Origin of the sequence: Archangium lipolyticum, assembly GCF_024623785.1 — a bacterium.
In the GTDB taxonomy this organism is placed as follows: Bacteria; Myxococcota; Myxococcia; order Myxococcales; family Myxococcaceae; genus Archangium; species Archangium lipolyticum.
Genome location: NZ_JANKBZ010000026.1, coordinates 113,667 through 170,639 on the forward strand (window position 1 = coordinate 113,667; position 56,973 = coordinate 170,639).

48 protein-coding genes and 2 pseudogenes (2 of these 50 running past the window's edge) are annotated in these 56,973 nt (G+C 68.7%); 22 read left to right on the forward strand and 28 right to left on the reverse strand.

Features of this window, described 5'->3' with window-relative positions:
- The 10 genes from NR810_RS38270 to NR810_RS38315 form a co-directional block, all read right to left on the reverse strand.
- On the reverse strand, window positions 1-180 hold the 5' end (the start) of the coding sequence (locus NR810_RS38270) for a roadblock/LC7 domain-containing protein (protein WP_257459860.1). It extends 183 nt beyond the left edge of the window; the window shows 180 of its 363 coding nt (coding positions 1-180); it begins with the start codon at window positions 178-180; its stop codon lies beyond the left edge, outside the window.
- A 34-nt stretch (window positions 181-214) separates the two neighbouring features.
- Complete coding sequence (locus NR810_RS38275; protein WP_257459862.1) at window positions 215-916, reverse strand: hypothetical protein; 702 nt, start codon at window positions 914-916, stop codon at window positions 215-217.
- A gap of 38 nt (window positions 917-954) precedes the next feature.
- A complete protein-coding gene (pilQ, locus tag NR810_RS38280; RefSeq protein ID WP_257459864.1) occupies window positions 955-3,696 on the reverse strand; it encodes a type IV pilus secretin PilQ in 2,742 nt (913 codons plus the stop codon).
- Window positions 3,697-3,764: 68 nt separating this feature from the next.
- Window positions 3,765-4,331 carry a pilus assembly protein PilP gene (locus NR810_RS38285; protein ID WP_257459865.1) on the reverse strand — a complete coding sequence of 189 codons (567 nt, stop codon included), beginning with the start codon at window positions 4,329-4,331 and terminating at the stop codon, window positions 3,765-3,767.
- Window positions 4,332-4,390: 59 nt separating this feature from the next.
- Window positions 4,391-5,002 carry a type IV pilus inner membrane component PilO gene (locus tag NR810_RS38290; RefSeq protein ID WP_257459867.1) on the reverse strand — a complete coding sequence of 204 codons (612 nt, stop codon included), beginning with the start codon at window positions 5,000-5,002 and terminating at the stop codon, window positions 4,391-4,393.
- A 14-nt stretch (window positions 5,003-5,016) separates the two neighbouring features.
- Entirely contained in the window at window positions 5,017-5,697 is a 681-nt protein-coding gene (locus NR810_RS38295; protein WP_257459868.1) for a PilN domain-containing protein, read from the reverse strand.
- A 30-nt stretch (window positions 5,698-5,727) separates the two neighbouring features.
- The gene (pilM, locus tag NR810_RS38300; RefSeq protein WP_204226000.1) at window positions 5,728-6,810 is read right to left on the reverse strand and encodes a type IV pilus assembly protein PilM; all 1,083 of its coding nucleotides are present in this window, start codon (window positions 6,808-6,810) and stop codon (window positions 5,728-5,730) included.
- A 212-nt stretch (window positions 6,811-7,022) separates the two neighbouring features.
- Window positions 7,023-8,441 (reverse strand): sigma-54-dependent transcriptional regulator, encoded by a 1,419-nt coding sequence (locus NR810_RS38305; protein ID WP_257459938.1) that lies wholly within the window; start codon window positions 8,439-8,441, stop codon window positions 7,023-7,025.
- Window positions 8,442-8,491: 50 nt separating this feature from the next.
- The gene (locus NR810_RS38310) at window positions 8,492-9,613 is read right to left on the reverse strand and encodes a sensor histidine kinase (protein ID WP_257459870.1); all 1,122 of its coding nucleotides are present in this window, start codon (window positions 9,611-9,613) and stop codon (window positions 8,492-8,494) included.
- Window positions 9,614-9,629: 16 nt separating this feature from the next.
- The gene (locus NR810_RS38315) at window positions 9,630-10,682 is read right to left on the reverse strand and encodes a prepilin peptidase (RefSeq protein ID WP_306818857.1); all 1,053 of its coding nucleotides are present in this window, start codon (window positions 10,680-10,682) and stop codon (window positions 9,630-9,632) included.
- Window positions 10,683-10,884: 202 nt separating this feature from the next.
- Here NR810_RS38315 and NR810_RS52905 point away from each other — a divergent pair.
- From NR810_RS52905 to NR810_RS38335, 5 genes and pseudogenes are all read left to right on the forward strand, one after another.
- Window positions 10,885-10,987, forward strand: a pseudogene (locus NR810_RS52905) (prepilin-type N-terminal cleavage/methylation domain-containing protein); the annotation flags it as partial.
- A gap of 2 nt (window positions 10,988-10,989) precedes the next feature.
- Window positions 10,990-11,538, forward strand: coding sequence for a pilin (locus tag NR810_RS38320; protein WP_407653875.1), 549 nt, complete (start codon window positions 10,990-10,992; stop codon window positions 11,536-11,538).
- A 99-nt stretch (window positions 11,539-11,637) separates the two neighbouring features.
- Window positions 11,638-12,528 (forward strand): tetratricopeptide repeat protein, encoded by an 891-nt coding sequence (locus tag NR810_RS38325; protein WP_257459872.1) that lies wholly within the window; start codon window positions 11,638-11,640, stop codon window positions 12,526-12,528.
- Window positions 12,529-12,533: 5 nt separating this feature from the next.
- Complete coding sequence (locus NR810_RS38330; RefSeq protein WP_257459873.1) at window positions 12,534-13,496, forward strand: ABC transporter ATP-binding protein; 963 nt, start codon at window positions 12,534-12,536, stop codon at window positions 13,494-13,496.
- A complete protein-coding gene (locus NR810_RS38335) occupies window positions 13,496-14,263 on the forward strand; it encodes an ABC transporter permease (protein ID WP_257459876.1) in 768 nt (255 codons plus the stop codon). Before NR810_RS38330 ends, NR810_RS38335 begins: the two co-directional genes overlap by 1 nt.
- Window positions 14,264-14,291: 28 nt before the next feature.
- Here NR810_RS38335 and NR810_RS38340 read toward each other — a convergent pair whose 3' ends face one another.
- The 6 genes from NR810_RS38340 to NR810_RS38365 form a co-directional block, all read right to left on the reverse strand.
- Window positions 14,292-15,677 carry a sigma-54-dependent transcriptional regulator gene (locus NR810_RS38340; protein ID WP_257459940.1) on the reverse strand — a complete coding sequence of 462 codons (1,386 nt, stop codon included), beginning with the start codon at window positions 15,675-15,677 and terminating at the stop codon, window positions 14,292-14,294.
- A gap of 20 nt (window positions 15,678-15,697) precedes the next feature.
- Window positions 15,698-17,326, reverse strand: a complete 1,629-nt coding sequence (locus tag NR810_RS38345) for a two-component system sensor histidine kinase NtrB (RefSeq protein ID WP_326522536.1) — start codon at window positions 17,324-17,326, stop codon at window positions 15,698-15,700.
- On the reverse strand, window positions 17,313-18,572 hold the full coding sequence (locus NR810_RS38350; RefSeq protein ID WP_257459879.1) for a type II secretion system F family protein: 1,260 nt from the start codon (window positions 18,570-18,572) through the stop codon (window positions 17,313-17,315). Before NR810_RS38350 ends, NR810_RS38345 begins: the two co-directional genes overlap by 14 nt.
- 51 nt (window positions 18,573-18,623) lie before the next feature.
- Window positions 18,624-19,733: a type IV pilus twitching motility protein PilT gene (locus NR810_RS38355; RefSeq protein WP_257459881.1), complete on the reverse strand. Its 1,110-nt coding sequence runs from the start codon at window positions 19,731-19,733 to the stop codon at window positions 18,624-18,626.
- Window positions 19,734-19,781: 48 nt separating this feature from the next.
- Window positions 19,782-21,485 carry a type IV-A pilus assembly ATPase PilB gene (pilB, locus tag NR810_RS38360; RefSeq protein ID WP_257459882.1) on the reverse strand — a complete coding sequence of 568 codons (1,704 nt, stop codon included), beginning with the start codon at window positions 21,483-21,485 and terminating at the stop codon, window positions 19,782-19,784.
- A 186-nt stretch (window positions 21,486-21,671) separates the two neighbouring features.
- Window positions 21,672-22,595 (reverse strand): bifunctional riboflavin kinase/FAD synthetase, encoded by a 924-nt coding sequence (locus tag NR810_RS38365; protein ID WP_257459883.1) that lies wholly within the window; start codon window positions 22,593-22,595, stop codon window positions 21,672-21,674.
- A gap of 91 nt (window positions 22,596-22,686) precedes the next feature.
- Here NR810_RS38365 and trmB point away from each other — a divergent pair, with 91 nt between their 5' ends.
- The 5 genes from trmB (at window position 22,687) to NR810_RS38390 (ending at window position 26,747) form a co-directional block, all read left to right on the forward strand.
- A complete protein-coding gene (trmB, locus tag NR810_RS38370; RefSeq protein ID WP_257459884.1) occupies window positions 22,687-23,307 on the forward strand; it encodes a tRNA (guanine(46)-N(7))-methyltransferase TrmB in 621 nt (206 codons plus the stop codon).
- A gap of 197 nt (window positions 23,308-23,504) precedes the next feature.
- Entirely contained in the window at window positions 23,505-24,581 is a 1,077-nt protein-coding gene (locus NR810_RS38375; protein ID WP_306818883.1) for a diguanylate cyclase, read from the forward strand.
- A 46-nt stretch (window positions 24,582-24,627) separates the two neighbouring features.
- On the forward strand, window positions 24,628-25,044 hold the full coding sequence (locus NR810_RS38380) for a nuclear transport factor 2 family protein (RefSeq protein WP_257459887.1): 417 nt from the start codon (window positions 24,628-24,630) through the stop codon (window positions 25,042-25,044).
- Window positions 25,045-25,460: 416 nt separating this feature from the next.
- Complete coding sequence (locus tag NR810_RS38385) at window positions 25,461-26,303, forward strand: hypothetical protein (RefSeq protein ID WP_257459888.1); 843 nt, start codon at window positions 25,461-25,463, stop codon at window positions 26,301-26,303.
- Between the two features lie 15 nt (window positions 26,304-26,318).
- Window positions 26,319-26,747 (forward strand): cupredoxin domain-containing protein, encoded by a 429-nt coding sequence (locus NR810_RS38390; protein ID WP_257459889.1) that lies wholly within the window; start codon window positions 26,319-26,321, stop codon window positions 26,745-26,747.
- Between the two features lie 65 nt (window positions 26,748-26,812).
- Here NR810_RS38390 and NR810_RS38395 read toward each other — a convergent pair whose 3' ends face one another.
- Window positions 26,813-28,339, reverse strand: coding sequence for a DUF4153 domain-containing protein (locus NR810_RS38395; RefSeq protein WP_257459892.1), 1,527 nt, complete (start codon window positions 28,337-28,339; stop codon window positions 26,813-26,815).
- A gap of 316 nt (window positions 28,340-28,655) precedes the next feature.
- Between NR810_RS38395 and NR810_RS38400 the strand changes: the two genes are divergently transcribed.
- The 3 genes from NR810_RS38400 (at window position 28,656) to NR810_RS38410 (ending at window position 33,461) form a co-directional block, all read left to right on the forward strand.
- Window positions 28,656-31,607 (forward strand): helicase C-terminal domain-containing protein, encoded by a 2,952-nt coding sequence (locus NR810_RS38400; RefSeq protein ID WP_257459893.1) that lies wholly within the window; start codon window positions 28,656-28,658, stop codon window positions 31,605-31,607.
- Window positions 31,608-32,425: 818 nt separating this feature from the next.
- Window positions 32,426-32,896: an AbiTii domain-containing protein gene (locus tag NR810_RS52665; RefSeq protein ID WP_257459894.1), complete on the forward strand. Its 471-nt coding sequence runs from the start codon at window positions 32,426-32,428 to the stop codon at window positions 32,894-32,896.
- Between the two features lie 100 nt (window positions 32,897-32,996).
- The gene (locus NR810_RS38410) at window positions 32,997-33,461 is read left to right on the forward strand and encodes an SMI1/KNR4 family protein (RefSeq protein WP_257459895.1); all 465 of its coding nucleotides are present in this window, start codon (window positions 32,997-32,999) and stop codon (window positions 33,459-33,461) included.
- 20 nt (window positions 33,462-33,481) lie between these two features.
- On the opposite strand, the gene NR810_RS38415 is transcribed toward NR810_RS38410, so the two are convergent.
- Window positions 33,482-33,622 carry a hypothetical protein gene (locus tag NR810_RS38415; protein WP_257459896.1) on the reverse strand — a complete coding sequence of 47 codons (141 nt, stop codon included), beginning with the start codon at window positions 33,620-33,622 and terminating at the stop codon, window positions 33,482-33,484.
- Here NR810_RS38415 and NR810_RS38420 point away from each other — a divergent pair.
- The gene (locus NR810_RS38420; protein WP_257459897.1) at window positions 33,615-33,845 is read left to right on the forward strand and encodes a hypothetical protein; all 231 of its coding nucleotides are present in this window, start codon (window positions 33,615-33,617) and stop codon (window positions 33,843-33,845) included. The two genes, NR810_RS38415 and NR810_RS38420, sit on opposite strands and share 8 nt — an antisense overlap.
- Here the strand turns inward: NR810_RS38420 and NR810_RS38425 are convergent.
- From NR810_RS38425 to NR810_RS38445, 5 genes and pseudogenes are all read right to left on the reverse strand, one after another.
- Window positions 33,842-34,372: a hypothetical protein gene (locus tag NR810_RS38425; protein ID WP_257459898.1), complete on the reverse strand. Its 531-nt coding sequence runs from the start codon at window positions 34,370-34,372 to the stop codon at window positions 33,842-33,844. The two genes, NR810_RS38420 and NR810_RS38425, sit on opposite strands and share 4 nt — an antisense overlap.
- Window positions 34,373-34,508: 136 nt before the next feature.
- A pseudogene (locus tag NR810_RS53065) lies at window positions 34,509-34,787 on the reverse strand (hypothetical protein); the annotation flags it as partial.
- Window positions 34,788-35,079: 292 nt separating this feature from the next.
- Window positions 35,080-35,829, reverse strand: a complete 750-nt coding sequence (locus tag NR810_RS38435) for a HEAT repeat domain-containing protein (protein WP_306818858.1) — start codon at window positions 35,827-35,829, stop codon at window positions 35,080-35,082.
- Between the two features lie 42 nt (window positions 35,830-35,871).
- A complete protein-coding gene (locus tag NR810_RS38440) occupies window positions 35,872-36,531 on the reverse strand; it encodes a HEAT repeat domain-containing protein (RefSeq protein ID WP_306818859.1) in 660 nt (219 codons plus the stop codon).
- A gap of 151 nt (window positions 36,532-36,682) precedes the next feature.
- Window positions 36,683-37,372, reverse strand: coding sequence for a HEAT repeat domain-containing protein (locus tag NR810_RS38445; RefSeq protein WP_326522537.1), 690 nt, complete (start codon window positions 37,370-37,372; stop codon window positions 36,683-36,685).
- Between the two features lie 128 nt (window positions 37,373-37,500).
- On the opposite strand from NR810_RS38445, the gene alaS reads away from it, so the two are divergent.
- The 4 genes from alaS (at window position 37,501) to NR810_RS38470 (ending at window position 44,501) form a co-directional block, all read left to right on the forward strand.
- The gene (gene alaS, locus NR810_RS38455) at window positions 37,501-40,194 is read left to right on the forward strand and encodes an alanine--tRNA ligase (protein ID WP_257459902.1); all 2,694 of its coding nucleotides are present in this window, start codon (window positions 37,501-37,503) and stop codon (window positions 40,192-40,194) included.
- A complete protein-coding gene (locus NR810_RS38460) occupies window positions 40,191-40,838 on the forward strand; it encodes a hypothetical protein (protein WP_257459903.1) in 648 nt (215 codons plus the stop codon). Before alaS ends, NR810_RS38460 begins: the two co-directional genes overlap by 4 nt.
- A gap of 26 nt (window positions 40,839-40,864) precedes the next feature.
- Window positions 40,865-43,711 carry a TIGR02266 family protein gene (locus NR810_RS38465; RefSeq protein ID WP_257459904.1) on the forward strand — a complete coding sequence of 949 codons (2,847 nt, stop codon included), beginning with the start codon at window positions 40,865-40,867 and terminating at the stop codon, window positions 43,709-43,711.
- A gap of 160 nt (window positions 43,712-43,871) precedes the next feature.
- Entirely contained in the window at window positions 43,872-44,501 is a 630-nt protein-coding gene (locus tag NR810_RS38470; RefSeq protein ID WP_257459905.1) for an outer membrane protein, read from the forward strand.
- 78 nt (window positions 44,502-44,579) lie between these two features.
- Here NR810_RS38470 and NR810_RS38475 read toward each other — a convergent pair whose 3' ends face one another.
- On the reverse strand, window positions 44,580-46,223 hold the full coding sequence (locus tag NR810_RS38475) for a sensor histidine kinase (protein WP_257459906.1): 1,644 nt from the start codon (window positions 46,221-46,223) through the stop codon (window positions 44,580-44,582).
- A 150-nt stretch (window positions 46,224-46,373) separates the two neighbouring features.
- On the reverse strand, window positions 46,374-47,711 hold the full coding sequence (locus NR810_RS38480) for a glutamate--cysteine ligase (protein ID WP_257459907.1): 1,338 nt from the start codon (window positions 47,709-47,711) through the stop codon (window positions 46,374-46,376).
- A gap of 60 nt (window positions 47,712-47,771) precedes the next feature.
- Between NR810_RS38480 and NR810_RS38485 the strand changes: the two genes are divergently transcribed.
- From NR810_RS38485 to NR810_RS38495, 3 genes are all read left to right on the forward strand, one after another.
- A complete protein-coding gene (locus NR810_RS38485) occupies window positions 47,772-48,581 on the forward strand; it encodes an EI24 domain-containing protein (protein ID WP_257459908.1) in 810 nt (269 codons plus the stop codon).
- Window positions 48,582-48,803: 222 nt separating this feature from the next.
- Window positions 48,804-52,025 carry an MXAN_5808 family serine peptidase gene (locus tag NR810_RS38490; RefSeq protein WP_257459909.1) on the forward strand — a complete coding sequence of 1,074 codons (3,222 nt, stop codon included), beginning with the start codon at window positions 48,804-48,806 and terminating at the stop codon, window positions 52,023-52,025.
- Between the two features lie 158 nt (window positions 52,026-52,183).
- Window positions 52,184-53,170, forward strand: coding sequence for a hypothetical protein (locus NR810_RS38495; RefSeq protein WP_257459910.1), 987 nt, complete (start codon window positions 52,184-52,186; stop codon window positions 53,168-53,170).
- On the opposite strand, the gene NR810_RS38500 is transcribed toward NR810_RS38495, so the two are convergent.
- A complete protein-coding gene (locus tag NR810_RS38500; protein WP_257459911.1) occupies window positions 53,167-53,892 on the reverse strand; it encodes a glycerophosphodiester phosphodiesterase in 726 nt (241 codons plus the stop codon). The two genes, NR810_RS38495 and NR810_RS38500, sit on opposite strands and share 4 nt — an antisense overlap.
- Window positions 53,893-54,001: 109 nt before the next feature.
- Between NR810_RS38500 and NR810_RS38505 the strand changes: the two genes are divergently transcribed.
- The gene (locus NR810_RS38505; protein ID WP_257459913.1) at window positions 54,002-54,232 is read left to right on the forward strand and encodes a twin-arginine translocase TatA/TatE family subunit; all 231 of its coding nucleotides are present in this window, start codon (window positions 54,002-54,004) and stop codon (window positions 54,230-54,232) included.
- Between the two features lie 81 nt (window positions 54,233-54,313).
- Here the strand turns inward: NR810_RS38505 and NR810_RS38510 are convergent, their stop codons facing one another.
- Together NR810_RS38510 and NR810_RS38515 are read right to left on the reverse strand one after the other, a co-directional pair.
- A complete protein-coding gene (locus NR810_RS38510) occupies window positions 54,314-55,066 on the reverse strand; it encodes a hypothetical protein (RefSeq protein WP_257459914.1) in 753 nt (250 codons plus the stop codon).
- Window positions 55,053-56,973, reverse strand: partial view of a zinc-ribbon domain-containing protein gene (locus NR810_RS38515; RefSeq protein WP_257459915.1) — the 3' portion only. It continues 458 nt past the right edge of the window; 1,921 of the gene's 2,379 nt are visible here — the last part of the coding sequence; its start codon lies beyond the right edge, outside the window; it ends in the stop codon at window positions 55,053-55,055. The genes NR810_RS38510 and NR810_RS38515 overlap by 14 nt, the downstream gene beginning before the upstream one ends.

Below are 56,973 nucleotides of genomic sequence, written 5' to 3' on the forward strand. Positions count from 1 at the left end.
GGCCTGACGGAGCTGGCCGAGCAGGTTGGCGTACTCCACCCAGGCCCCGTTCAGCTCCAGATCACCCGCCTCGTCCCGCTGATGGGTCTCCACGGCGATGCCGTCGAAACCCATCACACTGCAGGCCAGGGCCCCGTCTACCTGATTGACCACCGACTCGAGGTGCGTACGGAAGGACATGGCTGCCGCCTTGTAGGAGGGCCAGGGTGTCAGGTCAAGGCGTGGTTGCGGGAGCCGGCGGGCGGCAGATGGGGCCCACGTCCTGACCCAGCTGATCGCATGCCCCCACCGCCTGAGCCGCCTTGAACTCCAGACCCGCCGGGCACGACAAGGTGGACGGATCGAAGCCGCTGTTGATGATGTTGATGGGGAACTGGATCTCGTTGCTCTCCACGCTCTGGCCGCTGCTCAAGCGCCCCCGGGCCTTGATGGAGGCGAGCACGGTCGCCTGCTGCCCTTCGGACACGGCGGAACTCAGCGCGGTGAGCGCCTTGGGGCCGAGCGCGTACAGGATGGCGAAGCTGGACGACCCCGCCGTCCCGGGGCGGAAGACGGCGTAGATGGGGACGCTCTCCTCTTCGGGCAGGCCCGCCACGCGCGGCGACGTCTCGTAGGAGAGGACCACCTCGCTGAGGGTGATGTCGTTGAGCCCGGGCCCCGAGATCACATCGCCCCCGAGGGTGATTTCACGCTGGACGGTGTTGGTCTCGAGCACCAGGCCCAGCAGGTAGCTCTCCCCGCCGGAGATGTCGAGCAGGCCCTGGGCGAGCTGCACCCCACCCGTCGTGACGCTGCAGCCTCCGGTCTCCGTCTTCAGGGGACCCGCCTGGAGGAAACGGATGGACGCATCACCCTGATTGGCCACGCAGGCCATAGAAGACGCCGCCAGTGCGGCAACCAGCATCAATCGCTTCATGGACAACGACTCCTTCATGAGCTCGAGAGAGACACCGGCTACAGCGACTGGGCGATCGTCTGCCGGTTGAGGATCCGCGGAGAGATGAAGATGAGCAGCTCCTGGCGCTCATCACGCTCGCGGTGGTTCTTGAACAGCAGACCCAGCACCGGAATTTTCGACAGGAAGGGCACCGCGTTGCTCTGGGAGCTGCCGCGGCGGACGTAGATGCCACCGATGACGGTGGTGTCGCCGTCCTTCACCAGCACCTGGGTGTTGGCCTCCTTGCGCTGGATGGCGGGCTGGCCGTTGGCACCGGTGTTGGCCGGATCCGGCTGGTTGTTCTGCGCGTTGATGGACATCAGGATGCTGCCGTCCTGGGTGATGTGCGGCGTCACCTCGAGCGACAGACGCGCCTCGACGAAGGTGGTGTTGGCACCGGCCGCGGACACCTGGCTGAAGGGGATGGACAGACCCTGGCTGATGCGGGCGGTGTTGTTGTCCAGCGTCGTCACCTTGGGCGCGGAGATGGTCTTCAGCACACCCTCTGCCTCCGCCGCGGAGATGCGCAGGTTGAGGGCCAGCGCACCACCGGCCGAGCCGAACACGAAGCCCAGCGCACCACCGAGGCCCTGACCGGCGCCGACCGGCAGGTTGACGGCGAAGTTCGGGTTGTCGGCGAGGCCCGGGGCGGAACCTTCCGAGGCACCCGACACGGCCACCGTGTTGGGGAAGATGAGGCCGGTGGCATTGCCCGTGGCCTGGGAGGCCAGGGCCTGACCACCCCACTGCACACCGAGCTCGCGGCTGAACGAGGTGTTGGCTTCCACGATGCGGCTCTCGATGAGCACCTGCGGCGTCTGCGTGTCCAGGTTGCGCACCAGCGCCCGCGCCTTCTCGGTGTTGGCGCGCACGTCCTTGACGATGAGCACGTTGGTGCGCGTGTCCACCGTCACGGTTCCACGCTCGCTCAACACGTCCTTGACGCGGGTGGACATGTCGTTGGCCACCGCGTAGTTCACCGGGATGAGGCTCACCAGCAGCTCCTCCTGGGCCACGAGCGACTTCTTGCGCTCCTGACGCAGCTTGGCCTCCTCCTCCAGCGTCTTCAGCGGCGCCACGCGCACGATGTTGCCGAACTCCTCCTTGCCCAGGCCCTTGGTGCGCAGGACGAGATCCAACGCCTGATCCCAGGGCACGTTGCGCAGGCGGATGGTCACCTTGCCGGTGACGTCATCGGCCACCACGATGTTCTTCTTGGAGATCTCCGCGATGACGCGCAGCAGGTTCTGGATGTCGATGTCCTTGAACTCGAAGGACACCTTCTTGCCGCGGTAGCGGGCCTGCTGGGGCGCGCCCTCGGAGACGTACGTGGGCGCCTCGGCGGTGAAGCCGGCGGTGCGCTGGGTGACGGCCACCTGCTCCGTCTTCACGCCCTTGACGCTCAGCCGCCAGGACAGGCCACCGGCCACCTGGCTCACGTTCTCCTCGATGGCGCCGTCCGCGGCCACCACCACGCGCACCCGGTTGCCCTCGCCGGGCACCGCGAAGGCGCTGATCATCTTCACCGGCGTCTCCAGCGCGCTGGTGTCCAGGCTGCGCTCCAGCCGGCGCGGCAGCTTCGCGTTCTCCAGCGACAGCACCGCGCTGCGAGGATCCGGCCGCTCCACCTTCCACACCACCGCGCCAGACAGCTTGAGGTTCACCCGGCCACCGGTGTCGTTCTCGTCGAAGGTCAGGTCCTTGACCTCCACGGCGGCCGGCTGCGCGCTCACGGGCGTGGGGCGCAGGGGCTCGTTCTCCGCCACCACCTTCTCCGGCGTGTCGGACGGCGCGGCCGGCTTGCGAGCCACCTTGCCACCGAGCACCACCTCGAGGCCCCGGGTGCCGCGCTCCACCCGGTAACCGGGCATCTCTCCGCGCACGTCCAGCACCAGCCGCACCTTGTCCGAGTGCGCACCCACGCGCACGTCCTTCAGCAGGCCCGAGCGCACGCGAGGAGCCCGCGCGGACAGACCCACGCCGTACACGTCCACCGCGAGCCGCGGCGGATCCGCCAGCTCCAGCACCTCGTAGCGGGCGACCTCGCCGTCCGTGCGGATGTTCAGCGTGTCACGGTTGAAGGAGACGGCGGTGATGCGGCGGGCCGGATGCGCCACCTCGCGCTCGTCCGCCTCGGCCGCCACCACGTTCTCCGGCAGCGGCTGCGCGGGGGCCGAAGCCACGGCCGGCGCGGGCTGCTCGACGGGCTTCTTCTCCCGAGGCTCGGCCGCGGCAGGCGGCGCGGCCACCACCGGGGTGGGCTCGGCCTTCGGCGCGGGCTCGGCCTTGGCCACGGCCGGCGCGGCGGGCTTCACCTCGGGCGCGGGCGCGGCCTTCGCCTCGGCCGCCGCTCCCTCCACCGAGATGACGACCTTGTTGCCCTCGGCGCGCACGTCGTACTGCGCGGCCTGGTGCAACGCCACCAGCACCCGGCCCACGCTCGCGCGCTCGTCCGAGAACTGGGAGGCCACCACTCCGGACACCGGTCCCGAGCCGTTGTGGAGCCCCTTGATGCCCGTGGCATCCGCCGACGAGAGATCCACCACCAGCCGCTCCGGACCACTCAGCCGGAAGACGGTGAATGTGGGTGCCCGCGTGCCGGTCACCACCACCTGGGTGCCCGAACCCGTCTGCACGACCTTCAGGTCGCGCAGGGTATTGAGCTCGGCGGCCTCGGCCCCGACACCCAGGATGGCGACCACCAGGGCGGCCACCACGCTCATCAACTTGCCCCTCGTCACAGCGCTCTCCTCGAGCATGCGTCCCCTCAACAAGTCGCAGTGGGCCGAAGGAGCCGGACCCCGCCGGCTCCCCACCACCAGGAGCCCTACGGCTCCCAGTTCTTGCCCGTCATCAGGTCGTAGGCGGGGTCCCGCTGGGATTCCTGCCGCAGTTCCAGCTTCACCGGATTGGAGATCACCCGCTCCGGCGTGGTGATGACCTCGGTGACGATGACTTCGTCACGGAGGATCTGCGTCACCTTGCCACCCTGGCGGCCCATGCGCGTGTTGCGGCGCACGATGTGGCCACGGCCCAGCGGATCCTCCACCATGGCCAGCGGATTGGCATCCCCGCTGACCACCGCCACCAGCTTGAGCTGGTCGATGTCCCACTGGCACAACGGCTCGTTGCAAGCCACCTGGGGCCCGAGCTGTGGCACGTCGGGCTTCAGCTCATCGACGGGGCTGCGGAACGGATCACGCTTGCCCACCGGGTTGTAGTTGTAGACGTAGGTGGGCGGCGCCGCCACCGGAGTCTCCGCGGCCTTGTCCTTCTGGGACTCGGCGCTCGGCGGGCGCGGAGCGACGGGCGCTGGCGGAGGTGGTTCCTCGCCGCAACCCGTGAGCGCGAGGGCCAGTGCCCCCGAGATGAACATGGAGTGGAACGTCTTCATCCTCTGGTCCCCTTGTCGCCCCATTTGCAGGACCGATCAAGTTTCCGAATGGAGTTCATCTACTTCTTCTTGGAATCCTTCGACGGCGCCGCGGCCTTCGTGTTGACGAACCGGAAGGTGGTGGCCAGGAAGGAACTCTGGAGGACCACCTTCTCGTTCTTCAACTTGGCGCCGTCGAGCTTGATGTTGTTCACGTTCACGATGCGCCGCATGTTCGCCACTTCCTGCAGGAACATGGCGATCTCATGGTAGTTGCCGCTCACCTGCATCTTGATGGGGATGCGCGCGAAGAAGTCACCGCCGCCCACCGACTCGGGGCCCGGCTCCACGCGGGCGATGGCCAGCCCGGACTTCTTGCCGATGTCGTTGAGCTGCGAGAGCAGCTCCTCGACGTCCTTGTTCTCGGGCAGCTCGGTGAGGGCCTCGGCCAGCCGCTGCTCCAGCACGTCCATCTCGCGCCGGCGCTCGTTGAGGTTCTGGGCGATCTCGCTCTTCTCGGCGAGGTCCAGATCCAACCGGCGCTGCTCGGCGCGCAGCCGCTCCATGTTCTCCTCGAGCGGCTGGATGACGAAGAAGAAGTTGGCGGCGGTCATCAACACCACCGCGGCCGCCAGCCCGCCGAACTTCACCGCGGGAGGAGCCTTGACGATCCTATCCAGGTACTTGTCCATGGCCTGCCGGCTCCTTAGATGGCGTAGTTGGCGGTGAGGGTGATGTCGAAGTCCACCGTTGCCAGGTCACCCGGCTTGGCCGTGTTGCTCTGTTGCTGGGTGCTCTTCAGGTCGACGTTGTTGAAGAAGGGCTTGATGTCGTTGACGGGGAACTCCTCGATGGCGACATCCGCCGCCACCAGCTCCACGCGCGACGTCTTGGCCTCGCGGCGCTGCTCCACCAGACGGCCGATGCCCTTGGGCGTCCAGACCATGCTGTTGAGGTTGCGCATCAGCTCGGCCACGTCGTCGTGGCTGATGGCCGAGCCCTGCAGCTTCACGCTGCCGCGCTCCTCGTTGAAGCTCTTGATCCACGCCTTCTTCGGCAGGGAGGTGGCCAGGGCGTCGAGCAGACGCACCGGACCGGAGCGGCCCTTGCGCAGCTCGTCCAGCACCGCCAGCTTCTTCTCCACCTCGACCTTGCGGGCGTTGATGTTCTTCACCTCGCCAATGGTCTTGTCGAGCTCGGCGATGCGCCGGTTGGTGTCGGCGATGCCCTTGCGCTGGCGCTCGACCACACCGTCACGGTCCGAGTACCAGAAGTAGTTGCCTACGAGCGCGGCGACGAGCACGACCGCGAAGAGGACCAGGATCTGCCGGCCCATGCTCTGCGTGGCTTTGGCGCGGACGGGCAGAAGGTTGATGCGGATCATCATGTGCGTCAGTCCTTCGAAGCAGGGGGAAGATCAACCGAGCTTGTCGCCCGGGCGGCGAAGCGCCAGACCCACGGCCACCGCGGCCATCGGCGCCACCTCCATGATGAAGGCGGGGTCGAACTTGCGGTTGTCCACGTCGATCTTCCGGAAGGGGTTGAGGATCTCCACCGGCACGCCCACCCGCGTCTCGATGGTCTTGAACAGCGCCGGAATCTTGGCGGTTCCACCGGAGAGGTAGACCTTGGTGAAGTTGGCATCCACGGCGGTGCCCGCGTAGAAGTCCAGCGAGCGCTGGATTTCACCTGCCACCTGCTCGGCCACACTCATCAGCACCCGCTCCACTTCCTGCGGGACGACCGCGTCCGAGTCACCGCGGGTGCCGCCGATCTTCAGCGCCTCGGCCTCCTCGTAGGAGACGTTGAGCTGCTTCTGGATCTCCTCGGTGAACTGGTTGCCGCCGATGGTGACGTCACGGGTGAAGACGGTGATGCCGTTGGAGATGATGTTGATGTTCACCACCGAGGCGCCCGCGTTGATGAGCACCACCGTCTCCTTGTCGGGGACGTCGTAGTTGGAGGCGAACATGTTCTGGACGGCGAAGGCGTCCACGTCCACCACCACCGGCTGCAGCCCCGACTCGGAGACCACGGTGGTGTAGTCGTTGATCATGTCCTTCTTGGCCGCGACCAGCAGCACGTCCATCTGGCCGGTGGCGTCATTGCCGCCCGCGTCCAGGATCTGCGTGTCGATGTTCACGTCCTTCACGTCGAAGGGGATGTACTGCTCCGCCTCCCACTGGATGCTCTCCTCGAGCTCTTCCTGGCTCATGCGGGGCATCTGGATCTTCTTGATGATGACCGAGTGGCCGGAGACGCCGATGGCGACCTCCTTGTTCTTCACCTTCAGCTCGGACATCAGCTCCTGGAGCGCCTGGACGATGGCGGTGGAGTTCATCAACGCGCCGTCGACGATGGCCTCGGGGGGCAGCGGCTTCATGCCGAAGCTCTGCAGCGCGTAGCTCACCTGGCCACGCTTGCGCTGCTCCTTGAGCAGGATCATCTTCACCGAGGTCGATCCGATATCGAGACCGAGAGCCAGCTTTCCCTTCGCCATACAGTCGTTGCTCCGTGGAGGGGCCGCCAGCGTAGCACCGGCTCGCGAGCCCTCCTAAAAAGTGCTCCGCGCCAGCCCGCAGGGCAGCCGGCCAATCCCCCGAAATCCCACGGCGGTGGACCCACGCCGCATTCCAAGTGCCGATTTTCCGGCCTCGGACGCGTCTCGTCAAATCGGCCCTTTCGACGCTCCGTCCCCTATTGAGCGGCCAGTCAGCCTCGCTCACCCTCCGCGTCCGGGTCGATTCCGTACTCCTTGATTTTGTACAGCAGGGCCCGATGGCTGATCTCCAACACCTCGGCGGCGCGGGTGCGATTGCCGCGAGTCCGGCGCAGGGCGGCGCGGATGTAGGACTCCTCCAGCTCACGGATGGCCTGCTTGAGGGACAGGTTGGCGTCGGGAGGGGGGTGCGTGGGGGTGGGGGAAGGTTGCGTGGTGGCCGGCGCGGGCGCGGTCCAGAGCCGCTCCGGCAGGTTCTGCGGGAGGATCAGCGCGCCCTCGGCCAGCAGGACCGCGCGCTCCACGGCGTTCTCCAGCTCGCGCACGTTTCCCGGCCACGTGTAGGAGGCCATCAGCGCCTCGGCCTCGGGGCTGAAGCCCCGCACGGGCGGCTCGCGGTTGAGCTCGCGGTTGAAGCGCGCGAGGAAGGAGCGCGCCAGCAGGGGGATGTCGCTGGTGCGCTCGCGCAGGGGCGGCACCCGCACGTTCACCACGTTGAGCCGGTAGTAGAGGTCCTCGCGGAACTCGCCCCGCTCCACCAGCCGGCCCAGGTCGCGCAGCGTGGCGGCGATGACGCGCACATCCACCTTCTCCGCGCGGTTCTCTCCCACCGGGCGGATCTCCCCTTCCTGTAGCACGCGCAACAGCTTCACCTGGGCGGGAGGAGGCAGCTCTCCCACCTCGTCGAGGAAGAGCGTGCCGCCGTCGGCCTCGCTGAAGAGGCCCCGGCGGGCGGTGCGCGCGTCGGTGAAGGCGCCCCGGGCGTGGCCGAAGAGCTCGCTCTCGATGAGGCCCGCGGGGATGGCGCCACAGTTGACGGCGACGAAGGGCATGGCGGCCCGGGGCGAGCGCGCGTGCAGTGCCCGTGCGACGAGCTCCTTGCCCGTCCCGCTCTCTCCGGTGATGAGGACCGTGGTGCCCACCGGCGCCAGCCGCTCCACCTGCCGCAGCACCACGCGAAGGGGCTCGCTCTCGCCGAGGATGCGCTCCACGGGCACGTCCCCGCCCACTCCCCGCAGGCGCCGGTTCTCGCGCAGCAGCCGCTCTCGCTCCTCCGCCTTGCGCAGGACGAAGACGATCTCCTCGGGCTTGAAGGGCTTGCGCACGTAGTCGTACGCCCCGGCGCCCACCGCCTCGAGCGCCTGCTCCCGCGAGCCGTACGCGCTCATCACCACCACCGTCAGTCCCGGGTGCTCGGCGAGCGCCTGGCGCAGCACGGACAGGCCATCGCGCCGGGGCATGCGCACGTCACACAGCAGCACGTCGTAGCCACGCGCGGCCAGCTCCCGCAGCGCCTCCTCGCCGTCGGACACCGCACGCACCTCGTAGCCCAGCCCGGACAGCACCAGGGTGAGGACGTGGCGCACGGAGGGCTCGTCGTCGGCGACGAGGATGCTGCGGAAGAGGGCCATGGAGACACCCCAGAAGTAGCCCACTCCCGGGGACACGGCCAGATTCCGCCTCAGACGCCCGGCAGGCGGACGGAGAAGCGAGCACCGCCCTCCGGGACGTTCTCCACCGTCAGCCGTCCCCCCATCCCCTCGGCCAGGTGCCGCGACACGGCCAGCCCCAGCCCCGTGCCGTGGCCGGGCTCACGGGTGGTGAAGAAGGGCTCGAAGAGGCGCGGCATCACCTCCGGCGGGATCCCAGGGCCCGTGTCCTCCACCACCAGCAGCACGTCCCCTCCCCCACTCCGGGCGGAAAGCCGGACGACCCCCTCCCCCCCCATGGCCTGCACCGCGTTGAGCAACAGGTTGATGACGATCTGCGACAGCGGCCCGGAGTCCGCCCGTGCCAGCAGGCCGGGAGCGAGCTCGAGGACCAGCTTCACCCGCGAGAAGTCCCGCCCGGCCTTCACCAACTGCACGCACGTCTCCACCACGTGCCCCACGTCCACCGGCCCCAACCGCTCCCGCCCCGGGCGGCCGATCTCCAGCAACCCCCGCACGATGCCGTCGATGCGCTGCACCTCATGATCGATGCGCGCGAGGTACTCCTGCACCTCGGGATCCTTCGTCCGGGCACCGGCCAGCGAGAGGTAGCCGAGGATGCCCGCCAGCGGGTTGCCGACCTCGTGGGCGACGCCCGCCGCGAGCCGCCCCACGGTCGCCAGCCGCTCCGTGGAGACGAGCTCGGTCTGCGCCAGGGCCAGACGGGCGTTGGCGGCGCGCAGCGCCTCCATCTGCTGCCGGGTGGTGTCCTGCTCCCGCTGGAGCACAGCCGCCATGCGGGAGAGCGCCCGCTGGATGCGCGAGAGCATCGGCCCCGCGCTCACCGGCATCGCCACGTCCAGCTCCAACCGCCCGAGCTGCTCCACCACCTCCTCGGTGCGCCGCAGGGGCCGGCCCACCATGAAGTCCAGCACCCCGTACGCCACGACGGTGAGCAGCACCAGATCCAGCCCGAGGAGGAACGGCAACGAGCCGAGCGTCCGCGCCAGCACCAGGGACTCGGGCGAGCCATCCGCCGCGCAGTGACGCACCGCCTCCATCAACGACAGGAGCGGCCGCTGCAGGGAGAGCCAGGTGAGGCCCGTGCCCACCACGCTGAGAAGGAAGGCGACGCTGGCGACCCGCCACTTCATCCGCGCCCGCGCTCCCTCACGGCACTCCCGTCAGCAGGACGTCGATCGGCATTGGCAGCACCTCGCGCAGCCACGGGCCGAGCAGCATCACCTCGAGCGCGGCGAGCGCCAGCCAGGGACCGAACGGAATGTTGGTGGGGCCCGGGACCCAGTCGTCCTCGTCCTCATCCCCCTCCGCGTCCCCCCGGCCCTCGCCCCCGGTCCCCTCCTGCGCCGGGCTGGCGCTGGCGGAGTCCACCGAGGGCTCCCGTGCGTCGGGCGCCGGGGTGGGAGGCACCTCGGTGGAAACCCCGGGCGGCCCCGCGGCGCTTTCCGTCTCCACTTCCGTCTCCGGCGCCGGTCCCGCCCGCCCGCGGAAGAGCAGCAGCAGCGAGCCCACCACCGCGCCCTGGAACGAGGAGAGGAAGATGACGCCGAGCAGCACCTTCCAGCCGAGGAAGGCGCCGATGAGCGCCAGCAGGAACTTGTCGCCCCCGCCCAGCGCCTCCTTCTTGAAGATCTTCTCCCCCAACCATTCCAGCGCCCAGAAGACGAAGAACCCGGCCGCCGCGCCGATGACCGAGGCGATCAGCCGATCCATGCCGATGGGCACCGACAGCACCACACCGGCGGCGATGCCCGGCAGGGTCAGCTCATGAGGGAGGATCCAATGCTCCAGATCGATGAAGGCCAGCGGCACCAGCACCATCACCATCACCAGGGCGGACACCAGCTCCGGAGTCCAACCGAAGCGCCGCTGGCTGGCGAAGAAGAGCAGCGCGGTGAGCAGCTCGATGGCCGGGTAGCGCCAGGAGATGGGCTGGCCGCAGGAGCGACAGCGCGCTCGCAATGCCATCCACGACAGGACTGGAATGTTCTCGTACCACGCGAGTTGATGCCCACACTTGGGGCAACGCGAGCGCGGCCGGACGATGCTCTGATCGTAAGGCACACGGGCGATCACGACATTCAAGAAACTGCCGAAGAGCAGGCCCATGATGACGATCAGCGCCACGGCCGCTCCCTCCAACGCCTGAGGAGTCACGTTCTGCGTCCCTTCTTCCGCGAGGAGCTCCTGATCGCGCAGCATAGAGCCCGGGCGCGCACCGCGGGCGGACGATTCCTGTCACCCTGGTGACAAAAATTGGCACCTGACTGCCCATTCCGGGCACCCGGAGCGATGCAAGTCCTTGGATCCGCATCACGGGCCGGGTGGTTTGACCGTGGCACCGTTCGTGCTATTCCTCAGGACGGCTTCGGCCGCAACCCATCCTTCACCCGAAGGGACTCCCATGACCCGTCTGTTCGCCCGGAAGAACCGTGGCTTCACGCTCATCGAGCTGATGATCGTGGTGGCCATCATTGGCATCCTCGCCGCCATCGCGATCCCCAACTTCATCAAGTTCCAGGCCCGCTCCAAGCAGGGTGAGGCCAAGTCCAACCTGAAGGCCTGGTTCACCACCGAGCGCGCCTACCTGCAGGAGAAGGACCGCTACTCGGCCAACATCAAGGCCATCGGTTATGCCCCCGAGCGCGGCAACCGCTACGCCTACTACTTCGGCGACAACAGCAAGTGCGAGGTTCGCGCCGTCGACGGCACCGTCACCGTCCCCGCCGACCAGATCGTCGAGTGCATCACCGTTGACCTGGGCAAGCACACCACCTCCCAGGACAAGCCGGACGTCGTGAAGGTGGCCGGCATCAGCTGGCTCGGCGCCGGTGACGACCCGGCCAACCCCGGCATCTCCGGCACCTGCCCGGGCTGCAACGTGGACGCCTACGCCGCTGGTCAGATCGACAACGACAAGGACGGCGTGGACTCCTGGTACATCTCGACCAAGGATGCCAAGGCCGCGCAGGCTCCCTGCGGCTCGGACGCCTCCGAGGTCAACGCCGTGGCCGGCACGCCGTACAGCTCCTTCAACGACGTCGACTGCGACACCTAAGCTGACCTGCCGGGCAACCGGCACGTCGAAATTCGGGGGGCACTCGGGGATGATCCGGGTGCCCTTCTTGTTTGAGGGTGCACTGTTTTCGACCCAATCATGATGAGGACACGAGCCCCCCTTCTTCCCCTGATCGTCGGTGTCATCTGCCTGGGCGCAGTGGCCGTGCTGGCCGCCCCTCCGCGCAAGCCGCCGCGAGGTCCCCACCAGGAGCCGATGCTGCCTCGCAAGGAGGTCCTTCAGGTGGTGGGGCGCAGTCAGCTGCCCCTCCTCGTGGACTACCTGTGGATCCAACTCCTCCAGGAGACCGGACGGGCGAGGACCGCCGAGGAGTACCTCGACATCTACCCCTACGCGGATCTCATCACCGACCTGGATCCCCAGTTCGACACCGTCTACCGCTTCGCGGGTAGCGCCCTGCCCACCAATCTCGGACGGGAGACGTGGGTGAACACGGAGGAGTCGACCCGCCTGCTGCGCAAGGGCCTGCCTCTCTTCCCGGATGATGTGCGGCTGCTGATGCTGCTGGCCTACAACCTGAGCACCTTCCACAAGCAGTACCGGGAGGCCGCCCAGGTCCTGGAGCAGGCCTCCAAGCTCCCCGGCGCTCCCGAGTACCTCTCCGCCCTGGCCACTCGCCTCTACGCCCAGTCGGGCGAAGTGGAGGCGGGCATGGCCCTGGCCCAGTCGCTGGTCGAATCCGCGGAGGACGAGGAGACGCGGGCCGCTTTCGAACAACGCATCCGCGATCTGGAGATGGAGGCGCAGTTGCAGCGGGTGGACAAGGCCATCGCCACCTTCCGGGAGAACTTCGGCGTCGCGCCCCCAGACATCCAGACACTCCTGTGGCTGGGCTTCCTGGACCGGCCTCCGCATGATCCCGCCGGAGGCGGCTTCTTCCTCGGCTACGACGAGCGTGCCTACTCGGAGACGCAGCGCCGCCGACTCGAGATCTTCACCCCCGGCGATCGGGGCTACCAGTGGAACTGAGCGCCATGGACTCCAACGCGCCCATCGAAATCCGAAACCTCTCCAAGACCTACCGGCTCGGCTTCTTGATGAACCGTCAGGTCCGCGCCCTTCAGTCGCTGGATCTCACGTTGATGCCGGGTCAGGTGTACGGACTGCTCGGCCCCAACGGAGCCGGCAAGTCCACCACCATCAAGATCCTGATGAACCTGGTGCGCGCTTCCGAGGGGGAGGCCCGCATCTTCGGCCTGCCGCCGAACGACAAGGAAGCGCGGCGCCGCGTGGGCTACGTGCCCGAGAACCCGGCACCGTACGAGTACCTCACCGGCCGCGAGTTCGTCACGCTCTCGGGACGGCTGGCTGGCATGAGCGGCAAGGAGCTGGATGACCGCGTCTCCAAGGTCCTGGGCATGGTGGAGATGGAGCGCACGGCCCACCTGCAGATCCGCCGCTACAGCAAGGGCATGGTGCAGCGCGTGGCGCTGGCCCAGGCGTTGGTGAGCCGGCCCTCGCTGCTCATCCTCGACGAGCCCACCTCGGGCCTGGATCCGGTGGGACGCCGGCAGATCCGCGACCTCATCCTCGAGGAGCGCGAGCGCGGCACCACCATCCTCTTCTGCACGCACATCATCCCGGACGTGGAGGCGCTGTGCGAGCGGGTGGCGGTGCTGGTGGGAGGACGGCGGGTGCGTGAGGGAAGCGTGGCCGAGCTGCTCAGCTCCGAGACGACGCAGGTGGAGCTGACGGTGGAAGGACTGCCGCGGGAGAGCATCCAGGCGCTGGGTGTTCCGCTGGAGTCCTCGCAGACCCTGGACAGCCGCGTGATGCTGCGCGTGCGCGAGTCGGAGTCGCAACCGCTGCTCAAGAAGCTGCTGGAGGCGGGAGCACGGGTGACGAAGCTGCAACCCGCCCGCTTCTCACTCGAAGACCTCTTCCTGCGCGCGCTCGAGGAAGCGCGGCAAGGCCCCGTTGGAGGGGAGATCTCCTGATGAATCCCTTCATCGCCCTGGCGTTCAATGGCTTCCGCGAAGCCCGCCGCAACCGCATCACCCTGGTGGTGGGCGTCTTCGCCCTCATCCTGCTGCTGTCCAGCACGCTGGTCGTGGCGGTCACCGTCACCACCTTCGAGCGCGTCCTCACCGACATGGGTCTGGGCGCCATGAGCCTCACCCTGTCACTGCTCGCCATCTTCCTGTCCAGCGGACTGCTGTCGCGGGAGATCGAACGGCGCACCATCTTCCTGATGGTGTCCAAGCCCATCTCGCGCGGTGCCTTCCTGGTGGGACGGCTGGTCGGCAACATGCTCACCCTGACGGTGCTGCTGGCGGCCATGAGCGTGCTGTTCTTCCTGCTGATGGCCGGCTACGGCTACCCCGTCACCTCCGCACACCTCACCGCCATCGTCATGCTGTGGTTCGAGCTGTGGGTGCTCAGTGGCGTGGGCTTCCTGATGTCGAGCTTCTCCAGCCAGGCGGTGTCCGCCTTCGTGACGGTGAGCCTCTACTTCGCCGGGCACCTGGCGGGTGACATCTACAAGCTGGCGCAGAAGTCCGAGAGCGGGCTCATCCAGAAGGTGGGCCGGGCCGCCTACTACCTGCTGCCGGACCTGGAGCGGCTCAACTACCGCCCCCATGCCACCTACGGCGTGGTCACCCGTATGGGCGAGTTGCTGCCCTCCGCGGGCTACGCCCTCGCCTTCACGGGCGTGCTGGTGTCCCTGGCCGTCCTCCTCTTCAACAGGCGGGACTTCCGCTAGGCCGCCCGGAGCGGGACGGCGAGGCGCATCACGGCTCGTCGTCCTGGTCGGACAGTCCGTGCTTGGCCAGACGGTAGCGGAAGGAGCGGAACGTCAGTCCGAGCAGATCCGCCGCCCGCGTCTTCACCCCGCCCGCCTGGGCCATGGCGGCCACCAGGTAGCGCCGCTCGGCATCATCCAGGTGGCGCTCCAGCGAGAAGCCGGCGCCGAGTGACACCTGTCCCTGCTCCGCCGAGGGCCGCTCCGGCTCCCCTCGCAGCGAGGGAGGCAGCGCGGCCAGCGTCAGCACGTCCCCATCCGCCAGCGTGGCCGCGCGCTCGACGATGTTCTCCAACTGGCGCACGTTGCCGGGGAAGGCGTAGGAGGACAGTACGGACATGGCCTCCGGGGAGAAGCGCAGCCCCAGCCGCCCCAACTCCTTGCGCTGCCGCTCGAGGAAGTGCTCGGCGAGCAGGGGAATGTCGCTGGCGCGCTCTCGCAGGGGCGGCAGCTCCAGCGTGATGACGTTGAGACGGTAGAAGAGATCCTCGCGGAAGCGCCCCGCCTTCACCTCGGCCTCCAGACGCTTGTTGGTGGCCGCCAGCACGCGCGCGTGGAAGGGCACCTCCGACGCGCTGCCCACCGGCTTCACCTTCTTCTCCTGGAGCACGCGCAGCAGCTTCACCTGGGTGGCCGGCGGTATCTCGCCGATCTCGTCGAGGAATACCGTCCCCTCCCCCGCGTGCACGAGCAGGCCCGGCCGCTCCTGCGTGGCGCCAGTGAAGGCCCCCTTCACGTGGCCGAAGAGCTCACTCTCCAGCACGCCCTCGTTGAGCGCCGCGCAGTTGACGGGGAGGAAGGGCTGGCCGGCACGCGGGCTCTTGAGATGGATGGCCTTGGCGATGAGCTCCTTGCCCGTCCCGCTCTCACCGTGGATGAGGACTGTGGAGCGGGTGGGCGCCACCTTCTCCACCAGGTTCCACACCGCCCGCATCCGCTCGCTGCGGCCCACCCCGATGACGCCCGCCCCGGGCACCAGGTGCTCGCGCAGCGAGACGTTCTCCCGGCGCAGCTCGCGCTTCTCCAGCGCCTTCTGCACCAGCAGCTTGAGCTCCTCGTTGTCGAAGGGCTTGCCGATGTAGTCGTACGCCCCCTCGCGCATGGCCTCCACCGCCGAGGCCGCCGTGCCGAAGGCGGTGATGACGATGACCTCGGGCGGCTCGGCCAGGGCTCGCGCCCCGCGCAGCACGTCCATGCCACTCTGCGAGGCCCCCAGCTTCATGTCGGTGATGACCAGGTCCACCGGCTTGGAGCCCAGCACCTCCCTGGCCGCCCGTACGCTGTCCGCGCACGTCACCTGATAGCCCGCCCGGGTGAGCAGCACCTCCAGGAACTCGCGCATCGACAGCTCATCGTCCACCACCAGGATGTGCACGGCCACGCTCTCCCTTCCCCTCAACCCTGCAGGGGCAACTGAATGAGGAACTCGGTGCCCTCCCGCGGAGAGGAGGACACCCGGATGTTGCCACCATGTGCCCGCACGATGGAGTACGCAGTGGACAGTCCCAACCCGGTGCCGCCCTCCCGGGTGCTGAAGAAGGGCTCGAAGATGCGCGACAGGTCCGAGGCGGGAATGCTGCCGGCCGAGTCCCAGATGCGCAGCAAGGCTTGCTCCCCCAGGGCCTCCAACGACACCCGCACCCCGCCTCCCTCGCCGGCCGCCTGGAAGGCGTTGCGCAGGATGTTGATGAGGACCTGCCGGAGCTGGTCCGCGTCCACCGGCACGCGCAGGGGTGCCAGTACCGTCTCCACCCGCACCTGCCGGGCGATCGGATCCGCCCTCAGCATGTCCACCGTCTCCGCCACCAGCACCTCCAGCTCCAACTCCTGCTTGTTGGGTGGTGGTGGCCGGGCGAAGCGCAGGAAATCCTCCACCAGCTTGGAGAGCCGGTCCGACTCGCGCAGCAATATCGCCACCAGCCTGGCCGAGCCCGGGTCCGTCCCCGGATCCTGCACCAGCAGCTGCGCCGAGCCCCGCATGGCCGCCAGCGGGTTGCGAATCTCATGCGCCAGCTGGGCGGCCAGCGTCCCCAGGGACGCCAGCCGGTCCGCGCGCTTCAGGTCCTCCTCGATGCGGCGCAGCTCGGTGAGATCCTGGAAGACGATGAGCGTCCCCAGCTCGCTGCCCTCCAGCTCCGTCACCGTCAACCCCAGCGTGCGCAGGCCGGACGACGTGCGGACCGTCAGCTCCCTGCGGCGCAGGCGGACATCCGGCCCCAGCGCTCCCGGTAGCAGCGCCTCCACGTGCGTGCCCGGCGCCAACCGCGACTCCAGCGACAGGATGGAGATGGCGGCACGGTTGACGAAGGTGACGGCTCCGGCCGCGTTGCAGGTGATGAGCCCCGAGGGCATGCAGGCGAGGATCTGCCGCTGCAGGACGTCCAACCGCTTGAGGTCCGCCACGCGCGCGGACAGCTGGCCACCGGTCGCCGACAGCTGGCGCGCCAGGTAGCCCGCCAGCACGGCGATGAGGAAGAGGGCCAGGACGTTGCTGGCCATCAGGAAGGCGAACCGGCCTCGCGTCGGGGTGGTGGCGCTGATGGGCGGCACCAACCAGTTGAACTTCACCGCCACCAGCAGCGAGGCGTAGGCGAGCGCGCCAGCCCCCGCGGAGATGAGTGCTCCCCGGCCATCCAGCACCATGCTCGCGACGATGACCGTCAGCAGGTAGAGGAAGGTGAAGGGGCTGTCCCCCACGCCCGTGAGGAACACGAGCGCCGAGGCGATGACCAGGTCCCCCACCACCTGTACCGCCGCCGCCACCCGGCCCACCTCGCCCCGGCGCAGCATGAGGCCATAGACGAGGGTGAAGACGTACACGAGCCCGATGACCGCGAAGGACAGCATGTCCACGCGGCTGGGCTCTTCGAGAGGCTGGACGAACAGGCGGACGGCGACGGCGATCAACGACAGGCTGACGGCCACCGTGCGGAACACGGTGAGCCAGATCAGCCGCGTGCGAAGCGCGTCCGCCTCGGGCGGAGCGGCGAGGACCAGACGGCCGCCGACGCTACTTGACGGCACCGGCGATGGAGAAGATGGGCAGGTACATGGCGATGAGGAAGCCACCGACCACGCCGCCCAGGAACACCATGAGGAGCGGTTCGATCATCGACGTGAGGGCCGCGACCGCCGTGTCCACCTCGTCGTCGTAGAAGTCGGCGATCTTGTTGAGCATCGTGTCCATGGCGCCCGTGGCCTCGCCCACGCCGATCATCTGCACCACCATGGGCGGGAACACCTTCGTCTCCAGCAGCGGACCGGCGATGTTCTTGCCCTCGGCGATCTTCCCGCGCACGAAGTAGATGGCCTCTTCCACCGTGCGGTTACCGGCCGTCTTCGCCGTCACGTCCAGCGCGTCCAGGATGGGCACGCCCGAGGAGATCATCGTGCCGAGCGTCCGGGTGAAGCGCGCCACCGCCACCTTGCGGATGACGGGCCCGAAGAGCGGCGCCATCAGGAAGACCTTGTCCCAGAACCGCCGGCCCTGCGGGTGACGGTACGAGTACGTGAAGGAGACGGCCGCGAGGACGACGGCGCCGAAGGCGTGCAGGTAGTACTCCTGCGCCACGGCGGACAGGTCCACCACGAACTGGGTGGGCGCGGGCAGCGCCTGACCGAAGTCCTTGAACATCTTCTCGAACGTCGGCGTCACCTTGAGGAGCAGCAGCGCCGTCACGCCGAAGGCCACCAGGATGACGATGGCCGGGTAGGTCATCGCGCCCTTGACCTTGCGCTTGAGCTTCTCGTTCTTCTCGCGGTAGGCCGCGAGGCGGTTGAGGATGGTATCGAGGATACCGCCCACCTCACCCGCGGCGCACAGCTGGACGAAGAGCTCGTCGAACACCTTGGGGTGGTCCGCCAGCGCGTCCGCGAAGGTGGAGCCCTGCTCCACCTTGGTCTTGATGGCGAACACGACCTTGCGGAAGGCCGGGTTGTCCATCTGGCTGCCCAGGATGTCGAGGCACTGCACCAGCGGCAGGCCGGCGTCGATCATCGTGGCGAACTGACGGGTGAAGATGAGGATGTCCTTGCCCGTCACGCCTCCGGCCAGGAAGCCCAGGTCAAGGTTGGAATCCAGCATCCCCTTGCGGCGGACCTTGACCGGATTGAGACCGAGCGACTTGAGGCGCGCGTTGACCGCCTCGATGTCGGCGGCCTCCATCTCGCCCTTCTTGGTCTCACCAGACTTGGTCTTGGCCTCCCAGAGGAACTGGGCCGTGTTCTTGGACTTCTGGGGTGCAGCTTTCTGAGTCGCCGTTGCAGCCATACAGCCCTCCGAGGGGGACGCGAGTCTATCCCCGCGGTTGAATTTCGCGAATTACCGTGCGCCCGGTCCAGCCGGACGCTGACCAGGCATGCCAGCGGCGCCGGCACCCGACAGGATATTGCGCAGCTCGTCCGGGTCGCTCGAGCGTCCGAAGGCCTCGTCCTGGCTGATGAGGCGCCGCGCCAGCAGCGCCGCCAGGGCCTGATTGAAGGTCTGCATGCCGAACTTGGCCTGACCCACCTGCATCGCCGAGTACACCTGGTGCACCTTGTCCTCGCGGATGAGGTTGCGGATGGCGGGGTTGGGGATCATCACCTCCAGCGCCAGCACGCGGCCCGGGGAGCCCGCCTTGGCGATGAGCGCCTGGCTCATCACGCCTTCCAGCACGAACGACAGCTGCGCTCGCACCTGCGGCTGCTGGTAGGGCGGGAACACGTCCAGCACGCGGTTGATGGTCTGCACCGCGCTGTTGGTGTGCAGCGTGGCGTAGCAGGTGTGGCCCGTCTCGGCGATGACGAGCGCCGCCTCGATGGTCTCCAGGTCGCGGAGCTCGCCCACCAGCACCACGTCCGGATCCTGGCGGAGGATGTACTTGAGCGCCGTCTTGAAGCTGCGCGTGTCGGCACCCACCTCGCGCTGGTTCACCAGGCAGTTCTTGTGCGGGTGCAGGTACTCGATCGGATCCTCGATCGTCATGATGTGCTCATGACGGTCGGTGTTGATCTTGTCGACCATCGACGCCAGCGTGGTGGACTTGCCCGAGCCCGTGGGACCCGTCACCAGGATGAGGCCGCGCGGCTTCTTCACCAGCTCGGCCACCACGGGAGGCAGGCCGAGCTCCTGGAACGTGAGGATCTTGAAGGGAATGGTGCGGAAGGCACCGGCCACCGCGCCGCGCTGCATGTAGATGTTGGCGCGGAAGCGGGACAGCCCCTTCACACCGAAGGACAGGTCGAGCTCGTTCTCCTCCTCGAACTTGTGCTTCTGAGCGTCCGTGAGGATGGAGTAGCAGAGCTGCTTGGTCTCCACCGGGGTGAGCTGGGCCGTCTTGAGCGGCACCAGCTCGCCGTCCACGCGGAGCTGGGGCGGGGAGCCGGTGGTGATGTGGAGGTCGGAAGCGCCCTTCTCGACCATCGCCTTGAGCAGCTGATGCAGATTCACGAAAACCGTCCTTCGGAAAGGTGGGGGATGCCGGGGGGGTAGAGCGGGTTAGAAGTTGTCGGGCGCCGTGTTGGCCACCACCTCGTCCAACGTGGTGACGCCGTCCATCATCTTCGCCAGAGCCGACATGCGCAGAGAGCTCATACCCAGGCGGATGGCCTCCTGCTTCAGCTCGGCGGCGGAGGCGCCGTTGATGACCAGCTCCTTGAGGCCGTCCCAGAAGGGCATGACCTCGTAGATGGCCACGCGGCCACGGTAGCCGCGGTCGTTGCAGTCGCGGCAGCCGACCTTCTCGTACATGGTGAAGGTGCCGAGCTTCTCCGCGGGCACGCCCGCGTTGAGCAGGGCCTGCTCGTCCACGTTCTCCGCCGGCCGCTTGCAGGCGGGGCACAGGCGGCGCGCCAGACGCTGGGCGAGAATCAGGTTGAGCGAGGCCGTCACGAGGAAGGGCTCGATGCCCATGTTGAGCAGACGGCTCACCGTGCCAGGGGCGTCGTTGGTGTGCAGCGTGGAGAGCACCAGGTGGCCCGTGAGCGCCGCCTTCACCGCGATTTCGCCCGTCTCGAAGTCGCGGATCTCACCGATCATGATGATGTCGGGATCCTGACGGAGGAAGGAGCGCAGCGCCGCGGCGAAGTTCAGGCCGATGTCTTCATGCATCTGCACCTGGTTGATGCCGGCGAAGTTGAACTCGACCGGGTCCTCGGCGGTGGCGATGTTGGTGTCGATCTGGTTGAGCGACGCGAGCGCCGAGTACAGCGTCGTCGTCTTGCCGGAGCCCGTGGGACCCGTCACCAGCACCATGCCGTAGGGACGCTCGATGGCCTCCTTGAACCAGGCCAGCGGCTGCGGATCGAAGCCCAGCTTCGTCATGTCCAGCTGGAGGTTCGACTTGTCCAGGAGGCGGAGCACCACCTTCTCGCCGAAGAGCGTGGGGCACACGCTCACGCGGAAGTCCATCTCCTTGCCACCGCCGAGCTTGATCTTGATACGGCCGTCCTGCGGCAGGCGGCGCTCGGAGATGTCCAGGTCCGCCATGATCTTCAGACGGCTGGTGATGGCGTTCTTGAGCTTCATCGGCGGACGCATCACCTCGTAGAGGGAGCCGTCGATGCGGAAGCGGACGCGGAAGTCCTTCTCGTAGGGCTCGACGTGGATGTCCGAGGCGCGCTTCTTGATGGCGTCCTGGAGGATGAGGTTCACCAGCTTGACGACGGGGGCGTCGTCCGCGGCGCGGGCCATCTCCTCGATGTTGCCCTCCTCCTCCTCCTTGGCCACCTCGATGTCCTCGGCGATCTCGTCGACGAGGGCGTTCATGTCCGGGCCCTTCTCGGCGTAGTAGCGCTCGATGGCCTCGCGGATGGAGATTTCGGAAGCGACCACCGGCTCCACGTTGTAGCCGGTGAGGAACTTCAGGTCGTCCACCGCGTAGATGTTGGACGGATCGCACATCGCCACGATGAGCGAGGGGCCGGCGCGGTTGACGGGGATCACCAGGTGCTTCTCGGCCACTTCCTTCGGCACGAGCTTGATGATCTCCGCGTCGATGTCGAAGTCCTTCAGGTTGATGGCCGGAACGCCGTACTGCTTGGAGAGGAAGTCGGTGAGCTTGGACTCCTCGATGGCGCCCGTCTTGATGAGGGCCGTGCCAATGCGCGTGCCGTTCTTCTGCTGCTCTTCCTGGGCCTTGCGCAACTGCTGGACGGAAATGAGGTTCTCGCGAACCAGCAGTTCACCAAGTCGACCGGACATTCAAAAGCCTCGAGCGTTGGGATGACTGAATGGCGCCCGGCGCGTGACGACGCGAACGGACACCCGAGATGCGCGAAAACAAGAGCGCATGAGACTGTTGGATTAAAGGAAGTGACGCGCAACCCTGTCAAGGCGGCGCCCCGGACTCCCTTCCCCACCAAGTCGTTGAATCCGTTCGGGAAAATTTCAGTCGGACGCCCGGGCGATCACCGTCCGGGCAGCCTCGACGTCCCTCTTGATCTGCCCCACCAGTTCCGCTACCGACCCGAACCGGCGCTCGGCGCGCAGCCGCTCCAGGAACTGCACCCGCAGCTCCTTGCCATACAGGTCCCCCTCGAAGTCCAACAGGTGCGCCTCGATGGTGACCTCGTTGACCCCGAAGGTGGGTTTGACACCGATATTGGCCACACCCGGACGCCAGGTGGAATCCGGTTCGCCGAGGAAGCGGACGCGGATGGCGTACACGCCAGCGGCCGGGCGCAGCTCGTTCTGGGTGTCCACGTTGGCGGTGGGGAAGCCGATGCCCCGGCCCCGGCCGTGACCGGTGACGACGGTGCCGTCCAGGTCGAACGGCCGCCCCAGGAGCCGCTGCGCGGCCCCCACCCGGCCCTCGAGGATGTACTCGCGTACCTTGGAGGACGAGGCCACCACCCCATCCACCGTGACGGGAGGTACCACGTGCACCTGGGCGCCCCGGGCGGCGGCGGCCTCGCGCAGGGTGTCCGCCGTGCCGGCGCGGGCGGCCCCGTAGGTGAAGTCGTAGCCCACCACGATGTGGCGCGCGCCCACCACGTCCAGCAGCGAGGCCTCGAAGTCGCGCGGCGAGTGGCGGGCGTACTCCAGCGTGAAGGGCTGCACCACCGCCGCCTCCAGCCCGAAGGACTCGAAGAGCTCCAGCTTGCGCGGCAGCAGGGTGATGAGCTTGGGGGCCAGCTCCGGCTGGAGCACCTTGCCCGGGTGGGGTTGGAAGGTGAGCGCGGCGGGAGCGCCGTGGCGCCGGGCCTCGGCGAAGAGGGCCTGGTGGCCCAGGTGCACCCCGTCGAAATTACCCAGCGCGAGCGCACAGCCGGCCAGCTCCCGCGCCTCCGTGACACCGTGGAAGACCTTCATGGAGCGCCGGTATAGCGCCAAAGCCGTCGCTTTGCCCTGGTCAGACCGCCCCACCCCGTGAGAAGAGGCGCCCCAGCGTCACGCATCCGTCATGCCCCGTCCCCGTCTGCTCCCCGATCCCGTCGGCCTGCATCTGGCCAACCTCGAAACTCCACCCGACTGGGATGCGGAGTTCGGCTTCTCCGGCCCCCTGGAGCTGGAAATCGGCTCCGGCGCTGGCGGCCACGCGCTGGAGTATTGCCGGCGCCACCCCGAGGTGCGCTTCGTCGCCTTCGAGTGGCGCAAGAAGTACGCGCGAGACACCCTGGACCGCGCCACCAAGATGGGCCTGCGCAACCTGCGCGTCATGGAGGCCGACGCGCGCTTCGTGGTGCCGCGCATCTTCGCCTCGGGCTCGCTGGACGTCATCCACCTGCAGTTCCCCGACCCCTGGTGGAAGCGCGCCCACTTCAAGCGCGCCGTCATCCAGCCCGAGTTCGCCCGTCTCCTGCTGGACCGGATGAAGCCGGGCGGCCTCTTCGACATGCGCACGGACGTGCAGGACCGCGGCGTCGCCATGCTGGCCATCCTCGAGGACGTCGGCTTCGTCAATCCGCTCGGCAAGGGGGTGTTCCACCCCTATGACCCCGAGGAGGTCCCCTCCACGCGCGAGCGGCGCTACCTGGCCAGCGGCGAGCCCGTGTACCGCGGCCGTCTGCGCAAACCCACCTGAGGCGTCACCACCTTCTCCCACTTCCCGTCGACCGGGAGTGATGTAGGCGGAGGTATACGCCACTCGTCCCGCTCCAGCCGGGTCCACGGCTCCCGCCCCAGCGGGCTGGCGGGCGAGTGACTTGGCAGCACGTCCCTTCCGGGAAAGAATCGGCGGACCTCGGAAGTCCGAAAAGCACCCAGGTGAACGGCAGCGATATGGCGGACGGCTCGATCAGGAAGACGGGAGAGACAGTCCGCCGCACCGGCTCCACGACCTCGTACGCCAACCGCACCATCCTGGTCGTCGATGACGATCCGGCCAACATCACGCACGTGCGCGAGGGCCTGGCCTCACACGGCTACCGCTTCCGCGAGGCGCTCGACGGAGCCGAGGCGCTGCGCTCCGTGCGCGAGGTCCGCCCGGACCTCATCATCATGGACGTGGAGATGCCACGGCTGGGCGGAGTGGAGGTGTGCCGCATCATCAAGGCCAACGGGGGCGAGGGCGGCTTCGGCTTCATCCCCATCATCCTGGTGACGGCGCGGCAGGCGGGAGGAAAGATCGAAGGCCTGGAGCTGGGGGCGGACGACTACCTGGTCAAGCCCTTCGACATGCTGGAGCTCTCCGCACGCGTGAAGTCCATGCTGCGCCTCAAGGCGCTGCAGGACACGCTGATGGAGAAGAACCGCGAGTTGGACCACAAGAACCGCGAGCTGGACCGGGCCAACAAGGAGCTGGCGCAGAAGCGCGAGGAGCTGCTGGCCCTCACCCGCACGGATGCGCTCACCGGCCTGAGCAACCGCCGCTACTTCGAGGAGCGGCTGGCCGAGGAGTTCGCCCGCGCCACGCGCTACCGCTCGCCGCTGGCGCTGGTGATGCTGGACATCGACCACTTCAAGCGGATCAACGACACCTACGGACACCCCTTCGGGGACGAGGTGCTGCGCACCGTGGCCCGCGCGGTGAAGGGCAAGCTGCGCGAGGTGGACTTCGTGGCGCGCTACGGCGGCGAGGAGATCATCGCCCTGCTGCCGGAGACGGGCCCCAAGGAGGCGCTCGGGGCGTGCGAGCGGGTACGCGAGGCCATCGCGGCGCTCCAACTGGAACACCGCGCCCAGGACGGCTCCCGCAAGGAGGTGCGATGCACGGCCTCCCTGGGAGTGGCCAACGCACCCGACCCGCGATGGGTGGGAGTAGAGGACCTGCTGCGCGCCGCCGACACCTGCCTCTACGAGGCCAAGGCGGCCGGCCGCAACTGCGTCCGCCAGCACAAGGAAGAGGGCTCGGGCTGACACTGCCCCTTGGCGAGCGCGGCGCTTTGGCCTAGATGGCTGATTCATGCGCCTGCTGCCCACGATGCCGCTGCTCCTGCTGGCCCTGCTGGCCCTCGGGGGGTGCGGCCGAACCGGCTTCGACACGCCCGACAAGGCCTACAGGACCTTCCACTCCCATGTGCGCAACGGGGAGTACAAGGCGGCCTGGGCGGCCCTCTCCAAGCCCACCCAGGACACCCTCCAGCAGCGGGCCCAGGCGGCGGCCCAGGCATCCGGAGGCGCGGTGAAGGCGGACCCGTTAGCCTTCTTTTTCGCGAATGTTCCTCCGCCAGCCGATGTTACGGAGGTCACGCTGGCGAGCGAGGAGGGGGACGTGGCGACGGTGGGCGTGGTTTCCTCGAGTGGAAAGAGCCAGGTCCGGATGGTTCGAGAACCGTCCGGATGGAAGGTAGACCTTACGGATTCCCTCCAGCAACCGTGAGACCAGGCCGCACCCAGGCCGCTCGCGCCTCAATCAGGTAGCATACGAACGTGAACGATCGGAAGACACGGCGGATCGCCCCCGCAGTCGAGGTCATCCGGCGCCCGGCCGCCACTCCCGGCACCCCCGCGCCCACCCCGACGCCCGCGAGCGCTGTCAGCCCGCGCCCTACCCCCACTCCCACCACGCGGCCCACGCCGACCCCGACGGCCCCTCCTACGCCGTCGTCTCCCCCGGTCCCCGTGACACCCCGCTCCGTGGTGCCCTCCACCGCCGCGCCCCGGCCCGCGCCCACCCCGACGGCCCCTCCTACGCCGTCTCCCCCGGTCCCCGTGACGCCCCGCTCCGTGGTGCCCGGCTCCGCGCCCTCGCCCCGTCCCGGCCCCTCGGCGGGCCGCGCGCCGGGGATGGGCTCGATGGGTGCCCGCCCCGGAGGTGGCTTCGGCCGCCCGAGGGCGCCCCGCCCGCCCCCCCCCCCCGAGCAGATCCTCGCGCTCGCCACCAAGGAGCACGTGCCGGCGCGCATCGCCAAGGGCGAGCTCGAGGGCAAGATGAAGTGCCGGGTGTGGCGCAAGCTGCACGCCGAGGAGGCGAAGCGCTTCGACCAGGTGTACGAGCTGATGGGCAAGAACCCGGGCCTGTCGCTCCCGGATGCCTTCGGCGTGCTGCAGAGCGGCCTGACCGTGGCCGAGTTCCTCTCGCGCAAGGAGCGCACCCAGCGCAAGGCCGCCGTGAAGCAGGCCCGCGGAGAGGTGGATGACACCTCGGTGGCCACCTTCATCAACGGGCTCCTGGAGTCGAAGACGGAGCTGGCCATCGTGCTGGGCGAGCGCACCGTGCTCGACACCGTCGCGAGCGTGGAGCCCATCTCCTTCGTGCTCGGCCGCAGCGGGCGCATGGAGAAGCTCCAGGTCGTCATGATCACCCGCCGCTCGGATTGGGAGCAGCTCACGCCCCAGCTCGAGCGCGACCAGAAGCTGGCCCAGAAGCCCGCCAACGTCGCGCGTCAGCCGGACAAGCGGCCCTACTCCGACCCCCGCCCCTTCCTCCCCCACCAGGGCGAGCTCGTGAAGCTGACGCTGCGCAACGGCATCCAGCTCTCCATGCCGCTGCGCGTGGTCGGCCGGTTCGACCTCATCGTCGGCGAGGACGGACACGAGGTCTTCATCCCCCTGCACGCGCTCGTGCGCTTCTCCCCCGCGGATGCCGCGGAGACGGACCCGGCCGACGCGTCCGACGAGCCCGGGCAGAACGACTAGCCCCGAGGAACACCGATGTCCTTCTTCTCCAAGATCATCAAGCCGCTGCTGGCCCTCGCCCTGGCGGGCGCGGTGCTGACCGCCGGGCAGGGCTGCTCCAAGCCCGCGAGCCCGCCGGCGCCCTCCAAGCCCGCCGCAACCGCCCCCGCGGCCCAGGAGGCGAAGAAGCCCGGTGAGCCGCGCACCATCGCGCTCTCCGTCACCGAGAAGGGCTACGAGCCGAGCCCCGTCACCCTCAAGCAGGGCGAGCCCGTGAAGCTGGTGCTGACCCGGACCACGGAGCAAACCTGCGCGACGGAGATCGTCCTCGAGGACTACGGCATCGACGCGAAGCTCCCCCTCAACCAGCCGGTGGAGGTGTCCTTCACCCCCACCAAGACGGGCAAGCTCGTCTACGGCTGCGCCATGGGGAAGATGATCAGCGGCGTGTTCATGGTGGAGTGAGCCCACCGGACACGGCGAGGGGGCCGGCCACCCGACGCGGGTGGAGGCCCCCTTCGTGTTTTCATTCAGTACTGGCACGGGAGCGGCCGCACCAGCTCCGACGCCCGGTGGCGCGCGAGGTGGAAGGCCGGCCAGCCTCCCGGCATGGGCTCGGTGAAGCGGCAGAACCGGCTCCGGATGTTCGTCGCGAACGTGCCCTCGGGACTGCGGGCCAGGTGCGCGGCGAGCTCCGGCGCGGCGTCCTCGGACAGCGACTGCAGCATGTAGGACTCGTCCAGCGTGGAGCCCTCCACGGAGCGCTCGAGGTTGCCGCGCGCGATGAAGGCATCCGGGTTGAGCACGTTGAGCGCCGCGAGGAAGCCGAGCGCGCCGACGAAGGCGCCGATGGCGAAGCGCTCCGGCCGCCACCACAGCGTCACCGCGCGCCAGACGAGCACCCCGGCCAGGGCCACCATGAAGACATGCGTGTACACGCGCAGGTGCGTGTAGCCGTAGGCGGACTCGTAGAGCGCCATGCGCTTCACCGCCGAGGCGAGGATGACCAGCACCAGGCCCACCATCGCCGTGCACGAGGCCCGGAAGGCGGTGAGCTGACCCTGGCTCCGCAGCCGCGTCCAGCGCGCCAGCGCCAGGCTGAGGCCCAGCGTCATCACCGACACCGTGAGCAGTTCGAAGAAGCCGCGCCTAGCGTACTCGGAATAGGTGAGCCCCGAGGGCAGGTGCGCCGCGCCGAAGAGGAAGGCGAGCTGGATGCCGGCGAAGCCCAGGAAGAGCAGGTCCACCAACCCCACGAGCGTGAGTGCCTCGGTGAAGCCCAGGCGGGGCACGGCCGGAGTGACTTCCGTCTCCCCCGCCTCGGAACCATGGCGGCGCCGTCGCAGCGCATGGGCCAGCAGGCCGAGCACCCCGAACGCGCTCCCGCCGGCGAACACCGCCCGCCAGAGCGTGTCCAGGAACGTCAGGTCCGAGCCGAAGGACAGCACCCGCCCCACCGCCTCCTCGAAGACGGCGTCCGCCGAGACGAGCAGGGCCGTGAAGATGAACAGCACGGGCACGGCGAGCAGCGCGCCGCGCAGCACCGGCATCAGCTTGGGCACCTGCGCGCGCGCCGAGGACAGGTCCACCTCCGCGCGCAACACGCCCGGCGGCAGCAGCGCGGCGCGGAAGAACGTGCCGAACACGGTGAACGGGTAGCTCCACAGCCCGAGCCGCTCCACGCGCCCGGCCGCCCAGAAGTGCATCACCAGGAGCAGCAGGAAGCCCGAGGCGAGCACGTTGAGCGTGGTGAGGAAGGGGTTGGCGCGCACGAAGACCATGCCGGAGAAGAACAGCAGCGGCACGAGCAGCCAGGAGTTGGGACGGGCCCGCTGCCAGCTCTCGCGCCCACCGAGCGCGAGCAACGCCGACACGAGGAGCACGATGAACAACGGAAACGAGACACCGAGCGCGGGTCCGTCGAAGAGCACCTCGGCGCAGACGCCCAGCCCGAGCGCCGCGAGCAACGTCGCCCGGGGACGGCGGAGACGGGGCACGGCGGGGGCCGGGGAAACCCCGGCGGTATCGGACGGGAAACCAGAAGCGGCGGTCGTCATACGGGACTCCAGGAGCGCGAGTTCGTCGCGCGGTGCAGTGCAAGGTTGAGCCCATCCGGCACCCCGGCGACGGCCTCCACGGCGAACGGTCGGTTCGCGGCACCGAGCGGTCGGACGCCCGTGGGCGTGTGTCCACGCCGCCACGGGTGCGGCCGGTGAACCGCGCTCTCTCCCCGCGTGAAGTCCACGAGCGGAAACTCCTGCTCACCCGTTCCGTTCCGGCGTCCCCCGGCGAGACTGTCCCCTCCCATCGGACCCCGGACGCCCGGTTTCTCGGCATGACGCCCGAAGACGGCTAGGCTGGCCCTTCTTCCCCATGGGCGGCGCGGCGGAACTCTTCACCCGGCACGTGTTCCTGGACCTCGAGACGACGGGGTTGGATCCGCGCGTCGACGAGGTCATCGAGCTCGGCGCCCTCTTCGTCGAGAACGGCCAGGTCGTGGACAAGTACGTCCACTTCTTCGCCGCCTCGCGCCCCCTCCCCCTCACCATCCGCCGCCTCACGGGCATCGAGGACGCGATGCTCGCCGGCCAGCCCCGGCTCGCGCAGAAGGTGCCCGAGCTGCGCAAGCGGCTCGCCGGCTGGACGGTGGTGGCCCACAACGCCTCCTTCGAGAAGGGCTTCCTCCCGGACCTGCTGGGCCCCATCCGCGCCCCGGTGCTCGACTCGTGCGAGCTGATGCACTACCTGCACCCGGAGCTGTCCAGCCACTCGCTGGAGGCCCTGCTGCGCTGGGCCGGCAAGGGCCCTCGCTCGCGGCACCGCGCCATGACGGACTGCGAGGCCACCCACGCCGTGCTGGTGCACGCCATGGAGGGCTGCATCCGCGACGGGCGCGCCGATGACCTCGCCGACCTGCTGGAGACGTTGGATCCGCGCGCCTCGCTGCGGCTCGCGCAGATAGAAGCCGGCGAGGCCGGGCTGGAGGAGTTGGAGGGAGACATCGACCCGGAGGCGAGACCCCTCGTCTCGGTGCTCACCGGCCTGTGGAACCTGTGCCGGAAACACTCCGCCCCGTTGAAGCTGGAGGCCACGGGCTTCCTCCCCGGCCGCCCCGAGCGCCTGCGCACCAATGGCACGAAGCCGCCTCCCGAGCCGGAAGAGGACACCCCGGTGGAGCCCGTCCGCGCCGAGGAGGTGTCGGCGCTGCTCGGCCCCGGAGGCGCCCTGGAGCGCGCGCAGGAGGGCTTCGCGGCCCGGCCCGCGCAGCTCGAGATGGCCCAGGCCGTGGCGCGCACGCTCTCCGAGGGCGGACAGCTCGCGGTGGAGGCCGGCACGGGCACGGGCAAGTCGCTGGCGTACCTGGCGCCCGCGGCCCTCTTCGCCGCTCGCAACGGGCGCAAGGTGGGCGTGGCTCCGCACACCAAGACGCTGCAGGACCAGCTCATCGAGAAGGACCTGCCCCGCCTGCACCGCGCCACCGAGGGCGCCTTCTCGTACGCGCTCCTCAAGGGCCAGACGAACTACCTCTGCCGCCGCCGCGCGCTCGACATCACCCGCGTGGAGCCCGGCATGAGCCACGCCGCCCGGGCCCCCCGCGCCTATCTGCGCGCCCTGATGCGCCGCGGCCGGGAGGGAGACCTCGACCGGCTGAGCCACTGGTTCCGCGAGCGCTTCCCCGTGCTGCTCGCGCTGGCACCGGCGGTGCGCTCGGAGGCGGCCACCACGCTGGGCGAGCGCTGCCCGCATTACCACCGCTGCTACTACCACTCGGCGGTGGCCCAGGCGCGCGACGCGGACGTGCTCGTCATCAACCAGTCGCTCGCCTTCGCGTGGCCCCTGCGCTACCCGAAGCTGGACCACCTGGTGCTCGACGAGGCGCACGAGGTGGAGGACGTGGCCACCACCGCGCTCTCCTCGGAGCTGTCGGACCTGGCCTTCTCCCGCCTCACCGAGCGGCTGCACGGACGCGACGGACGGCGAGGCCTCTTCGCGGAATTGCGGCGGGCGCTGTTCGCCTCGCGGCGCGCGGAGGCCCGCGTGCTGATGAGCGAGGTGGAGAGCTCCCTGCTCTCGGTGGGCGCGGCCTCGCGGGCCCTGGGCGAGCACGTGATGGGGCTGTGCGAGCCGGCCGCCACGAGCGCCTCGGAGGACGCGGACGAGTCCGCCTACGCGCCGGAGCTGCGCATTACCGGCGAGGTGCGGGCCTCCGCCGCGTGGGAGCCGGTGCGCGAGGGACTGGTGGAGGTGCGCGAGTGCCTCCAGTCCCTGCACAAGCTGCTGACGGTGGGGCTGGCGGAGGTGTTGCCGGACCTGGCGGTGAAGATTCCGCCGCTGGAGCGGGAGCTGGCGGGCGCCGTCTCGGAGGTACAGGAACTGACGACGCTGGCGTCGGAGCTGTCGGACGACCCCTCGGAGGGCCGGTGCTACGCGGCCACGGCGGTGCCTCGCAGGCAGCGCTGGAGCCTGATGGCCCAGCCGGTGAACGTGGCGGCCTATGTGTCGAGGGACTTCGCGCAACACAAGCGGGCCCTGGTGCTGGCCTCGGCCACGCTGAGCACGGGCACCGAGCGGATGCCGTACGTGCTCGGCCGGTTGGGACTGGATGGGCGCAACGAGGGGATTCCCCCGCCCCGGCTGCTGCGCGCGCCCACGCCCTTCGATCTGCGCAAGCAGGCGCTGGTGGTGCTGGTGACGGACGCGCCCCGCGCGCACGAGGAGGCCTTCATCGACTGGGCCGCGATGCGCGTGTCCGGACTGGCGCAGGTGATGGGCGGGCGCGTGCTGGGACTGTTCGCCTCCACGCGGCGGATGGAGCGCGTGGCGGATCAGGTGAAGGCGAAGCTGGAACCGCAGGGCATCGAGGTGATGCGGCAATCGCGAGGGCACGGGCGCTCGCTGGCGGCGCGGCAGGAGAAGGACACCGGCACGGTGCTGCTGGGGACGAAGAGCTTCTGGCAGGGCGTGGACATCCCCGGCCGGGGCGTGGGGTGCGTCTTCATCGACAAGCTGCCACTGGAGCCCGCCAGCCGCCCGCTGGTGGCCACGCGCGAGGAGGCGCTGGCCCGTGGAGGCAACGCGCACCTGGGCTTCCTGTACTACCGGCTGCCTCGGGCACTGCTGATGCTGCGCCAGGGCGTGGGCCGGCTCATCCGCTCGCATGGGGACCGGGGCGTGGTCGTCATCGCCGATCCTGGTCACCCCAGCTACCGGCAGTTGATCCTGGACGCGCTCGCTGGCTACCGCGTGGAGTTGCTCCCGTGGTCCGAGGCCCGCGTGCGCCTCTATGCGGCCATCGAGGAGATGGGACTCATCCGCCGAGCGTAACCCGCAGTCCAGGAGTCGTCTCTGCCATTTGAACTCAGATCGCTCGGGACTCAGCAGCACAGCGCGAAGCGGAATGATGAATTATCCACTCCATCGACAACAGCCCACTTCTCGCGGCATTACAAAATCCCAGCAGGTACGACTTCCATTGAACGCAATGCCCAAAACCGGAACTACAAAGCATGCTCCCTAGCGTCGAATGGAATGCAACAGCAGCAAATGATTAAGGAAACAACGATGAGACCAAACGGAACCTGCGCAACGATCTTCAAGGCACCTCAGCCAGCCAAACATGCTCAGCTGCGCAACGCCTGAATCTGGCGACCCAAACACACCCCAGACACAAAAACCCCATGGCTCGAGATGACTTCAACCGAGAAGTACAGCTAGTAGCCCATCGTCGCGCGGGCTCCATGTGCTCACTATGTAGGGTTCCCGTAACAGGACCTCACAATAACACATCAAAATCCATAAACATCGGGGTGGTTGCACACATCCACGCAGCAAGCCCTGGCGGCCCTCGATACAACCCCACACAATCACAAGAAGACAGATCCTCAGCAGAAAACGCAATACTCCTATGCCAGAATCACGCCACCCTCATCGATAGAGATATCGAGCGTTTTACTGTCGAGAGATTGCTCGCAATCCGCACGGCCCATGAGGAATGGGTTCTACATCAAATCACTGGCTCTCCTATATCCATCGGAACTCCCCATCCATCAACCGCAACATCATCACCCATCCAAGATTCTCGCGTAACGGAAGAGTGTGCCGCCCTACTCTCAAGAGCACAATCGGGTGAGCTGCTCTCACGAGTGGTTGCTGACACCTTGGCGCTCGCACTACGTATTGGAGACCAAGAATTACGCACATTCTGCGAAAACGAAATTGCTGGCTATCCAGAAGATTGCGAACTGCCGCCCTACCGCAAGCCTAAAATGTTCTTGTCCCTCCATGAGTTCAATCCGCAGTACATTGGATGGGGTGGACAAGCACTGCGTGTCCTTCAGCATCTTCGTGCAAACCCCTCTCAATATCCACAAATCAGTACCGCGATGCAACTTGCACTATCGGATTTCGAGTCCACATCACTCCCATCAAACTCGCTATCAATCATGCAAAGAAAAGTAAGAGACTTTCCAGTATCTACTCCGCTCGACCCCGAGACACCTGTTTTCCTTTACGCATCTCCAGATATTTACCAGCAGATACTCAGCGGAATTCGGCAGGAAATAACACGACGCCTCTTGAGCAAGCTGCGTGTGTTAGTTCCAAAATCCACATAGACACCACCACATCCTCCCCTTCAGTCTCTTTCTCGGGTCCCGATGTGCACCCCTGGAATTCCCACAGCACTCCATATGCGGCGTGGATGAAAACGCGACAATGAGGCTGCTCGAAAAACTCTCACGCCACCACTTTCCAAATCCGCCTGCCACTCTAGCTGAAATCGTGGAGTTCGAGCAGCGGGTGGGTTGGCGCATGGACTCGGACTTGCGCGCCTTCTATCTACACTGCAACGGCGCCAAGTTGTTCGAGCAGCCAGACTCTCCTTACCGAATCCTCCCATTGGACAAGATCATCCGGGCTCGTGTGGCCATGCGAGGAGAGGACAGTGATGAGTGGGGACCTGCCTCCTGGTACGTGCTCTGCGACCTTCATGACAACGATCGCATCCTGGTGAATGTGGACAGGACGCTAAACGCCCGTCATCCCATCATTGATGGCTGGAACGAAGGATTTTCGCATCCGGAGGACTGCAAGCAGATCGCTGGCTCATTCTCGGAGTTCCTGGAGGCAGCACTCAGTAGTGGCGGGCGCAAGTTCTGGCTGAAGCAGGGCGGCTCCTGAAGCAGTCCACGCCCTGCGCCTCACATGTCCCAATCGAAAGTGTCTACGGCCTCCTCGATGCTGCGGGATGCCAGCACTTTGAGCAGTTCCTCGGGCATCGCTCCCGACGCCTGGACCTCCACATCCCCCAGCAGCGCCTGGTCCGGGTAGCCGATGCACACCACCCGCACCTTCAGTCCTCCGCACCTGGAGCGAAGTCTGGATGGCCGTCCGCGCCGCTGCGTCCATCTCGCCCTTCCGGACCTTGGGCACTCCAATCCGGCCAACTCCTTCAGCTTTCTGGACGCGCTCGCCGACTACCGCGTGGAGTTGCTCCCATGGTCCGAAGCCCGCATGCACCTCTATGCGGCCATCGAGGAAATGGGACTCATCCGGCGCGCCTAACCGGGTGGAGGCCCGAGTTCCAACGGGTCCCACACGAGTTCCTCGGTGGGCGTCAGAATCATGTTGGTGAACCCGTGCCGCTCCACGAAGCGCGCGAAGCGCTCGGAGACGACCAGTCGCCCATGCAGCCCCCGGGGACGGAAGATGTCCTCCCCCTGCCAAGTGCCGGGCTCCAAGGAGAAGCCGTAGATGGCATTCTTCGTCGCCTCGCGGCACTCCTCACACGTAGGAGGCTCATCGGCGTAGCGAATGCGGCTGAGCGCCATGTGCACCGCCGCGCGGCTGAAACAGGCCGTGACGGCCAGGTAGTGAGGCACGTGAGTGGGCTTGGAGCCTCGCCGCTTGCGGCGCACCCGTACCACCTCCACCGGGTGGAAGCCCTCCAGCCCCGTGAGTCCTTCCTCCTGGAAAGCCCGGGCGAACCGGTCGGAGACGAGAAGGTCATCCCCTGGCGCTTTGATGAAGTCCCCGAGTTCCTCACCGTGCAGGAACAGCTCGATTCGGTAGGGGGAAAGCCATTTCATCATTCCAATGGGGTTACCGCACCGCGGGCAGACAGCCCCCTCTTCACGATTGACGGGCTCGGCCTTCTCGACATCGATATCGTAACGGGACCCGATCGCGTCCTTTTCCAGGACGAAGAAACGCGGGGAGGCAGACGGTTCAGAAGCCATTGGGGAACCTCGCACGCATCAAGGGCCGATTGTAGATTTCCCGGAGCAGGGCCTCGAACTGCTTCGGGGTCGCCGTTCTGTTGTCCTCGAGCCACTTGATGACTTCCGCGTCCACCTTCCGGTGCCACTCCTGATAGCCGCAGTGGGCCTTCTCATCATCGGCCCGGGAGACGAAGCGCGGGTCGCGTGGCTTGTAATGGCCGCGAAGTGTGCCGTGTTCCTCCAATGCCTTGGCGATGGGCCGGGAGATGATGTGGTGCAACTGCCCCTTGCACTCCTTCGGCTCGGAACAGTCGGAGGCAGCCTCGGCCTCACTCGCCGCCTCCGCCTTCTGACCGGCCTCCTCCACCACCTTGGCCTGCGCCGCGACCTTCTCCAACTGCGCGAGAATCTCCGCCGCCTTCTTCGGGTTGGTCTGCTTCAGCGTCTCGCACGCGCTGAACATCCCCGCCTTGCAGTGGCAAATCGCCGACGTCTCACCCGGCGTGCATGGAATCTGCGTGAGTAGCAGCAGCAGCAGGCTCGCGAACACGTGTCTCCTCCTTGGACCTCCGCGCAGACTACTTGGAGCCCTCTGGCCCGTCCTTCAGAGCCCTCGCGCGTGCGGCCTCCCGGAGATCCAGCACTCGCGGCTCGGAAAGCCCCGGTGCCCCATCCCGAGCGAGCTCGCACAGGAGCTCGGCCACCTCGCCAAGCTCATTCTCCCCCCTCTGTTCCATCATGTGGAGGAGCTGGGGGATCGCGAACCATGCCAGGGGACCGAGACCTCGGAAGGCAACGACACTCCTGAGACGTTCGAACGAGGATCTGCTCCACAGCGAGTCCACCAGAATCGGGACGCACTCCTCCGAGGGTGCACACTCCGCCAGCGAGAAGGCGGCCACCCACCGCACGGTCCGCACGGGATCCGAGAGCAGGCTCCGCAGGGTTGGTACTGCTCCCGCCGCATGCGCCCTCAAGCGTGACAGGCTTCTCGCCGCGTTGAGCCGCACCAAGGGATGCGGGTCCCTGCAACCCGCCTCCAGAATGGGGAGTGCCTCGTCGAAATGGGGCTCGCACCAGGTCAACGCCACCATGGCCGCGATCCGCACCTCCAGCTTTGGATCATCGAGGCACAATCCAACGGCGCGAAGGGCATCCACCGACGGTGGGATCCTCGGCTGGGGGCCAATCCGGATACAGATATGCCGCCTGTCCCACAGCTCCGCGAGCACCTGGAGGGTGTGCTGACGTCGGCGACGGTGCTTCGGGTCACGGAGATTCGCGACCAGCGCTTCCATCCGGCGAATCTGCCGTTGCTCGTCCGTCATGACAGGAGTCCCTCTACCCGAGGCAACTCACGCCCCGCCGCCTCACGTATCCCACTCGAACGTGTCCGCGGCATCCTCGATGATGCGGGGCGCCAACACCTTGAGCAGCTCCTCGGGCTTCGCTCCCGACGCCTGGACCTCCACGTCGCCCAGCAGTGCCTGGTCCGGGTAGCCGATGCACACCACCCGCACCTTCAGGCCCCCGCTCTCCGTGGGGTGGATCTCCGTCTGCAACCGGTAGCCGTGGATGCCGTGCTTGCGCAGGACGCCTTGCGCCGCCGCCTTGCTCTCCTTCACCGGTGCCAGCAGCGCTCCCACCTGGGTCAGCTTCCGCCGCATCCGGGCCTCGGTGACCTTCACCACCTCCGGCCGCAGCTGGCCCGTCTTGTCCTTCACCCCAACGAGCTGCACATAGAGCTTCGGTGCCCGTGCCTTCAAATCCTGCAGCACCTGGAGCGACGTCTGGATGGCCGTCCGCGCCGCCGCGTCCGTCTCGCTCTTCCGCGCCTTGAGGCACTCCAGTCCGGCCAGTTCCTTCAGCTTCCCCAACGCCTGGGCCGAGGCCGCGCGGACCTGCTCGCTCGAATCCTTCAGCCCATCACACAGCGGTTTCAGGGCCTCCGGATCATCCGAGGCCCCCAGACCGAGCGCGGCCTGTGAGCGCAGCTTGGGATCCGTCCCCTTCCCGAGCTGTTTGCTCAAGGAAGCGGTCCGGGCGTCCACCTGGGCCAGGACAGCCCCTGGCAGCGAGAGAAGAAAGAGAGCGAGAAGCGAGAACGGGCGCCGCATGTCTGGGAACCGATCCTAGCCCGGTCCGCGAAGAACACAGCGCCCCCCGGTACGCCGCGGGGCGTCACCTCTTCCAGCCGAACGAGCTCGCGGCCTCCTCGATGGCCCGGGGTGCCAGCGCCTCGAGCATGTCTCCCTGCTCCGCTCCGGACGCCTGCACCTCCACGTTCCCGAGGAGCTGCTTGCCCGGGTAGCGCAGGCACATCACCGACAGCTTCAACCCCCCATCCGGCCCGGGACGGATCTCCGCCATCAGCCGGTAGCCCTGGAGCTTCTCCTTCTTCAGCACCGCCCGGGCCTCCGCCTCGCTCTCCTTCTCCGGAGCCAGCCAGGCGCCCAGCTGGGTCAGCTTCCGCCGCATCCGGGCCTCGGTGGCCTTCACCCACTCCGGCGGCACCGTCCCCGTCGCGTCCTTCACCCCATTGAGCATCACGTACAGGCGCGGCGGCCGTGCCTTCAGCTCGCGCAGCGTCTTCAGCGCCGCCGTGATGGCCGCCTGGGCCGCCTCGTCCGGCTCGTCCTTCCGGGCCTCCAGGCACTCCACTGCCCCCACCTCGCCCAGCTTCCCCAGCGCCTCGGCCGCCGCCGCCCTCACCTCTCCGCTCGGGTCCTGGAGCCCCTCGCACAGGGGCTGGAGCGCCTCCGGATCCTCCGACTCCCCCAGCACCCTCGCCGCCTGGATGCGCTGCGGGGGCTCGGCTCCCTTCCTCAGCAGCCGTCCGAGCGAGGCCGTCTGGGGGTTCGTCTGGGCCACGACGGTTATAGGGAGAACAAGCAGGAAGCAGGCGACAAGGTGGGATGGGGAGCGCATGTCAGGCTTCGATCCTAGCCCGGTCCATAAGAAACGCAGCGCACCCCCCACTTGTGGCATATACCCTCACCATGTCCTCTGTCATGTCCGCCTCCCAGATTCGCGAGGCGTTCCTCAAGTTCTTCGAAGAGCGCGGTCACCGCCGCGTCGCGTCGTCTTCCCTCGTCCCCCAGAACGACCCGACCCTGCTGTTCACCAACGCGGGCATGGTCCAGTTCAAGGACGTCTTCACCGGGCGTGAGAAGCGCGACTACGCACGCGCCACCACCTCGCAGAAGTGCGTGCGCGCCGGCGGCAAGCACAACGACCTCGACAACGTGGGCTACACCGCGCGCCACCACACGTTCTTCGAGATGCTCGGCAACTTCTCCTTCGGCGACTACTTCAAGGCCGAGGCCATCGCCTACGGCTGGGAGTTCGTGACGAAGACGCTCGGGCTGCCCAAGGAGCGGCTCGCCGTCACCGTGTTCAACGGCGAGCGGGGCATTCCCTGGGACGAGGAGGCCGCCGAGCTGTGGGCGAAGCAGGGCGTGTCCCGCGACCGCATCCTCAAGCTCGGCTACAAGGACAACTTCTGGGCCATGGGCGACACCGGCCCGTGCGGCCCGTGCTCCGAAATCCACTTCCACCAGGGCAACGACATCCCCTGTGTCGAGGAGGCCGCGGGCCGTCCGTGCCAGGGCGTGGCGTGTGACTGCGACCGGTGGCTGGAGATCTGGAACCTCGTGTTCATGCAGTTCGAGCGCAAGGAGAAGGACGCGCCGCTCATCCCGCTGCCCAAGCCGTCCATCGACACGGGCGCGGGCCTTGAGCGCATCGCGTCCGTCGTCCAGGGCAAGCGCTCCAACTACGACACGGACCTCTTCCAGGGCATCCTCTCCACGGTGAGCGGGCTGGTCGGCAAGCCCTACACCCAGGAGGGTGGGGCCTCCATGCGCGTGGTGGCGGACCACAGCCGCGCCACCGCCTTCCTCGTCGCCGATGGCGTGCAGCCCTCCAACGAGGGCCGCGGCTACGTCCTGCGCCGCATCATGCGCCGCGCCATCCGCCACGGCTCGCTGCTGGGCCTGGACGAGCTCTTCTTCTACAAGGTCGTGGACCGCGTCATCGAGCTCATGGGCGATGCCTACCCCGAGCTGCGCGAGAGCCGCACCTTCATCCTCGAGGTCGCCAAGTTCGAGGAGGAGAGCTTCCGCCGCACGCTCAACCGCGGCATGAAGCTCATCGACGAGGAGGTCTCCCGGCTGAAGAAGTCCGGCGAGAAGGTGCTCGAGGGCAAGAAGGTGTTCGATCTGCACAGCACCTACGGCTTCCCGTGGGACCTCACGCAGATCATCCTCCGCGAGCGCGGCTATGAGGCGGACCTCGAGGGCTTCGAGAAGGAGATGGAGGAGGAGGCGAAGCGGGGCAAGTTCGCCGGCTCCGGTGACAAGGCGGTGGGCGCCATCTACCAGCAGGTCCTCGAGCGGCTGGGCCCCAGCGAGTTCCTCGGCTACGAGGGCGTGGGCCACGAGGGCGAGGGCTCCGTGCGCGCCATCCTCAAGGGCGGCGCCGAGGTGACGCACGCCAGCGAGGGCGACGAGGTGGAGCTGGTGCTGGACCGCACGCCCTTCTACGGCGAGTCTGGCGGCCAGATGGGCGACACCGGCCGCATCGTGGGCCACGGAGGCAAGGCCGTGGCGCAGGTGCAGGACGCGCAGCGTCCGGTGCAGGGCCTCATCGTCCACAAGGTGAAGGTCACCCAGGGCTCCTTCAAGGTCGGAGACATGGTGCAGGCGGGTGTGGACGGCGAGCGGCGCTCGTCCATCCGCGCCAACCACTCGGCCACGCACCTGCTGCACAAGGCGCTCAAGATGGTGCTCGGCGAGCACGTCAAGCAGGCCGGCTCCGTGGTGGCGCCGGACTACCTGCGCTTCGACTTCTCGCACTTCGCGCCCATGACGCACGAGCAGCTGGAGCAGGTGGAAGACCTGGTCAACGGCTGGGTGCGCGAGAACACCGAGGCGCAGACGCGCATCATGAACCTGGAGGAGGCGAAGAAGTCCGGCGCCGTCGCCATGTTCGGCGAGAAGTACGGCGAGACGGTGCGCGTCGTCACCGTGCACCCCCAGTCCACCGAGCTGTGCGGCGGCACCCACGTGCGGCGCAGCGGTGACATCGGCCTCTTCAAGGTGCTCAGCGAGTCCGGCGTGGCCTCGGGCGTGCGGCGCGTCACCGCCGTCACCGGCCTGGGCGCCCTCCAGTACGTGCGCGAGACCGAGCGCGAGCTGAAGAAGGCCGCCGAGCTGCTGAAGACCTCGCCCAAGGACCTGGTCAAGCGCGTGGAGTCCACGCAGAAGCGCATGAAGGAGCTGGAGAAGAAGATCGAGGAGGTGGCCGTGAAGGCACAGGCCGGCTCCAGCAAGGATCTGCTCGACCAGGCGCGCGACATCAACGGCATGAAGGTGCTCGCCACGCGGATGGACCCGGCCGACCCGAACGTGTTCCGCGGGCTGGCGGACCAGCTGCGCGACCGCATCAAGTCCGGGGTGATCGTCATCGGCGGAGAGAAGGACGGCAAGGTCGTCCTGCTCGTGGCGGCCACCAAGGACGTGGTGGCCCGGGGCATCCACGCCGGCAACCTGCTCAAGGAGATGGCCAAGGAGGTCAACGGCCGCGGCGGTGGCAAGCCGGACCTGGCCCAGGGCGGTGGCGAGGACCCCTCGCGCATCCCCGCCGCCTTCGACAAGTTCTACGAGCTGGTCCAGGGGACGAACCTCTCATGAGCCCGTCCGCCCGTGGCATCGCGGCGCTCCTCTGCGCGGCGGCCCTCCTCGGGGGCTGCAAGAAGGAGGAGCCCGCCCCCGTCGAGGACCGCACCCTCGCCAAGCTGCGCGAGGAGGTGGATCGCGTGAACCAGGGCGGCGCTCCCTCCGGGCCGCCCGCGGACAACTCCACCGACCCCAACGCGCGGCTCGCCGGGCTCGCCACGGGCCAGGAGGAGGAGGCGAAGACACTCGCCATCCCCTCCCCCAACCCGACCGTGCACGCGGACACGCTCGCCGTGAAGCTCACCGGGCTCGAGTCGCTGCACTCGCTGCGCGGCTCGGGCAAGGTGGGCCTCACCACCGAGGAGCTCTTCCTCCGCGTGCAGCTCATCGCCCAGAACGTCGGCACCGACCCCTCTCAACCCGCGCACGTCGCGTTCTCGACGGCGCGCGTGGTGGACGCGGCAGGAAAGGACTACCCCATCGCCCAGGACGCCCAGACCCTCGCCGGCACACGCAAGCTGAACCGTACGTGGGAGCAGGACCAGCGCGACTCGATCACCCTCATCTTCGAGGTGCCGCCGTCCGCCATCGCTCCCGGGCTCACCCTCCTGCTGCCCACCAGCAGCGGCGAGGACGTTCGCCTGCCTCTGCAGCAATGAGGCCCTCCGGGAGGCGGTGACGGACGGTGACGGTCGAGCCCAAGCTCCTCCCGCTGCGCATCCGCCTCCCGTACGCGACGGAGGAGGACTTCATCGAGAAGTACGGCTCCAACGTCGCGCGCGGGGGCCTCTTCATCGCCACGCGTTCGCCCAAGCCCGAGGGCACCGGGCTGGCCTTCGAGCTGGTGCTGGCCGATGGCGGCCGCCTGCTGCGCGGCGAGGGCCTGGTGGTGAAGACCCAGACCGAGGGCGCGCGTGCCGGCATGACCGTGCGCTTCGTCCGCCTCGATGCGCACAGCAAGGCGCTCATCGACCGCATCCTGGCCCGCCGCAGCGAAGCCGCTCCCACCCCAGAGAAGCCACGCGCGGAGGAGCCCCAGCCGGCCGCGCCGAAGCGCGGGCGCCCTGTCATCACCGCCGAGGCGCTTCGCAAGCAGGCCGCGAACCCGCCCCGCCCCGCCGTCCCCGCCGCGCCCGGGCCCGCTCCCTCCGCTCCGAAGCCGGCGGCGAAGCCAGCCACGTCCGCCGCGCCGGCCCAGAACGGCGTCGCTCCGCCGAGGCATCCAGCCCAGGTGCCGACACGGCAAGCGGTTCCGCCCGCTCCGAAGCCGGCCGCGCCGCATCCGCCAGTGGCGGTGAAACCTCCCGCCCCCGTTGAGCAGCAGGCCCCCGCTGTACCCGCTGAGCCAACCGAGGCCCCGGCTCCCGTGAGTGCCCAGGTCTCCGCGCCCGTGCCCACCCCGGCGGAGCTCGCCACCCCGGCGGCTCCGGAGCGCCCCTCGCTTGCGGATTCCTCGCGGCCCGCGGCCCAGGATCTCATCGCCAGCGCCATCCTGGATCACCTCGCTCCCGTGGACCTGGAGCCCTCGCTCATCTCCCCGCTGGAGTCGGAGCCGCCCGTGTCCATCGCACCGGCACCGACGGCTCCCGCGCAGGTGGAGCCGCTCGCCGCCGAGGCCGACGCACTCATCCCAGCGAAGGAGGAGCCGCCCGTCCACGTGCCTCCGGAGCCCCCCAAACCACCACGGGTGAAGCCGCCCGTCTCCGAGACACTGGCACCGCCCATCCCCACCAGGGCGGAGCCCCCCGTCCCTCCCTCCGCCCGTGAGACGCCCGTCGTCGAGACACCGGCACCGTCCGTCCCCAGCACGGTGGAGCCCGCCGCGCCTCCCGCCGTCCGTGAGGCACCCGCCCCCACCGAGTACCTCCCCGAGGAGCTCCGCCGTCCGCCCTCGCCGGAGCTCAAGGGGCGCCGGCGCGCCATCCTCGACGTGCCCGTCTCCCCGCCCGTGACGGCCACCCATCCCGAGGTGGTGCTCGGCATCGACCTCGGCACCTCGGGGGCGCGCATCGCCGTGCACCATCAGGGGCGGCTCCAGCTCATCTCCCTCGGCGAGGCCCCATCGCTGCCCTCGCTCATCGCCGTGGACGAGACGGGCCAGCTCCTCGTGGGCACCGCAGCGCGCACCGAGGCCGAGCGCGCTCCGCGCCATGCCGCCCTCGGACTCCGCCGGTTCCTCGGGCTGCGCGCCCGTTCGCCCCTGGTGCGCGCGCTCGGCGGTCCCCTGCCCTTCCCCATCGTCGCGGGCCCTCGCGGTGACGCCAGCATCGAGCTCCGCGGTCAGAGCCACCTCCTGCCCGAGCTCGCCGCCCGGCTCCTGCGCGAGCTCAAGGCCGCCGCCAGCACCTTCCTCGGCCACGAGGCCACGCGGGCCGTCCTCTGCGTCCCCGCCCACTTCGACGACCGGCAGCGCGCCGCCATGCGCGAGGCGGGCACGCTCGCCGGGCTCAACGTCCTGCGCATCCTCAATGCCCCCTCGGCCGCGGCGCTCGCCTTCGGCCATGAGCGGGGGCTCGCCCGCAAGCGCATCCTCGTGGTGGAGCTGGGCGGTGGCGGGCTCGACGTGTCCGTCGTCCAGCTCACCGGAGACGACCTCGAGGTCATCACCACGGGAGGAGACCCCACCGTGGGCGGCATGGACTTCGACGCGCGCGTCGCCGAGGCCATCGCCAGCGACCTCCAGGCCCAGGGCGTCCCGCGCCCCGAGCACCCCTCCGACTGGAGCCCGCTGCTCACCGCCGCCGAGGCCGCCAAGGTGGCCCTCAGCGAGCAGGAGCGGGTCACCGTCCCACTCCCGGGCGGCCTGCCCCCGTTCTCCCTCGATCGCGAGCGCCTGGAGGCCCTCACCGCGGACCTCGTGCAGCGCATCACCCTCGTCGTGCGCCAGGTGCTCGAGTCCAGCGCGCTCACCCCGCAGGGGCTCGACGAGGTGCTGCTGCTCGGAGGCCAGGGCCGCTCGCCGCTGGTGCGCCGCCGGTTGGAGGAGAGCCTGGGCGTGCCCGTGCGCACGGACGTGGAGGCCACCCACTCCGCGGCGCTCGGCGCGGCGCTGCTGGGGCAGGGCATCCTCGACGCCCAGGCGGGCAAGCCCGGCGCCACCGTCTCCGAGGTGCTCTCCGTCCCCATCGGCGTGGCCGAGCGCGGGGGCACGCTGCGCCGCGTCCTCGAGCGCAACACCCGCCTCCCCGCGGAGAAGACGCTCGTGCTCCCCGCCACGCCCGGACCGCTCGTGCTCGCGCTCTTCCAGGGGCCCTCACCGGTGGCCGCGGAGAACGAGTACCTCGGCACCCTCTCCTTCTCCATCGAGCGTCCCGGCGAGGCCGAGGTGCACTTCAGCCTCTCGCAGGACGGCACCCTGTCGCTGGCGGCCACGCTGCCCGGCGTGAAGCGCCACTCCGTCACCCTCGCGGCGGACATGCCCGAGGACGCGGAGCTGGAGTCCGTCATCTCCCGCTCGCCGCTGGAGGGCGAGCCCGGGAACCGGCCGGGCGGGCTCCTCTCCGGCCTGCGCAAGCTCTTCGGCCGCCGCTGAGCGCCGCCCCGGGAAGCGAGGGGCCATGCGGGCGCCCCACGTCACGTCCGAGTCGCCCACGAGCACCCGGGCCCCGAGCGGGCTCAGACCTTCTCATTCCGGACGAATGCCCAGATTTCGACCAGCAGACACCCAAATGACGGAATGACGGGAGGACGAGATGAAGCGTTCGTGGATGGGTGGTTTCGCTCTGGTTGCTCTGTGCACCGCTGGATCGGCGTTCGCGGCCATCGATGCCACGCGCGTGGGCCAGGAGATCAAATACGACGAGAGCCAGACCAAGGTGGGCGTGGACGTCCGCGTCGGAGTGGGTGGCCTGACCGGTGACTCGGGCGACCGGACGGCGCCGGGTCCGCTGCTCGGAATCACGGCGGGTGCCCAGCCCTGGCGCCTCGTCGGCCTCGAGGCCGGTGTCGAGGGTCAGCGGTTGCCCATCGACGACGTGCGCGTCGGAGACGAGCAGGCCCTGTACCGCTACAACCTCGGCGTGCTGGCCAAGGCCGGTCCGCTCGTGATGGACGACAAGCTGCGTCCGTACGTGGGAGCGGGCGTCGGTGTGAGCTACATCAACGCCACCGACGGCGCGGACACGCTCTACGACAACGACTTCATCCAGGAGGTGCCGCTCGCGGCCGGCCTGGACTACCGCTTCAGCGAGACGGTCTTCGCCGGTGCGCGCGCCACGTACCGCGTCCTCTTCGGCGAGGAGTTCGCTGACACGGTCGACGTGGATGGTGACACCAGCGGCAACCTGCTCAACTTCGGCCTGATGGTGGGCGGCCGTTTCTAGCCTGCCCGACACCGAGCACCCCGAAGACACGCCCCGCCCCGCCTCTCGAGCAGAGGTGCGGCGGGGCTTTCTCGTCCCTCATGCCACGAGTGGCCCGGGAGCCAGGGGCTGCCCGGCGGCATGGACTGGCAGGGAGACACGAAAGGTGGTGCCACGGCCCTGCTCGCTCTCCACGGTGAGCTCCCCTCCGTGCGCGGTGATGATGCGATGGCAGACCGACAGGCCCAGCCCGCTCCCCACGCCCGCGGGCTTGGTGGTGAAGAACGGACGGAAGATGCGCTCCAGGTTCTCCGGAGGAATGCCGCACCCCGTGTCGGACACCTCCACGAGGACGCGTGAGCCCTCTCCCCTCCGGGCGATCAGCCGGATCTCATTGCGCTCCACCGCTCCCGGCGTGATGGCGTGGGCCGCGTTGAGCAGCAGGTTGAGGAACACCTGGCACAGCCGCGCGGCATTGCCGTGCACCTGGGGCACTCCTTCCGACTGCATCACCAGCCGCGCGCGGAGGCGGATCTCGTGCGCCGCCATCTTCGACGCGCTCCGCAGCACCGCCCCCAGGTCCACCACTTCGCTCCCCGCGTCGTCCGCGCGCGAGAGCAGCTTGAGATCCTGCACCAGCAACCGCACCCGCTCGGCCCCCTCCTGCGCCTCGGCGAGCGCCTCCAACAACTCCTCGCGCTCCCTCACGGAGACGGTACCCTGGAGCCGGCCCAGCTCCTCCCGCACGTAGCCGAGATTGCCCAGGATGAAGGCGAGCGGGTTGTTGATCTCATGGCCCACGCTCGCGGCGAGCTGGCCGACGGTCGCCAGCCTGTCGGCGAAGAGGAGCTGGCCATTGGCCTCCTCCAGCTCGGCGGTGCGCTGGCGCACGGTCTCCTCCAGCAGGGCGTTGTAGTGCCGCATCTCCCGCTGGGAGGACTCGGCCTCCGCCTTGGCGAGCCACTCCTTCTGCCGCACGGTGTCGCGCAGCTCGGCGGCCATCCGATTGAAGGCCCGCGCCAGCATGCTGTACTCGTCCTGTCCCCTCACGGGCAGCTCGGTCGTGAAGTCGCCCCGCCCGATACGCTCGGCGCCCCGCAGCAGCTCCCTCGACGAGCGATGCAGGGCCACGAGGATGGTGGCCGCCAGCGCGAACACCACCACCAGGGCCACCAGGGGAATGACGAGTCCCAGGAACCGGGTGAAGCCGAGGGTCTTCAGCCGCGCGTACTTGTGCCGCGCCACCTGAGCGCGCTTGGCCTCCCAGGCCTTCTCCAGGTGCGGCTTCACCTCCGCCTGGAAGGCATCCAGCGTCCCGTGCAGCCCCCTGTCCACCGCCCCCGCCGGCGCCTCCCGCACGCGCGCTTCCGTCCGCCGCATCCACCCCAGGTGCGCCGTCCGGACCGCCTCGATGCGCGCCAGCTCCTCCGGCAGGGCCTCGGGATCCACCTCCCGCCGCACCAGCTCGCGCAGCTGCGCGAAGTCCGCCTCGGCGCGCCGCTCCTCCCGCGCGAGCACCTCCCCCAGCTCCTGCCCCCGCTCACGCGCGTCGATCAGCGCGTGGGGAACGGACACCTCGTCCCCGGTCAGCCGCCCATACAGGGTCTGCTGATCCTGCATGGCGAAGATCTGTTCGGTGCTGCGAATGCCTCGGAGGGACAAGGCGGACACCGTGCCGCCCAACACCACGACGAGCCCCACGGCTACCGACGCGAACAGCAGGATCCTGGCACGCACAGTCATCGGGTTGGCCTCTCGGACGGACCGCCGGACAGTCCACCGGCCCACCCCCTCCTTCCCGCGCGCACCTGATCCCGGGGCCCCCCATACCTCAGGGGGCTTTTTCGGGACATAACGGAAATCTACAACGGAGCTGCAATTGTCAACCAGCCATCAGAGGGCGCTGCGGGCGAGCAGCGCCTCGGGGCGGGGATCCTTCTCCCACGCCTCGAGCACGGCCTGGGCCGGAGAGCGGCCCGAGGCGGCCACCTCGGCGAGCGGCTCCAGCAGCGGCGCATCCGCGGCGTCCAGCCGCTCCAGCCCGCGGCGGGCAATGGCCACCATCTCCGCGGCGAGCCGGTGCAGCTCGTGGTTGCCGAGCTTCCCGGCCAGGCCCTGCCGGCGCGAGGTGTCGTGGAAGGCCAGGTGCTCCTCGAAGGACAGGCGCGGCAGCAGCCGTTCCCCCTCCTCCATCGCGCCCCGGTCGTACAGCAGCCCGCGCCAGAGCGCGGCGAGCGCGCCCGTCATCGGCGCCGACACGCAGTCCGCCCCGCGCACCTCCACCACCTTCTTCAGCCGCACCTCGGGGAAGAGCGTGGAGAGGTGATCCGTCCAGTCCGTCATGTCGGCGGGCTGACCCTCGAAGCCCTCCTTCATGAACTGGCGGAAGGTCATCTTCGGACGGAGGTACTCACCCCGGCGGCGCAGGAAGAGGATGGGCGCGTCCAGGGCCCACTCCACATAGGCGCGGTAGCTGAAGGAGCCGTCGAAGAAGGAGCGCAGATAGCCACAGCGGGTGGGATCCACCTCGTCCCACACCCGGCTGCGGAAGGACAGGTAGCCGGAGGGCTTGCCATCCACGATGGGGCTGTTGGCGTAGAGGGCCACCATGAGGGGGGCCAGACGCGCCACCAGCACCGTCTTGCGGACGCAGTCGGCCTCGTCCTCCCAATCGAGGGAGACCTGACCGGTGGAGGTCATCAACATCATGTTGTGCGCCAGAGGACCACGCTCGGGCAGGCTCTGCCGCATGGCGACGTAGCGCGTCTTGGGCATCCACGACATCTCCGGCGGGGTGCCGAAGGGCCGGTAGCCCAGGGCCACCAGCCGCAGACCGAGCGCCTCGGCGGCGGCCTTCACCTCGGCGAGGTGGGCGAGGTTCTCGGCGTGGGCCTCGCGCGCGGTGCGCCAGGGAGAGCCGGACAGCTCCAGCTGCCCGCCGGGCTCCAGGGAGATGGTGAGCATCCCCTTCTGCAGGGCGATGGCCGGGGAGGTCGGCGTCTCGCGGAAGGGGGTATAGCCGGCCGGAGCCAGCCGCTCGAGCAGCGCGCCGATCCCCGAGGGTCCCTCGTAGGGCACCTGCCGCGCGGACTGGAGCGGGTAGACGAACTTCTCGTGCTCGAGGCCCAACAGGTGGCTGGAGCGAGGCTTTTCCGCGGACCGGAAGCCGGCCAACAGCATATCGACGGAGGTGATCGGCTCGGTGGCCGTGCGCTGGAGGTCGAGGGACATGGCGGGCCCCTATATAACGGTGATTGACCCTGCCGCCGTCATTTGCGCATCGTCCCGAAAATGACCCACTCCTCGCCGGTGCCCACCTTCTCCGCCCGGCCCGGTCCGGCGGATTTCTTCCAGGGCCTCGCCCTGCTCCTCCGGTCCTGGAGCCTCATCTTCCGCACTCCCCGGCTGCTCGGCCTGTCCGCCCTGTGCGCGCTCGTCACCCTGGTGGCCCTGGCCGCACTCGCCGTCCTGCTCGGGGCCTACACGCCGGAGCTCCTGGGGTGGCTCTGGACCCGGCCCGAGGCCTGGTACGGCCGGATCTTCTGGTACCTCATCCTGACGTTGATGTTCCTCATCCTGTTCGTGGTGGGGGCCAACATCGTGCTGCCCGTGGTGCTGGCGCCGCTGCAGGATCCCCTCTCCGAGCGCACCGAGGAGCTGTGCGGGAACTACACCTCGCCGCCCTTCCAGCTCGGGCCCTTCGTCCAGGGGCTGCTCACCAGCGTGGCGCACACCCTGGCGCGTATCTTCTTCCTGCTCCTGGGACTGGCCGTGCTCTTCCCCCTCAACCTGGTGCCCGTGGCGGGCAACACGGCGTGGACGGTGCTGGGCACCTTGTGGACGATGCTCTGGTTGGCCGGTGAGCATCTGGCCGCGCCGATGACGCGCCACGGGTACCGCTTCGCCGAGGTGCGCCGGGTGATGCGCCAGCGCTGGCTGCTGTGCCTGGGCTTCGGAGCGGGCGTCTTCGTCCTGCTCTGGGTTCCGATCCTCAACAGCTTCTTCCTGCCGGTGGCGGTGGTTGGCGGCACGCTCCTCTACCGAGGGCTGCTCGTCGTGGGGAACGTGCCGCCCCCTCCCTCTCAACCTATCGGGAAATAATCGCCCGGGCCGGTTGTCTCGTCTGGTGGCCCCGGCGCGGGAACGCAGCGCGCGCTCGTGGCGTTATCCGACTCTGCGGGAAGGCCTCCGCTTGAAGCACCGAGGGGTCATGATTAGGCTTGCCCGGTCGCTCCCGGCACAAGTTCCTCACGCCAACCGCTCGAATTCGCTGGGCTTTTCACGTATCACCCCGGGGCTCACGAGCCTCAATCTGGATGAACCATGCCGCGACTCTTTCGCCGGATCCTCGCCGTCGCCGTTCTTCTTGGGGCCTGGGCCCTCGTGGGCAACGACCGGGCGCCCCTGCCCCTGACACTCGGTGCGGCGGAGGCCGGCCAGGGAAACGCCTCTGACTCCACTCGTCTCTCCGGTGAGAAGGGGAGCTCGCACGAGCTGTCCTCCCTGCGCGTCTTCACGAAGGTCATCCTCTACGTGAAGGACAACTACGTCGACCCCAAGCGCGTGCGGCCCAAGGAGATGATGATCGCCGCGCTGGAGTACGTGGAGAAGAGCGTCCCGGACGTGCTCGTGGACGGCAGCGCCGAGACGGGCAAGCTCAACGTCAACGTCAACGGCAAGACGCGCGAGTTCGACATCAGCCACGTCGACTCGCTGTGGAAGATGTCCTTCACCCTCAAGGACGTCTTCGACTTCGTGAACAAGAACATGCGTCCCATGGAGGAGACGCGTGACATCGAGTACGCGGCCGTCAACGGGATGCTCTCCACGTTGGATCCGCACTCGGTGCTGCTGCGCCCGGAGATCTACCGGGAGATGAAGCTGTCGACGAAGGGCGAGTTCGGCGGCCTGGGCTTCGTCATCCAGATGCGCGAGGGCAACCTCACGGTGGTGAAGGTGCTGCCCAAGACGCCGGCGGCCCGCGCGGGCATCGTGAAGGACGATCAGATCAAGAAGATTGGCGAGGAGTCCACGGTCAACATGGACCTCAACGAGGCCGTGGGGAAGCTGCGCGGCCAGGTGGACAGCCGCGTCTCCATCACCGTGGATCGCAAGGGCTGGGACAAGCCGCGCGCCATGACGCTCAGCCGCGCGATGATCTCCATCGAGAGCGTGCAGTCCAAGCTGCTCGCCGGCAACGTGGGCTATGTCCGGCTGAAGAACTTCCAGGGCAACACCACGCGTGACTTGCAGGCGGCGCTCTCCGAGATGCGCCGGCAGACCGAGTCCAAGGGTGGGCTCAAGGGCGTGGTGTTGGACTTGCGCGGCAACCCGGGCGGTCTGCTGGAGCAGGCCATCCAGGTGTCGGACACCTTCATCTCCAACGGCACGCTGGTGTCGACGGTGGGCCTGTCGGACAAGCTGCGCGAGGAGAAGCGCGCCCGTCCGGACGAGGGTGAGGACACCTTCCCGGTGGCGGTGCTGGTGAACGCGGGCAGCGCCTCGGCCTCGGAGATCGTCGCCGGCGCGATGAAGAACCTCAACCGCGCGGTCATCATCGGCCGCCAGACGTTCGGCAAGGGCAGCGTGCAGGTGCTGTACGACTTCCCGGACGACAGCGCGCTCAAGCTGACCATCGCCAAGTACCTCACCCCGGGCGACGTCTCCATCCAGGAGGTGGGCATCATCCCGGACATCGAGCTGGTGCCCTCGGCCGTCACCGACGAGCGCGTGCTGGTGTTCGCCCCGCGCAAGACGATTGGCGAGGCGGACCTGGATCAGCACTTCGGCAACCCGAACTCGAACTCGGTGGCCAAGAAGCGCGAGGACGTGCTCGGCCGCGAGAAGCCGCTGGAGACGGTGAAGTACCTCAAGCTGGACGAGAAGCAGCAGGCGCTCGCCAAGAAGGCGCAGGAGGATGCCGCCAAGAACAACGAGACGGCGTCCAAGGGCGGCCACCCGCTGCTGGACGTGGACTCGGTGGGCACGGGCGAGGAGCTGGATGATCAGCTCGACGCGGAGAGCCAGGAAGAGGTGAAGGAGGACTTCGAGGTGCAGTTCGCCCGGGACTACGTCCTCCAGGTGCCCTTCACGGACCGCCGCCAGATGCTGCAGAAGGGCAAGACCTTCGTGGAGCAGAAGCGCCGCGAGGAGGAGCAGCGCATCAACTCCGCCATCAGCGCGCTCAACGTGGACTGGAGCGCGGGCGCCACGCCCAAGGACGTGAAGCTCGCGGGCAGCTTCAGCCCCTCGGCCGACCAGCACATCGCCGCGGGCGAGACGTTCGACATGACCGTCACCGCGGAGAACAAGGGCGGCGAGCCCCTCAAGCGCGTGCGCGCCTACACGGAGAGCGACAACTTCTACCTGGACCGCCGCGAGTTCCTCTTCGGCAGCCTGGCTCCGGGGGAGAAGAAGACGTGGAAGGTGAAGGTGCGCCTGCCCAAGGACCTGACCTCGCGCCGCGACGACGTGACGGTGAAGTTCTTCGACGACCACGGCGCGCTGCCCACCACGGTGGTGAGCGAGCTGAACTTCGCGGAGCTGCCGCGCCCCGCCTTCGCCTTCAACTGGCAGGTGCTCGATACCTGCGACACGTGCAACGGTGACGGCGTGGCCCAGCGCGGCGAGGACATCACGCTGGTGCTGGACGTGACGAACACCGGCAAGGGCAAGGCGCTCGACTCGTTCGCGCAGATCAAGAATGTCGGCGACCCGAACATCTTCATCGAGAAGGGCCGCTTCAAGCTGGGCGAGCTGGCCTCGGGCGAGACGAAGACGGCGCGCTTCCAGCTGGAGGTGAAGAAGGGCTTCCGCGAGGCCACCTTCCCGCTGAAGCTGGCCATCGTGGACGAACCCCTCGAGGAGTTCGCCATGGAGAAGCTGGAGCTGCCGGTGTCGGACGTGCCGGTGGCGAAGCTCGAGCCGAAGAAGAGCCTGGTGAAGGTGTCGGAGAAGGCGGAGCTCCTGGGCTCGCCGCAGCCGGACGGCACGGTGCTGGCGAAGCTGAGCAAGCCGGCGGTGCTCAACGCCGAGGCCGTCACCAAGGGCTTCTACCGCGTGGAGCTGGAGAAGGACCGCTTCGCCTTCGTGCGCAGCCAGGACGTGCGCGAGGCGCGCGGCAAGGCCACCCCGGTGCAGGGTCTGACGTACGTGGCCCGCCGCTCGCCGCCGGACATCAAGCTGGACGTGGACTACAGCCAGGGCGGCCTGGTGGCCAACGGGGACAAGTACACCCTCACCGGCGAGGTGGATGACGCCCAGGGCCTGCTGGACATGTACATCCTGGTGAACGACCAGAAGGTGTACTTCCAGGGCGTGGACCAGAACGCGAAGGCGAACGAGCCGCGCAAGCTCAAGTTCACCACCGAGTTCTCCCTCAAGGAGGGCAACAACAACGTCCTGGTGGTGGCGCGCGAGAGCACCGACTTCGCCAGCCGCCGCACCCTGGTCATCCGCCGCCGTCCGGCCGAGCTGGCCCAGAAGCTGGGCTCGGCCGCGGCCCCGGCCTCGGCCACCAAGCCGGGTAAGAGCGCCACGCCGTAAGTAGCGGCGCTGATCGCCTGCCTTCCGGGCGGCTTTCGTCGGGGTGCACCCACCCCCTCGGAAGCCGCCCGTTTTATTGACGCTTTCCTCGGACGCACGCTAGCGTCGCCCCGTTTGGCGCCGTCGCCGGACGTGCGCCTTGGGAGGCGGTACTGAGGATGCGGACGTTCAGCCGTTGGATGGCCCTGGCGGTTCTGGTGGGCGGCCCCGCCGCGTACGCGGATCGCAACGACTTCGTAATCACCAACCTGGGGAACCCGAACCCGGTGAGGGCCGCAGGCTCCACTGAGTTCTCGGCCAACTTCAACCCGGAAGCAAACGGGGACTTCCGCGCCTTCACCCGCACCTTCGCCGCGGTGATGACCTCGGCCAACCTGATGCCCCCGGAGACGCTGGGGCACGCGGGGTTCGCCGTCAACGCGGAGCTGAGTGTCATCGGCCTGCCCTCGCCGGGCCGCGAGGACGGTCAGGTGACCCTGCCCACGGAGCGCACGCAGACGGACTCGCTGCTGCTGCCCTCGGTGCACGTGCGCAAGGGCCTGCCCTTCTCGCTCGAGCTCGGGGCTCGCGTGGGGTGGATCGACCGCAGCAGCATGTTCGCCACCACCGGTGAGCTGAAGTGGGCCGTCAACGAAGGCTTCACCTGGCTGCCGGACATCGGCGTGCGCGCCCACGTGACGCGCCTGTTGGGCAACAAGGACTTCGACCTGACGGCGGCCGGCCTGGACGTGGGCGTGGGCAAGCAGTTCCCGCTCGGCGGCATGGTGACGCTCACCCCCTACGGCGGCATCGACCTGGTGGGTGTGGCGGCCAATTCGGACACGCTCGACTTCGATCAGAGTCGGCTCCTGACCGACCCGAGCAACCCCCCTCCCAACCCCTACACGTACCTGGACAACACCGGCATCTACGAGCCGGTGAAGCTGGGCGAGAACATCAACACCCGCTTCTACGGCGGCGTGCGCTTCATCGGCGGCGCGCTGCAGCTCGGCGCGGAGATCTCCCTCAGCAGCCAGGGCACCATCCCGGTGACCCGCACCACTAGGACCCAAGGGGAAACGGAGGTCATAGTAACGACGGAAACGAGGGATCGGGCCCTGCCCGCGGTGTTCGCCTTCAACACCACGCTCGGCCTGGACTTCTAGGCCCCGGCGCGCAGGGCCTCGCGCACGGCGCGGGGCCTGTTGGTGATGAGGTAGGAGACGCCCATCTCCTCCATCGCCCGGGCGCGCTCCGCGTCATCCACCGTCCACACCGCCACGCGCAGGCCCCGGCGGCGCCACTCCTCCACCCGCTCCGGCGTGCACTGCTCGTGATAGGGGTGCACCGAGTGGGACGAGACGAGCGGCGTCACCACGTACGCCTGCGGCCCCCAGCGCTTGTCCGGATCGATGAGGAAGCCGCGGCGCAGCGAGGGCGCGGCGGCCGCCGTCCGGAACAGGCACAGCGGGTTGAAGCTGGAGATGACCACGCGCTCGGCCAGCTCCCGGCGGGTGACGATCTCCGCCACCTTCTGGGAGAGGCCTCCGTCGTCGGCGTGGTCGCACTTGAGCTCGATGTTGACGAGGAAGTGCGCGGGCAGCGCGTCCAACACCTCCTCCAACAGGGGAATGCGCTCGGGCGCGAAGCCGAGCCGGCTGCCCACGTCCGCCTGCTTCAGCTTCCACCAGGACGTGGTGCGCACCTCCCAGGGCAGGCCCGCGAGCCGATCCAGCTTCTCGTCGTGGCACACCACCACCTCGCCGGAGCCGCACACCATGGCGTCCAGCTCCACGCCATCGGCCCCCTGGGCCACGGCCTCCTGGAAGGCGGAGAGGGTGTTCTCGGGGGCATCGGCGCTGGCACCTCGGTGGGCGAGCAGGAGCATGTCACCAGTGTGCGACAGCCCGCCCCGGGGAGCGAGCGTCCCGAGAACCGCCGTCCGGGGAGTGACAGGCGGCTTGCCTCCCCCCGGCCTTTGCTGCACTGTGCGCGGCATGCTGGGGCTGCGTACCGGGGAGATCCTTTTCATCGCCTTCATCCTGGTGGTGGTGTTCTCCGCCGCCCGGATGGGTCAACTCGGCAACGCCGTGGGCAAGTTCGTCTACTCGTTCAAGAAGGCCTCCAAGGGCGAGGATCTCGTGGACGCGAAGACCCTGCCCCGCGCCAAACGCGGCCAGGACGTCTCCGACGCCGAGTACACCGACTCCGGCCCGAAGCGCGGCTGAGCCCGCCTTCCGGGCTCGCTTCGTACGAACTGGTCCGATGGTCGGACCAGTTGGTGAAAACCGCGCCCGGCGGGGCCTCCCTCAGTGCTGCCCGACGGGGCCTTCCAGCAGACGCGCGGCCTGCTCGCGCAGGGACGGATGCACAGAAGAGTCCGCCGCCAGCTCGGCCAGATCGCTCGTGCTGAGCAGGGGGACGATCTTCACCCCCACCTCGGGCGGCAGGTACGGGTTGAAGACGAGCGCGCGGCGCACCGCGTGGCGCGAGGACCAGCGCGGTGACTTCCAGATCTCCACCAGCGGCTCCGGGCGGGCCGGGCGGCGTGCCGCCATGCGCACCACCAGGGGCTCGGTGAGGCGGGGATTGAGGAGCGCGTTGCGCACCACGGCGGGGTTGCTCACCGTGACCAGCCGCGAGAGCACGTCCGGGTCCCTCGTGAGCCGGGCCTGCTGCTTGAGGTGCCCCAGCGACTGATTGGAGACCTGGGCGTCCGCCTTGGCCGCCGCGCCCTCGTCCAGCTCCTTGCGCGCGGGCGCCGTCTCGAAGAGGTCCGCCACCGACTCCAGGGACTGCACCTCGGCCATGCGGCGCAGCGAGTCCGCGTAGGGGATGTTCGCCGCCTCCTGGCCGAGCGCCCCCACGAAGGCGGAGAGCACGCAGGTGGCCGGCTCCCAGCCCCCACGGGCCAGGAAGATGACCTCGTGGAGGAGCTCGTTGGCGTCCAGCGGATCCCGCTTCGCCAGCTCGCGCGCGGCGGCCTTGCGGACGATCTCCGTGCTCCCGCTCAGGGCATGGAGCCGCCGGACGACGCTCTTGGCCTCCTCACGGCTGGGCATTGCCCGCGTTCCCCTCCTTGGCCAGGGACTCGAACGTCACGTCGAGCCGGAAGCCGGCCAGATCGGCCGGGTACTCGTAGAAGAAGACGACGAAGGGCGCCCGGGCACCGGGAGCCACCTCTTTGGCGGCTCCGTCCAGGCGGCCGCGCAGCGCGTCGGCCTCACTGGCGTTCGAGAGTGAGTAGAGCTCCTCCGGCGTGGGCACGGCGCCCACGAGGCCCTCGGCGCCCTTCACCTTCTGGTCCCCGTCGTACAGCGCGACGCGCGCCTTCACCCGGACAGGAGCGGTGCCCCGGTTCTCCACCTCACCGCGGACGAAGAAGAGGGTGTGTCCGTCACGCGTCTCGTAGAGGCCGTTGGAGAGATCCTTCGGCACCAGGGGCAGGGTGGACGACACCATCTCCCGAATGCGCGAGGGAGACAGCGCCGACAGCTCCACCCGGCCATCGTTGAGCCAGGCGCTTCCCACGGCGACGAGACCGACCACCAGCACCGCCGCCACCACGAGCTGGGCGGCCACGGCGGCCAGACGCTGCACCAGACGCGGACCCTGGCGCTCGCCGGGAGCCTCTTCCTTCTTCGCGGGCGGGGCGGCGATCACCGGCGGCGCGGGGGCCGGTGCCGGCTGCATGGTTGGAAGATCGGGGAGGATCTCCCGGGCCTGGGGAGCCCCCGGCCCCGGGAAGTCCGGGAACGGGTTGCGCTCCGTCGGAGCACCCGACTTGGCCAGCGGAGTCGCCGGGACCGTCTGCGTGGCACCCCAGTCCGGAATGCCCGCCGGAACGGCACCCTGGGGAGCGCCCCAGTCCGGAATGCCCGCTGGAACGGCCCCCTGAGGCGCACCCCAGTCCGGGATGCCCGACGGAGCGGCCGCGGGAGCCGGAGCCGGAGCCGGAGCGGACGCCCTGGGCGCGGGGGCTGGAGGCAGCGCCGCCACGGGGTCGAACGAGCCCGAGGGCGTCATCGGCATCCTGTCCGCGGCGGATGGGGGCAACGCCGCCACGGGGTCGAACGCGGCGAACGGGTTGCCGCCCGCCATCACGTTCGGGGCAGCGGCCTGCATCGGCACCGGCGCGGCGGCACGAGCCGGAGCCGGAGCCGGCGGCGGGGGCTCGTACGAGACGAACGGGTTGTTGCCCTCGAGCCCCTCCATCTCCTCGAAGACCGGAGCCGGAACGGGCGCGGCACTCCGGGGCGGCAGCGTGGGTGTGGCCGGAACCGTCGGCGGATCGTCCGGAGGCAGCGCGAACGGATCGTTCTCCTCGAACGCCATCGGAGCGCTGTGCGCCTGGACGGGCGCGGCGCCCCGGGGCGACAGCGTGGGCGTGGCCGGAACCGTCGGCGAATCATCCGGAGGCAGCGCGAACGGGTCGTTCTCCTCGAACGCCATCGGAGCGCTGTGCACCGGGACGGGCGCGGGCGCGGGCACGGGGCTCCTGACCGGAACCGGGACGGGCGCGGGCGCGGCGCTCTGGGCCGGCTTGGGAGCCGGTGGGGCACTCCGGGCCGGCACGGGCATGGGTGCCGGCTTGGGCGCTGGAGGCAGCGTGGGTACCGGGTTCGCGAGCGTCGCCGCGACATCGCTCGCGCCGAACGGATCGTTCTCGTCGAAGGAGAAGGGCGCGCTGCTCTTGGGCAGGGCGGGCGCGGGGCTCTTCGCCGGAACCTGGACGGGCGCGGGTGCGGGGCTCCTCGCCGGGACCTGGACGGGCACGGGCGCGGCGGCCTGGGCGGGCTTGGGCGCCGGAGCGGGCCTGGCGGCCGGGGCGGGCGGAACCGTCGGGTTGGGCTGGGTCGCGCCGAGCGCCAACGCCCCGGCGGGCTTGTTGGGAAGGGGAGCCTTGGCGGCGAGCTTGAGCGCCTCGGCGGGAGTGGGCGTGTTGTCGCCCATGAACTCCATCAAGGGG

What these genes read in the sequence shown, in the direction of transcription:
- NR810_RS38275 (WP_257459862.1), bottom strand. Translation starts at nt 916, where the DNA reads ATGAAGCGATTGATGCTGGTTGCCGCACTGGCGGCGTCTTCTATGGCC.
- pilQ (WP_257459864.1), bottom strand. Translation starts at nt 3,696, where the DNA reads ATGCTCGAGGAGAGCGCTGTGACGAGGGGCAAGTTGATGAGCGTGGTG.
- NR810_RS38285 (WP_257459865.1), bottom strand. Translation starts at nt 4,331, where the DNA reads ATGAAGACGTTCCACTCCATGTTCATCTCGGGGGCACTGGCCCTCGCG.
- NR810_RS38290 (WP_257459867.1), bottom strand. Translation starts at nt 5,002, where the DNA reads ATGGACAAGTACCTGGATAGGATCGTCAAGGCTCCTCCCGCGGTGAAG.
- NR810_RS38295 (WP_257459868.1), bottom strand. Translation starts at nt 5,697, where the DNA reads ATGATGATCCGCATCAACCTTCTGCCCGTCCGCGCCAAAGCCACGCAG.
- pilM (WP_204226000.1), bottom strand. Translation starts at nt 6,810, where the DNA reads ATGGCGAAGGGAAAGCTGGCTCTCGGTCTCGATATCGGATCGACCTCG.
- NR810_RS38305 (WP_257459938.1), bottom strand. Translation starts at nt 8,441, where the DNA reads ATGGCCCTCTTCCGCAGCATCCTCGTCGCCGACGACGAGCCCTCCGTG.
- NR810_RS38310 (WP_257459870.1), bottom strand. Translation starts at nt 9,613, where the DNA reads ATGAAGTGGCGGGTCGCCAGCGTCGCCTTCCTTCTCAGCGTGGTGGGC.
- NR810_RS38315 (WP_306818857.1), bottom strand. Translation starts at nt 10,682, where the DNA reads ATGCTGCGCGATCAGGAGCTCCTCGCGGAAGAAGGGACGCAGAACGTG.
- NR810_RS38325 (WP_257459872.1), top strand. Translation starts at nt 11,638, where the DNA reads ATGATGAGGACACGAGCCCCCCTTCTTCCCCTGATCGTCGGTGTCATC.
- NR810_RS38330 (WP_257459873.1), top strand. Translation starts at nt 12,534, where the DNA reads ATGGACTCCAACGCGCCCATCGAAATCCGAAACCTCTCCAAGACCTAC.
- NR810_RS38335 (WP_257459876.1), top strand. Translation starts at nt 13,496, where the DNA reads ATGAATCCCTTCATCGCCCTGGCGTTCAATGGCTTCCGCGAAGCCCGC.
- NR810_RS38350 (WP_257459879.1), bottom strand. Translation starts at nt 18,572, where the DNA reads ATGGCTGCAACGGCGACTCAGAAAGCTGCACCCCAGAAGTCCAAGAAC.
- pilB (WP_257459882.1), bottom strand. Translation starts at nt 21,485, where the DNA reads ATGTCCGGTCGACTTGGTGAACTGCTGGTTCGCGAGAACCTCATTTCC.
- NR810_RS38365 (WP_257459883.1), bottom strand. Translation starts at nt 22,595, where the DNA reads ATGAAGGTCTTCCACGGTGTCACGGAGGCGCGGGAGCTGGCCGGCTGT.
- trmB (WP_257459884.1), top strand. Translation starts at nt 22,687, where the DNA reads ATGCCCCGTCCCCGTCTGCTCCCCGATCCCGTCGGCCTGCATCTGGCC.
- NR810_RS38375 (WP_306818883.1), top strand. Translation starts at nt 23,505, where the DNA reads ATGGCGGACGGCTCGATCAGGAAGACGGGAGAGACAGTCCGCCGCACC.
- NR810_RS38380 (WP_257459887.1), top strand. Translation starts at nt 24,628, where the DNA reads ATGCGCCTGCTGCCCACGATGCCGCTGCTCCTGCTGGCCCTGCTGGCC.
- NR810_RS38385 (WP_257459888.1), top strand. Translation starts at nt 25,461, where the DNA reads ATGGGTGCCCGCCCCGGAGGTGGCTTCGGCCGCCCGAGGGCGCCCCGC.
- NR810_RS38390 (WP_257459889.1), top strand. Translation starts at nt 26,319, where the DNA reads ATGTCCTTCTTCTCCAAGATCATCAAGCCGCTGCTGGCCCTCGCCCTG.
- NR810_RS38395 (WP_257459892.1), bottom strand. Translation starts at nt 28,339, where the DNA reads ATGACGACCGCCGCTTCTGGTTTCCCGTCCGATACCGCCGGGGTTTCC.
- NR810_RS38400 (WP_257459893.1), top strand. Translation starts at nt 28,656, where the DNA reads ATGGGCGGCGCGGCGGAACTCTTCACCCGGCACGTGTTCCTGGACCTC.
- NR810_RS38410 (WP_257459895.1), top strand. Translation starts at nt 32,997, where the DNA reads ATGAGGCTGCTCGAAAAACTCTCACGCCACCACTTTCCAAATCCGCCT.
- NR810_RS38420 (WP_257459897.1), top strand. Translation starts at nt 33,615, where the DNA reads ATGCACACCACCCGCACCTTCAGTCCTCCGCACCTGGAGCGAAGTCTG.
- NR810_RS38425 (WP_257459898.1), bottom strand. Translation starts at nt 34,372, where the DNA reads ATGATGAAATGGCTTTCCCCCTACCGAATCGAGCTGTTCCTGCACGGT.
- NR810_RS38435 (WP_306818858.1), bottom strand. Translation starts at nt 35,829, where the DNA reads ATGACGGACGAGCAACGGCAGATTCGCCGGATGGAAGCGCTGGTCGCG.
- alaS (WP_257459902.1), top strand. Translation starts at nt 37,501, where the DNA reads ATGTCCTCTGTCATGTCCGCCTCCCAGATTCGCGAGGCGTTCCTCAAG.
- NR810_RS38460 (WP_257459903.1), top strand. Translation starts at nt 40,191, where the DNA reads ATGAGCCCGTCCGCCCGTGGCATCGCGGCGCTCCTCTGCGCGGCGGCC.
- NR810_RS38470 (WP_257459905.1), top strand. Translation starts at nt 43,872, where the DNA reads ATGAAGCGTTCGTGGATGGGTGGTTTCGCTCTGGTTGCTCTGTGCACC.
- NR810_RS38475 (WP_257459906.1), bottom strand. Translation starts at nt 46,223, where the DNA reads ATGACTGTGCGTGCCAGGATCCTGCTGTTCGCGTCGGTAGCCGTGGGG.
- NR810_RS38480 (WP_257459907.1), bottom strand. Translation starts at nt 47,711, where the DNA reads ATGTCCCTCGACCTCCAGCGCACGGCCACCGAGCCGATCACCTCCGTC.
- NR810_RS38485 (WP_257459908.1), top strand. Translation starts at nt 47,772, where the DNA reads ATGACCCACTCCTCGCCGGTGCCCACCTTCTCCGCCCGGCCCGGTCCG.
- NR810_RS38490 (WP_257459909.1), top strand. Translation starts at nt 48,804, where the DNA reads ATGCCGCGACTCTTTCGCCGGATCCTCGCCGTCGCCGTTCTTCTTGGG.
- NR810_RS38495 (WP_257459910.1), top strand. Translation starts at nt 52,184, where the DNA reads ATGCGGACGTTCAGCCGTTGGATGGCCCTGGCGGTTCTGGTGGGCGGC.
- NR810_RS38500 (WP_257459911.1), bottom strand. Translation starts at nt 53,892, where the DNA reads ATGCTCCTGCTCGCCCACCGAGGTGCCAGCGCCGATGCCCCCGAGAAC.
- NR810_RS38505 (WP_257459913.1), top strand. Translation starts at nt 54,002, where the DNA reads ATGCTGGGGCTGCGTACCGGGGAGATCCTTTTCATCGCCTTCATCCTG.
- NR810_RS38510 (WP_257459914.1), bottom strand. Translation starts at nt 55,066, where the DNA reads ATGCCCAGCCGTGAGGAGGCCAAGAGCGTCGTCCGGCGGCTCCATGCC.